47 protein-coding genes, 1 tRNA gene and 2 riboswitches (2 of these 50 running past the window's edge) are annotated in these 57,671 nt (G+C 73.1%); of the genes, 20 read left to right on the plus strand and 28 right to left on the minus strand.

What is annotated here, in order from left to right; translation table 11 throughout:
- The 14 genes from dxs to ACFVTF_RS17920 all read right to left on the minus strand — a co-directional run.
- Positions 1–978 carry the 5' portion of a 1-deoxy-D-xylulose-5-phosphate synthase gene (gene dxs / locus ACFVTF_RS17855; protein ID WP_387814472.1) on the minus strand. It extends 933 nt beyond the left edge of the window, so 978 of the gene's 1,911 nt are visible here — the first part of the coding sequence; its start codon is at positions 976–978; its stop codon lies beyond the left edge, outside the window.
- A 126-nt stretch (positions 979–1,104) separates the two neighbouring features.
- On the minus strand, positions 1,105–2,133 hold the full coding sequence (hpnH, locus tag ACFVTF_RS17860) for an adenosyl-hopene transferase HpnH (RefSeq protein ID WP_350875557.1): 1,029 nt from the start codon (positions 2,131–2,133) through the stop codon (positions 1,105–1,107).
- Between the two features lie 2 nt (positions 2,134–2,135).
- The gene (locus tag ACFVTF_RS17865) at positions 2,136–2,816 is read right to left on the minus strand and encodes a 1-hydroxy-2-methyl-2-butenyl 4-diphosphate reductase (protein WP_387814475.1); all 681 of its coding nucleotides are present in this window, start codon (positions 2,814–2,816) and stop codon (positions 2,136–2,138) included.
- Positions 2,813–4,897, minus strand: a complete 2,085-nt coding sequence (shc, locus tag ACFVTF_RS17870) for a squalene--hopene cyclase (protein WP_387814477.1) — start codon at positions 4,895–4,897, stop codon at positions 2,813–2,815. The genes ACFVTF_RS17865 and shc overlap by 4 nt, the downstream gene beginning before the upstream one ends.
- 7 nt (positions 4,898–4,904) lie before the next feature.
- A complete protein-coding gene (locus tag ACFVTF_RS17875) occupies positions 4,905–5,993 on the minus strand; it encodes a polyprenyl synthetase family protein (RefSeq protein ID WP_371522947.1) in 1,089 nt (362 codons plus the stop codon).
- 239 nt (positions 5,994–6,232) lie between these two features.
- A complete protein-coding gene (gene hpnE, locus ACFVTF_RS17880) occupies positions 6,233–7,669 on the minus strand; it encodes a hydroxysqualene dehydroxylase HpnE (RefSeq protein ID WP_387814478.1) in 1,437 nt (478 codons plus the stop codon).
- A gap of 142 nt (positions 7,670–7,811) precedes the next feature.
- Complete coding sequence (hpnD, locus tag ACFVTF_RS17885; RefSeq protein ID WP_350875695.1) at positions 7,812–8,669, minus strand: presqualene diphosphate synthase HpnD; 858 nt, start codon at positions 8,667–8,669, stop codon at positions 7,812–7,814.
- A 41-nt stretch (positions 8,670–8,710) separates the two neighbouring features.
- Positions 8,711–9,691 carry a squalene synthase HpnC gene (gene hpnC / locus ACFVTF_RS17890; RefSeq protein WP_387814686.1) on the minus strand — a complete coding sequence of 327 codons (981 nt, stop codon included), beginning with the start codon at positions 9,689–9,691 and terminating at the stop codon, positions 8,711–8,713.
- 259 nt (positions 9,692–9,950) lie between these two features.
- A complete protein-coding gene (locus ACFVTF_RS17895; RefSeq protein ID WP_371520971.1) occupies positions 9,951–10,760 on the minus strand; it encodes an ABC transporter ATP-binding protein in 810 nt (269 codons plus the stop codon).
- The gene (locus ACFVTF_RS17900) at positions 10,753–11,694 is read right to left on the minus strand and encodes an ABC transporter permease (protein WP_387814480.1); all 942 of its coding nucleotides are present in this window, start codon (positions 11,692–11,694) and stop codon (positions 10,753–10,755) included. The genes ACFVTF_RS17895 and ACFVTF_RS17900 overlap by 8 nt, the downstream gene beginning before the upstream one ends.
- 136 nt (positions 11,695–11,830) lie before the next feature.
- Positions 11,831–12,730, minus strand: a complete 900-nt coding sequence (locus ACFVTF_RS17905; RefSeq protein WP_363585863.1) for a glycosyltransferase — start codon at positions 12,728–12,730, stop codon at positions 11,831–11,833.
- On the minus strand, positions 12,727–13,464 hold the full coding sequence (locus ACFVTF_RS17910; protein ID WP_363617027.1) for a CDP-alcohol phosphatidyltransferase family protein: 738 nt from the start codon (positions 13,462–13,464) through the stop codon (positions 12,727–12,729). The genes ACFVTF_RS17905 and ACFVTF_RS17910 overlap by 4 nt, the downstream gene beginning before the upstream one ends.
- Positions 13,465–13,555: 91 nt before the next feature.
- A complete protein-coding gene (locus tag ACFVTF_RS17915; protein WP_371520965.1) occupies positions 13,556–14,617 on the minus strand; it encodes an iron-containing alcohol dehydrogenase family protein in 1,062 nt (353 codons plus the stop codon).
- Complete coding sequence (locus ACFVTF_RS17920) at positions 14,605–15,360, minus strand: sugar phosphate nucleotidyltransferase (RefSeq protein WP_371520963.1); 756 nt, start codon at positions 15,358–15,360, stop codon at positions 14,605–14,607. Before ACFVTF_RS17920 ends, ACFVTF_RS17915 begins: the two co-directional genes overlap by 13 nt.
- 492 nt (positions 15,361–15,852) lie before the next feature.
- Here ACFVTF_RS17920 and idi point away from each other — a divergent pair, with 492 nt between their 5' ends.
- The gene (gene idi, locus ACFVTF_RS17925) at positions 15,853–16,509 is read left to right on the plus strand and encodes an isopentenyl-diphosphate Delta-isomerase (protein ID WP_387814482.1); all 657 of its coding nucleotides are present in this window, start codon (positions 15,853–15,855) and stop codon (positions 16,507–16,509) included.
- A 32-nt stretch (positions 16,510–16,541) separates the two neighbouring features.
- Here idi and ACFVTF_RS17930 read toward each other — a convergent pair whose 3' ends face one another.
- Entirely contained in the window at positions 16,542–17,069 is a 528-nt protein-coding gene (locus ACFVTF_RS17930; protein ID WP_371522942.1) for an ATP-binding protein, read from the minus strand.
- A gap of 384 nt (positions 17,070–17,453) precedes the next feature.
- Between ACFVTF_RS17930 and ACFVTF_RS17935 the strand changes: the two genes are divergently transcribed.
- Positions 17,454–17,538 (plus strand) — tRNA-Leu (locus ACFVTF_RS17935).
- Positions 17,539–17,972: 434 nt separating this feature from the next.
- Complete coding sequence (locus ACFVTF_RS17940) at positions 17,973–19,574, plus strand: APC family permease (protein ID WP_387814484.1); 1,602 nt, start codon at positions 17,973–17,975, stop codon at positions 19,572–19,574.
- Positions 19,575–19,702: 128 nt separating this feature from the next.
- Here ACFVTF_RS17940 and ACFVTF_RS17945 read toward each other — a convergent pair whose 3' ends face one another.
- Positions 19,703–20,692 (minus strand): class I SAM-dependent methyltransferase, encoded by a 990-nt coding sequence (locus tag ACFVTF_RS17945; protein WP_387814486.1) that lies wholly within the window; start codon positions 20,690–20,692, stop codon positions 19,703–19,705.
- Positions 20,693–21,322: 630 nt separating this feature from the next.
- Here ACFVTF_RS17945 and ACFVTF_RS17950 point away from each other — a divergent pair.
- Positions 21,323–22,753: an aldehyde dehydrogenase family protein gene (locus ACFVTF_RS17950; RefSeq protein WP_387814488.1), complete on the plus strand. Its 1,431-nt coding sequence runs from the start codon at positions 21,323–21,325 to the stop codon at positions 22,751–22,753.
- 226 nt (positions 22,754–22,979) lie between these two features.
- On the opposite strand, the gene ACFVTF_RS17955 is transcribed toward ACFVTF_RS17950, so the two are convergent.
- Positions 22,980–24,479, minus strand: coding sequence for a glycine hydroxymethyltransferase (locus ACFVTF_RS17955; RefSeq protein WP_387814489.1), 1,500 nt, complete (start codon positions 24,477–24,479; stop codon positions 22,980–22,982).
- A 29-nt stretch (positions 24,480–24,508) separates the two neighbouring features.
- A riboswitch (ZMP/ZTP riboswitch) is annotated at positions 24,509–24,604 on the minus strand.
- A 304-nt stretch (positions 24,605–24,908) separates the two neighbouring features.
- On the opposite strand from ACFVTF_RS17955, the gene ACFVTF_RS17960 reads away from it, so the two are divergent.
- From ACFVTF_RS17960 to ACFVTF_RS17975, 4 genes are all read left to right on the plus strand, one after another.
- Positions 24,909–25,874 (plus strand): ABC transporter permease, encoded by a 966-nt coding sequence (locus ACFVTF_RS17960; RefSeq protein ID WP_363367281.1) that lies wholly within the window; start codon positions 24,909–24,911, stop codon positions 25,872–25,874.
- A gap of 74 nt (positions 25,875–25,948) precedes the next feature.
- A complete protein-coding gene (locus ACFVTF_RS17965; RefSeq protein WP_371520946.1) occupies positions 25,949–27,700 on the plus strand; it encodes an ABC transporter substrate-binding protein in 1,752 nt (583 codons plus the stop codon).
- Between the two features lie 145 nt (positions 27,701–27,845).
- Positions 27,846–28,838 carry an ABC transporter permease gene (locus ACFVTF_RS17970; RefSeq protein ID WP_063350084.1) on the plus strand — a complete coding sequence of 331 codons (993 nt, stop codon included), beginning with the start codon at positions 27,846–27,848 and terminating at the stop codon, positions 28,836–28,838.
- A gap of 118 nt (positions 28,839–28,956) precedes the next feature.
- On the plus strand, positions 28,957–30,597 hold the full coding sequence (locus ACFVTF_RS17975) for a dipeptide ABC transporter ATP-binding protein (RefSeq protein WP_387814492.1): 1,641 nt from the start codon (positions 28,957–28,959) through the stop codon (positions 30,595–30,597).
- Here the strand turns inward: ACFVTF_RS17975 and ACFVTF_RS17980 are convergent.
- Positions 30,594–31,262: a GNAT family N-acetyltransferase gene (locus ACFVTF_RS17980; RefSeq protein WP_387814494.1), complete on the minus strand. Its 669-nt coding sequence runs from the start codon at positions 31,260–31,262 to the stop codon at positions 30,594–30,596. The genes ACFVTF_RS17975 and ACFVTF_RS17980 overlap by 4 nt on opposite strands.
- 41 nt (positions 31,263–31,303) lie before the next feature.
- Here ACFVTF_RS17980 and ACFVTF_RS17985 point away from each other — a divergent pair, with 41 nt between their 5' ends.
- Together ACFVTF_RS17985 and ACFVTF_RS17990 are read left to right on the plus strand one after the other, a co-directional pair.
- Entirely contained in the window at positions 31,304–31,735 is a 432-nt protein-coding gene (locus tag ACFVTF_RS17985) for a cytidine deaminase family protein (protein ID WP_387814496.1), read from the plus strand.
- 118 nt (positions 31,736–31,853) lie between these two features.
- The gene (locus tag ACFVTF_RS17990; protein ID WP_371520933.1) at positions 31,854–32,417 is read left to right on the plus strand and encodes an EF-hand domain-containing protein; all 564 of its coding nucleotides are present in this window, start codon (positions 31,854–31,856) and stop codon (positions 32,415–32,417) included.
- A gap of 54 nt (positions 32,418–32,471) precedes the next feature.
- Here ACFVTF_RS17990 and ACFVTF_RS17995 read toward each other — a convergent pair whose 3' ends face one another.
- Entirely contained in the window at positions 32,472–33,047 is a 576-nt protein-coding gene (locus ACFVTF_RS17995) for a TetR/AcrR family transcriptional regulator (RefSeq protein ID WP_387814498.1), read from the minus strand.
- A gap of 149 nt (positions 33,048–33,196) precedes the next feature.
- On the opposite strand from ACFVTF_RS17995, the gene ACFVTF_RS18000 reads away from it, so the two are divergent.
- From ACFVTF_RS18000 to ACFVTF_RS18025, 6 genes are all read left to right on the plus strand, one after another.
- Entirely contained in the window at positions 33,197–33,790 is a 594-nt protein-coding gene (locus ACFVTF_RS18000) for a dihydrofolate reductase family protein (protein ID WP_387814500.1), read from the plus strand.
- A 124-nt stretch (positions 33,791–33,914) separates the two neighbouring features.
- On the plus strand, positions 33,915–34,334 hold the full coding sequence (locus tag ACFVTF_RS18005; protein WP_387814502.1) for a gamma-glutamylcyclotransferase family protein: 420 nt from the start codon (positions 33,915–33,917) through the stop codon (positions 34,332–34,334).
- 103 nt (positions 34,335–34,437) lie between these two features.
- Positions 34,438–35,676: a precorrin-6y C5,15-methyltransferase (decarboxylating) subunit CbiE gene (gene cbiE, locus ACFVTF_RS18010; RefSeq protein ID WP_387814504.1), complete on the plus strand. Its 1,239-nt coding sequence runs from the start codon at positions 34,438–34,440 to the stop codon at positions 35,674–35,676.
- Positions 35,673–36,434, plus strand: a complete 762-nt coding sequence (gene cobM, locus ACFVTF_RS18015; RefSeq protein WP_387814506.1) for a precorrin-4 C(11)-methyltransferase — start codon at positions 35,673–35,675, stop codon at positions 36,432–36,434. Before cbiE ends, cobM begins: the two co-directional genes overlap by 4 nt.
- A gap of 5 nt (positions 36,435–36,439) precedes the next feature.
- Positions 36,440–37,183 (plus strand): cobalt-precorrin-6A reductase, encoded by a 744-nt coding sequence (locus tag ACFVTF_RS18020; protein WP_387814508.1) that lies wholly within the window; start codon positions 36,440–36,442, stop codon positions 37,181–37,183.
- Between the two features lie 118 nt (positions 37,184–37,301).
- On the plus strand, positions 37,302–37,805 hold the full coding sequence (locus tag ACFVTF_RS18025; RefSeq protein ID WP_387814510.1) for a DinB family protein: 504 nt from the start codon (positions 37,302–37,304) through the stop codon (positions 37,803–37,805).
- A gap of 71 nt (positions 37,806–37,876) precedes the next feature.
- Here the strand turns inward: ACFVTF_RS18025 and ACFVTF_RS18030 are convergent, their stop codons facing one another.
- Entirely contained in the window at positions 37,877–39,406 is a 1,530-nt protein-coding gene (locus tag ACFVTF_RS18030; protein ID WP_350875492.1) for a UDP-N-acetylglucosamine 1-carboxyvinyltransferase, read from the minus strand.
- A 178-nt stretch (positions 39,407–39,584) separates the two neighbouring features.
- Complete coding sequence (locus ACFVTF_RS18035; protein WP_387814513.1) at positions 39,585–40,805, minus strand: cobalt-precorrin-5B (C(1))-methyltransferase; 1,221 nt, start codon at positions 40,803–40,805, stop codon at positions 39,585–39,587.
- A 296-nt stretch (positions 40,806–41,101) separates the two neighbouring features.
- Here ACFVTF_RS18035 and ACFVTF_RS18040 point away from each other — a divergent pair, with 296 nt between their 5' ends.
- Positions 41,102–42,841: a TIGR03767 family metallophosphoesterase gene (locus tag ACFVTF_RS18040; RefSeq protein ID WP_387814515.1), complete on the plus strand. Its 1,740-nt coding sequence runs from the start codon at positions 41,102–41,104 to the stop codon at positions 42,839–42,841.
- An 88-nt stretch (positions 42,842–42,929) separates the two neighbouring features.
- On the opposite strand, the gene ACFVTF_RS18045 is transcribed toward ACFVTF_RS18040, so the two are convergent.
- From ACFVTF_RS18045 to ACFVTF_RS18055, 3 genes are read right to left on the minus strand one after another with little or no spacing between them, the layout of a single operon-like run.
- The gene (locus ACFVTF_RS18045; RefSeq protein ID WP_387814517.1) at positions 42,930–44,450 is read right to left on the minus strand and encodes a precorrin-2 C(20)-methyltransferase; all 1,521 of its coding nucleotides are present in this window, start codon (positions 44,448–44,450) and stop codon (positions 42,930–42,932) included.
- Complete coding sequence (locus tag ACFVTF_RS18050) at positions 44,447–45,073, minus strand: precorrin-8X methylmutase (RefSeq protein WP_063350072.1); 627 nt, start codon at positions 45,071–45,073, stop codon at positions 44,447–44,449. The genes ACFVTF_RS18045 and ACFVTF_RS18050 overlap by 4 nt, the downstream gene beginning before the upstream one ends.
- Positions 45,070–46,398 (minus strand): hypothetical protein, encoded by a 1,329-nt coding sequence (locus tag ACFVTF_RS18055; RefSeq protein WP_387814519.1) that lies wholly within the window; start codon positions 46,396–46,398, stop codon positions 45,070–45,072. Before ACFVTF_RS18055 ends, ACFVTF_RS18050 begins: the two co-directional genes overlap by 4 nt.
- Positions 46,399–46,565: 167 nt before the next feature.
- Positions 46,566–46,651: riboswitch (cobalamin riboswitch) on the plus strand.
- Between the two features lie 301 nt (positions 46,652–46,952).
- Between ACFVTF_RS18055 and cobN the strand changes: the two genes are divergently transcribed.
- Together cobN and lnt are read left to right on the plus strand one after the other, a co-directional pair.
- Complete coding sequence (cobN, locus tag ACFVTF_RS18060; RefSeq protein WP_387814521.1) at positions 46,953–50,618, plus strand: cobaltochelatase subunit CobN; 3,666 nt, start codon at positions 46,953–46,955, stop codon at positions 50,616–50,618.
- 89 nt (positions 50,619–50,707) lie between these two features.
- Positions 50,708–52,378: an apolipoprotein N-acyltransferase gene (gene lnt, locus ACFVTF_RS18065; protein WP_387814523.1), complete on the plus strand. Its 1,671-nt coding sequence runs from the start codon at positions 50,708–50,710 to the stop codon at positions 52,376–52,378.
- A 100-nt stretch (positions 52,379–52,478) separates the two neighbouring features.
- Here the strand turns inward: lnt and ACFVTF_RS18070 are convergent, their stop codons facing one another.
- From ACFVTF_RS18070 to gdhA, 4 genes are all read right to left on the minus strand, one after another.
- Positions 52,479–53,243, minus strand: a complete 765-nt coding sequence (locus ACFVTF_RS18070) for a VOC family protein (RefSeq protein WP_387814525.1) — start codon at positions 53,241–53,243, stop codon at positions 52,479–52,481.
- Positions 53,244–53,319: 76 nt separating this feature from the next.
- Entirely contained in the window at positions 53,320–54,228 is a 909-nt protein-coding gene (locus ACFVTF_RS18075; protein WP_387814527.1) for an NADP-dependent oxidoreductase, read from the minus strand.
- A 212-nt stretch (positions 54,229–54,440) separates the two neighbouring features.
- The gene (locus tag ACFVTF_RS18080; RefSeq protein WP_387814529.1) at positions 54,441–55,310 is read right to left on the minus strand and encodes a GyrI-like domain-containing protein; all 870 of its coding nucleotides are present in this window, start codon (positions 55,308–55,310) and stop codon (positions 54,441–54,443) included.
- A 131-nt stretch (positions 55,311–55,441) separates the two neighbouring features.
- Positions 55,442–56,830: an NADP-specific glutamate dehydrogenase gene (gene gdhA, locus ACFVTF_RS18085; protein ID WP_371520887.1), complete on the minus strand. Its 1,389-nt coding sequence runs from the start codon at positions 56,828–56,830 to the stop codon at positions 55,442–55,444.
- A gap of 349 nt (positions 56,831–57,179) precedes the next feature.
- Here gdhA and ribA point away from each other — a divergent pair, with 349 nt between their 5' ends.
- Positions 57,180–57,671 carry the 5' portion of a GTP cyclohydrolase II gene (gene ribA, locus ACFVTF_RS18090; protein ID WP_387814532.1) on the plus strand. 138 nt of this gene lie beyond the right edge of the window, so 492 of the gene's 630 nt are visible here — the first part of the coding sequence; it begins with the start codon at positions 57,180–57,182; its stop codon lies beyond the right edge, outside the window.

Genomic DNA, 57,671 nt, shown 5'->3' on the forward strand with positions numbered 1-57,671 from the left:
CTCGTCGCCGAACACCGAGGTCCAGGAGACTCCGCCGCTGGGCGAGATCGGCAGGCAGGTGTACGGGTCGATCGGGTTGACGGCGTGGAAGCGGTCGGCCTCGTCCTGTTCGGCGGGCCGGTAGCCGCGCCCCTTGACGGTGAGGCAGTGCACGATGACGGGGCCGCCGAAGTTGCGCGCCTGGCGCAGCGCCTGTTCGACGGCACCGAGGTCGTGGCCGTCGATCGGCCCGAGGTACTTCAGCCCGAGGTCCTCGAACATGCCCTGTGGCGCGAAGGCGTCCTTGAAGCCCTTCTTGGCCCCGTGCAGCGCGTCGAAGATCGGCTGGCCGACGAGCGGGGTGCGCTGCAGCGCGCCCTTGCCGAGGGCGAGGAAGCGTTCGTACCCCTGGGTGGTGCGCAGGGTGGCCAGGTGGTTGGCGAGGCCGCCGATGGTCCTGGCGTAGGAGCGCTCGTTGTCGTTGACGACGATGACCAGCGGCCGGTCGCGGGCCTCGGCGATGTTGTTGAGCGCCTCCCAGGCGAGCCCGCCGGTGAGCGCGCCGTCGCCGATCACCGCGACGGTGTGCCGGTCGTGCTGGCCGAGCAGTCGGGCGGCCTTGGCGAGGCCGTCGGCGTAGGACAGGGCGGTGGAGGCGTGCGAGTTCTCGACCAGGTCGTGTTCGGACTCGCCGCGCGAGGGGTAGCCGGAGAGCCCGCCCTTCATCCGCAGCCGGGAGAAGTCCTGGCGGCCGGTGAGCAGTTTGTGGACGTAGCTCTGGTGGCCGGTGTCGAAGACGATCCGGTCGTACGGGGAGTCGAAGACCCGGTGCAGGGCGATGGTCAGCTCGACCACGCCGAGGTTGGGCCCGAGGTGTCCGCCGGTGCGGGTGACGGCGTCGATCAGGAACGCGCGGATCTCGTCGGCGAGCAGCGGGAGTTCGGCCGCCGGAAGCTTTCGCAGTGCGGCCGGGGACGTGACGCTGGAGAGCAGTGACATGGGTACACCTCACGACTCGGAGTGGTGCGGCGGTGCCGCCGCCCGGCGGGAGCGGGGCCGGCCCGGGCGCGGGGCCCGGGCCGGACGGGGTGTCCTCGGGAGCGGCGGCGCGGTCGAACGACCGGCTCAGTGACCGCGGTTGGCGCCGATGGTCTCGGTGATGGCGCGCAGCGACTCCTTGAGCGAGCCCATGGTGGCGAGTACGGCGGTCGGCTCGTAGCCGCAGTGCGCCATGCAGTTGGCGCAGCGCGGGTCCTTGCCGCGGCCGTACTTGCTCCAGTCGGTCTTCTCGACGAGTTCGCGGTAGGTGGGCACGTAGCCGTCGGCCATCAGGTAGCAGGGCCGCTGCCAGCCGAACAGCGAGTAGTTGGGGATGCCCCAGGGGGTGCACTCGAAGTCGGCCTTGCCCTCCAGGAAGTCCAGGAAGAGCGGGCTGTGGTTGAGCCGCCAGCGGCTCCGGTTGCCGCCGGCGAAGGCCTTGCGGAAGAGCTCCCGGGTCTGGTCGACGCCGAGGAAGTGCTCCTGGTCGGGGGCCTTCTCGTAGGCGTAGGCCGGGGAGATCATCATCTCGTCGACCTTGAGCTCGTCGTTGAGGAAGTCCAGCACCTCGACGATGGTCTGCGGGGTGTCGGTGTTGAAGAAGGTGCTGTTGGTGGTGACCCGGAAGCCGCGCCGCTTGGCCTCCTTGATCGCCGCCACCGCCTCGTCGAAGGTGCCCTCCTTGGCCACCGACTCGTCGTGCCGCTCGCGCATGCCGTCGATGTGCACGGCGAAGGTGAAGTACGGCGAGGGCTTGAACTTGTCCATCTTCTTGCGCATCAGCAGCGCGTTGGTGCAGAGGAAGACGTACTTGCGGCGCTCGACGAGCTGGCGGACGATCTCGTCGATCTGCGGGTGCATCAGTGGCTCGCCGCCGGCGATCGAGACCATCGGGGCACCCGACTCCAGGACCGCGCCGACCGCCTGGGCCACCGGCATCCGCTGCTTCAGCACACCCGCCGGGTGCTGGATCTTGCCACATCCCTCACAGGCGAGGTTGCAGGCGAACAGCGGCTCCAGTTCGACGATCAGCGGGAACTTGTCCCGGCGCTTGAGCAGCTTCTGCTGCATGAGGTAGGTGCCGACCCGCACGGTCTGGCGCAACGGCATGGCCATGGCTAGCTCGCCTCCTGGGGGAGCGTCGAGGATGTGGGGTGGTTCAGGTCCGCGGGGCCGGGCCGGGACTCCTGCCGGTACCAGTCGACCAGGGCGGGTACCGCCGCCCGCAGGGTCCGCCAGGCACGCACCCCGGCCGGGAGGGTTCCGAGCCGCAGCAGTTCGCGCTCGGGGGTGTCCACGACCACCCGCAGGACGGCGGCGGGCAGCGTCGGCCGCCGTTCCCGCAGCGCGGCCAGCACGGCGGCGGCCTCCATGTCGACGGCGAGTGCGCCCTGGAGGTGCAGGGCCCGCCGTTCGAGGCCGCGGACGACGTGGTCGGCGGTGTGGTGCACCCCGGTGTGCGCGGTCAGGCCGAGTTCCTTGAGGGCCCTGGCGAGCTCCGGTCCGGAGTCGACGGGGTACAGGTGCCCCTCCGCGTCGCGCACGCCGTCGGCGACCACGATGTCGCCCGGCAGCACGCCCGGGCCGACCGCGGCACCGAAGCCGGCCACCACGACCGCGCCGTAGCCGCCGGGGGCGGAGCCGAGCAGCCGGCGGACGGTGAGCGCGGCCCGCCGCCGGCCCATGCCGGTGCGCACCAGCACCGGCGGCCCGCCGGCCGCGCCGCGCCAGTCGCCGCCGCGCAGCGCCCAGACCTCGGGGCCCAGCGCGCAGAGCACCAGCAGCGGTGCGGTGGTCACCGCGCCGCCCCGATCGCCGGGGTGTCGCCGTTGCCGCGGCCGAAGGCGGGGCTGCCGTGCAGGTAGCGGCCGAGCGCGGTGACCGGGAAGACCAGCCGGTACAGGTGGTAGTTGATGGAGAAGTCCCACGGGAAGCCGGTGCCGGTGAACTGCGGCTCGTCCCAGGTGCCCTCGGGCAGCTGGGTGCGCACCAGCCAGTCCACGCCGCGTTCCACCGCCGGGTTGGCCCGGCCGTCCGGGCCCTCGCCGGCCGCGAGCAGCGCCATCAGCGCCCACGCGGTCTGCGAGGCGGTGGAGTCGCCGCGCCCGGCCCAGCGGGCCGGGTCCTCGTAGGAGCGCATGTCCTCGCCCCAGCCGCCGTCGGTGTTCTGCCGGTCCTCCAGCCAGCGGACGGCCCGCCGGATCGCCGGGTGCTCGTCCGGGACGCCGGCCGCGACCAGGGCGGGCAGCACCGAGCCGGTGCCGTAGATGTAGTTGGTGCCCCAGCGGCCGAACCAGGAGCCGTCCGCCTCCTGGTTGTGCAGCAGCCACTCGACGCCGCGCCGGGTCCGCCGGTCGCGGGCCCGGCCGGTCTCGGCGAGCATCTCCACCACGTGGGCGGTGACGTCGGCGGACGGCGGGTCGACCACCTCGCCGAAGTCGCAGAACGGCAGCTTGTTGGGCAGCGTGCTGGTGTTGTCGACGTCGAACGCGCCCCAGGCCCCGTTCTTGGACTGCATGCCGAGGTTCCAGAGCACACCGCGGTCCATGGCCGCATCGACCTTGGCCGGGTCGGGGTGGTCGACCCGGCCCAGCGCGAGCACCACCTCGGCGGTGTCGTCGATGTCGGGGTAGGTGTCGTTCTCGAACTCGAAGGCCCAGCCGCCGGGGGCCAGCGAGGGCCGCTGGACGGACCAGTCGCCGTCCTTGCGGATCTCCTCGCCGAGCATCCAGTCGACGGCCGAGACCAGCGCCGGGTGGTCGGCCGGCAGCCCGGCGTCGACCAGCGCGATGGTGGCCAGGCAGGTGTCCCAGACCGGGGACTGGCAGGCCTCCAGCCAGCGGCGGCCGTCCTCGGTGTGCACGGTGAAGCGGTCGAAGGAGGAGAGTCCGGCCTTCATCACCGGGTGCTCCAGCTCGTAGCCCTCCAGGTGCAGGGCGATCAGCGAGTACACGGCGGGCGGCTGGATGCCGCCCCAGCAGCCGTCGGCCTCCTGCCGTTCGACGATCCAGCGGCAGGCCTGCGAGACGGCGAGACGGCGCAGCGGGCGCAGCGCGCGGTGGTGGTAGGCGTGCAGGACCTTGTCGAGGCGCTCGAAGAGGCCGTCCCAGCTGGTGGCCGGGGCGAGCGGCCGGTCGGGGTAGGGGTGGTCCGGGTCGGTGTGCAGCTCGGTGAGCGGGAAGGGCGCCGGACGGACGGGGCGGTGGGCCGAGACGATGGTCAGCGGGACGATGGTCTGGCGGGCCCAGCAGCCGAAGGCGTAGATGTTCAGCGGCAGCCACTTGGGCAGGAAGATGATCTCGGGCGGCATCTCGGGGAGCCGTTCCCACGGCCACCAGCCGAAGAGCGCGAGCCAGATCCGGGTGAAGACCCGGGCGGCCGCGATGCCCCCGGCGGAGCGGACGTACCGCGCGGCGGCCACCATGTGCGGGGCCTCGGGGTCGTCGCCGGCGAGTTTGAGGGCGACGTACGCCTCGACGGTGGTGGACAGTTCGGCCGGCCCGCCGTGGAAGGTGGCCCAGGTGCCGTCCTCCCGTTGCTGGGACCGGATCCACTCGGCGGTGGCCTTGGTCTGGTCCTCGGTCCGGATCCCGAGGAACTGCCGTAGCAGTAAGTCCTCGGCGTCCATCGTGACGTTGGTCTCCAGGTCGCCCTTCCACCAGCCCTCGGAGCTCTGCAGCGAGAGCAGGTGGGTGGTGGCACGGGCCAGGGCCTCCTGCGCGTCGGCCGCTCCGACGTCCGCCTCACCGGCCGGCCGGAGCTGGTCGGTGTCCTCGGGCTGCCACCGCCCGGCGCCCAGCAGGGTCGGGGGGCGGTCGCCCACCGCGACCGGCTCGGAATCGTACTCAGGGTCGAGCCGGCCGTCCGCGGTTGCTGTCAACGTAACGTCACCTCTCTCGTACCACCACGAATTCGGCGAGTGCGACGAAGTGCTCGCGCACCTCGTCGGACATGGGCACCTCGTCCAGGGCGGCGAGGGCAGTCGTGTGCTGGCGGCGGGCTTCCTCCTGGGTCCAGGCGCGGCCGCCGGCCTCCTCGATCAGCGCGGCCCGGGCGGCGAGCTCGGGCTCGCCCTCCTCGCCGCGGCCCTTCGGGTCGGCCAGCTGCTCGGCGAGCCGGCGCGAGGCCGCGCCGCCCTCGGCCAGCGCGGCGGCGACCGGCAGGGACTTCTTGCGCTGGCGCAGATCGCCCCAGTGCGGCTTGCCGGTGACCTCGGTGGCGCCCCAGATGCCGAGCAGGTCGTCCACCGCCTGGAAGGCCAGGCCCAGGTGGTGGCCGTAGCGCTCGAGCGGTTCGGAGACCTTGTCGTCGGCCCCGGCCAGGACGGCGCCGATCGCCGAGGCGGCCGCCAGCAGCGCCGCGGTCTTGCCGCCCTCCATCTCCAGGCACTCGGCGACGGTGACGCTGTCGCGCTGTTCGAAGGCGACGTCCATGGCCTGGCCGTCGATCAGTCGGCGGGTCGCCGTGGTGAGCAGCCGGACGGCACGCACGGCGTCGGTGGGGCTCGTACCGCCGGGCACCGCGGCGTCGAGCAGCACCTCCGTGCCGAGCGTCGCCAGGGCGTCGCCGACCAGGATCGCCTGGGCCGGACCGAAGACCGTCCAGGCGGTGGCCCGGTGCCGTCGGGTCTCGTCACCGTCCATCAGATCATCATGGAGCAGGGAGAAGTTGTGCACCAGTTCAACCGCGACACCGCCCGGCACGCCGACCTCGGCGGCGGCGCCGGTGGCCCGGGCGGAGAGCAGGGCCAGGGCGGGGCGCACGGCCTTGCCGCCGTCCCCCTTGGACGGGGTGCCGTCCCGGTCGATCCAGCCGAAGTGGTAGGCGGCGACGGTGTCCATCGGTGCGGCCAAACGGGCGACGGCGGACCGTAGCGGCGGGGTGCAGAGCGTGCGGCTGCGGGCCAGCAGCTCCGGCACCGAGACCGGTTCGGCGTGCGCCGTGCCTCCGACGGCGATGCCGGTGCGTGACTCCACGTGCGTTCCCTCTCCCTCGTGGTGCCGGACCGCCCGGGGCTGCCGGGTGCTTGCGCTGTCGGTGCGGCTGGTGTCGATGTGGCCGGTGTCGGTGTGACCGGTGTCGATGCGGCTCGGGTCGGTGCGGCTGGTGCCGGTGTCACCGCTGTCGGTGCCGCCGGTGCGGCCGGTGTCGTTCTCGCCGGTGCGGTCGACGGGAGGCCCGTCGGCTCTGGCGGGGTCCCCGGTGGCGCCCGCCGTCACCGGGGCCACCTCCCGTCGCCCCGGTCCACCGGGAGCCGGCTGCCGGCCGCGGCGAGCGCCGCGTCGGCCGCGGCGTGGCCGCTGCGCACGGCCCCCTCCATGGTCGCGGGCCAGCCGGTGGCCGTCCACGCGCCGGCCAGCAAGAGGCCGGGGACGTCCGTGCGGGCCGACGGGCGCAGCAGCGCGCTGCCGGGCGCCGGGTCGAAGGTGGCGGTGCGCTCACGGGTGACGAAGAAGTCCAGCACCTCGGCCCCGGCGGCGGCCGGGAGCAGCCGGGCCAGCTCCGGCAGGTACCGGCGGCGCAGCTCGGCGACCGGCAGGTCGATCTCGTCCTGGACGGCGGACTGCGAGAGCGCCAGGTACTGGGCGCCGGGGTGGGCCCGGCCGAGCCCGGTGCCGGCCAGGCCGGAGTGCGCGGTGCGGTCGAAGACCCACTGCACCGGGGAGCCGAGGGCGGCGAAGAACGGCCGCCGCAGCACCTTGCGGTCGTAGACCACGTGCACGTTGAGGATCGGCGCGGTGCCGAAGTCGGCCAGCCGGTCCTGGCCGGGGAAGGCGTTCGGGGGCAGCAGGGCGGCCGCGCTGTCCTGGGCGCCGGCCAGCACGACGGTCTCGGCGGCGAGCGGTTCCGCGCCGCCTTCCAGATGGACGGCGTGCTGGGGCACCGCCGGCTTGAGCTCCGCGACGCGGGCGCGCAGCAGCACCTTCACGCCGGCGCGTTCCAGCTCGGCGAGCGCCCGGTCGTGGTGGATCACGCCGAGCGGGACGGCGGCCGTGCCGATGTCGGAGGCGCCCGGGTCGGAGAGCAGGCCGGTCTTGAAGACCATCGCCGCCAGTGCCAGCGACACCTGGTCGGCCCGGGCGTTCAGGGTGGCGACGCCGACCAGGTCCCAGAGCGCGGCGAGGGTGTTCGCGTTCTGCCCGTTGCGGCGCAGCCACTCGCCGAAGGAGATCTCGTCCAGTGCCGGGTCGGCGAGGTCCAGGCCCTGGAGCGCCAGCGCGCCGCGGACCACCCGGGCGCGGTCGGCCGGCCCGAGGTGCGGGTAGCGGGCGAGGCTGCCGGCCAGGTGCAGCGGGACGGGCAGGCCGGCCCGGCGCAGCCGCCCGAGGGTGCGCACCGGGGCCGCGTCCGGCCCTGAGACGGAGAGCACCGGGACGTCCAGCCGGTCCTGGAGGTGGACCAGCCGGGCGGCGCCGAGCCGCTCCAGCAGGCCGCGGTAGGCGGTGCAGCAGCGCAGGTACACGTGCTGGCCGTTGTCGACGGTCAGCTCGCCGCGCTGGAAGGAGAACGCCAGCCCGCCGAGCCTGGGCCGCCCCTCGACCAGCGTGACCCGGTGGTCGGCCTCGGCCAGCCGCAGCGCGGCGGTGATCCCGGCCAGGCCGCCGCCGACCACCACGGCGGCCGGGCGCGCGGCATCGGCTCGCCCGGTCATCGGCCCTCCCCCTCGCGATTGCTGGACCGCCGTGCGGCGGTCGCTCCGGCCGGCACGCTCGTGACCGGCCCGGTCGTGGTCAACACTGCCCTGCCCGCTTGTGATTCCCCGCTGACACAGCGTGACAGAACTGCGGTGAGAATCAAGAACGCCCCCCGGCGAGCCCGGAAAGCGCGACGTACGCCTTCTCCCAGCCCGGCAGCGAGACCCGGCCGCGCAGGACGGACTCGGGGTCGGCGGCGATCCGGCCGAGCAGCCGGTGGTAGATACCCGCCATCGCGGCGGTGCAGGCCCGGCTGCGGCGGTCGAGCATCGGCAGCAGCCGCAGGCCCTCCTCGAAGGCGGCCTGGGCGCGGGCGGCCTCGAAGGCCACCAGGCCGGTGAAGTCGGCGCCGACCGGCGGCCTGGGCAGCGCGAAGCCCTGCTCGCAGCCGAACCGGGCCAGGTCCTCGGCGGGCAGGTAGGTGCGGCCGTTCAGGGCGTCCTCGCGCAGGTCGCGCAGGATGTTGGTGAGCTGCAGGGCCAGGCCCAGGGTGTCCGCGTAGCCCGCGCCCCGCTCGGGGTCGTCGCAGCCGTACACGCCGAGCGAGAGCCGGCCGACCGAGCCGGCCACGCAACGGCAGTAGACCTTCAGCTCCTCGTAGGTCTGGTACTCGGCGCCCTTGAGGTCCATCTCGACGCCGTCGATCAGTTCGTCGAAGCCGCCGAGCGGGATCGGGAAGCGCCGGGCCGCGTCGGCCAGGGCGACCTTGATCGGGTCGGTGTCGTCCTCGGCGACCGCACCGGCGCGGACCTCGTCCACCAGTTCCCGGGTGCGCACCAGCGCCTCGGCCTTGCGGTCGGACGGGAGGTCGCCGTCGCCGATGTCGTCGACCCGGCGGGCCAGGGCGTACAGGGCCGACATGGCCAGCCGCTTGGGTTCGGGCAGCAACCGGATGCCGTAGCTGAAGTTGCGTGCCTGAAGTCCGGTGACTGCCTCGCAGTACCGGTACGCCGCCATGACCTGGGCCGACGCCAGTGGTGATGCCGCCACTCGGGCGTTCACCTTCCCTTCGCGAAGATGGCCGCCGCCTTCGCTGCGAGGCGGCGCTTGTCAGGCTTCGCCTGCTGCGCGAGCACGTCGTACCCGGCGTCCTCGATGGCCGCCAGGGCCGCGTACCCGCCGGCGGTGAATCCCGCCAGGAGCAGTCGAAGCCTCCCCCGAACCGTACCTACCAATGGCGCGCCGCGGTCGAGCAGGGTGCGGGCCCGCTGCACCTCGAAGGCGATCAGCTCGCGCACCGGGCCGCCGGCGGTGGGGGCGGCGAGGTCCGCCTCGGTCACGCCGAACCGGGCGAGGTCCTCGGCGGGGAGGTAGATCCGCCCGTGGGCGAGGTCCTCGGCGACGTCCTGAAGGTGTTCGACCACCTGGAGGGCGCTGCAGATCGCGTCGGACAGCTCGATCCGCTCGGGGGTGGAGACGCCGGCGATGGCCAGCACCAGGCGGCCGACCGGGTCGGCGGAGAGGGTGCAGTAGCCGATCAGGTCGTCGTAGCCGGCGTAGCGGGTGGTGGTCTGGTCCACCCGGTTGGCCTCGATCAGGCGGCGGAACGGCTCCGGGGTGAGCCCGTGCCGGTCGACCAGCGGCACGAGGCTGCGCAGCAGCGGGTGGCGGGGGCCCTCGGAGGCTCCCGGGTGGAGCGCCGCCTCGAAGACCCGGTCGAGGTCGCGCTCCAGTCCGTCCAGCAGTGCGAGGCGGAAGGCGACCTCCTGCGGAGTCGGCGGGCCGGACTGGGCCGAAGGGGTGGCGGGAGGCGTGGCCTCGACCCCGAGCAGGGCGGCGGTGGCGGCCGGATCGGCCAGGTCGCCGTCGCCGGCGTCGTCGACCAGCCGGGCGTAGCCGTAGACGGCCATCAGGTCGTCGCGCCAGGCCGCGGGCAGGAAGAACGGGGCGACCGGGAAGTTCTCCGCGCCCGCCTTGTCCAGGGTCTCCCCCGCGGAGCGGTTCACCGACGTATCTCTGGGCTGGGCCGAAGCCGACACTGCTGTCACTCCCCCGTTCTACACCGCTGGGCATCACCGGCCCGACTCGGACACGCGTCCGAGCGGGGGCGCCACCTCCGGCACACCGCCCCCGCGCATACAGCCTGACACCACGGGGCGCGCCGGAGAAGAGCGCCCCGCCCGGCGCACGGGGGCGCTCACCCCCGCGGCGGCGGGCCACCCGGGGTACCGGCGGGGGCGCACGAACAGGGGGCCGGCCCCGGAAATCCCCGGAACCGGCCCCCTGGACGGCTTGGTACTACGGGCGCTCGCCGCGCTCGTAGCGGCCGACGACCTCTTCGGTCGGGCCGTCCATGATCAGCTCGCCGGCCTCGATCCAGATCGTCCGCTCGCAGACCTCGCGGATCGAACTGTTGTCGTGGCTGACCAGGAAGACCGTACCGGCGGACTTGCGCAGTTCGTCGATCCGCTTCTTGCTGCGCTGCTGGAACGCCTGGTCGCCGGTGGCCAGCGCCTCGTCGATCAGCAGCACGTCGTGGGTCTTCGCGGCGGCGATGGCGAAGCGCAGGCGGGCGCCCATGCCGGAGGAGTACGTGCGCATCGGCAGCGAGATGAAGTCGCCCTTCTCGTTGATGCCGGAGAAGTCGACGATGTCCTGGTAGCGGCTGCGCACGTCGGCCGGCGCCATGCCCATCGCCAGGCAGCCGAGGATGACGTTGCGCTCACCGGTGAGCTCGTTCATCAGCGCCGCGTTCACGCCCAGCAGCGAGGGCTGGCCGTTGGTGTAGATGCCGCCCTTCTCGGTCGGCAGCAGGCCCGCGATCGCGGCCAGCATGGTCGACTTGCCGGAGCCGTTGGAGCCGATCAGGCCGATCGCCTCGCCCTTGTAGGCGGTGAAGCTGACGCCGCGCACGGCGTGCACCTCGCGCACGCCCGCGGAGCGCTTGCGGCTGATGATGCGGCTCAGCGCCGAGGTGGCACTGCCCTTGCCGGAGCCGGCGCCGTGCACCCGGTAGACGATGTGCACGTCGTCGACGACGACGGTGGGCTCGCGGGCGACGTCCGCGTCCCGGATGGTGTCCAGCTTGCTCAGTTCGACGTCAGCCACGGCCGTACTCCTCCTCGGCCTTCCAGAAGAAGACGTATCCGATCACGAACATCACGACCGCCCACCCGATGCCGTAGGTCCACTGGTGGAGGGGGAGTTCCTGGTGCTGGGGCTGGTGCTTGTTGTAGATGATCGGCGCGAAGGCGTGCCGCAGCAGGTCCATGTAGACCGAGGCCGGGTTGAGGGCCATCAGCGTCTGGATGTACTTGGGCCACTCGTGGATCTTGTCCTGGATGCTGAACATCACGCCGGACAGGAACATCCAGGCCCGCATCACGAAGGGGATCAGCTGGGAGATGTCGCTGGTCTTGGAGCCGAGCCGCGCCATGACCAGGGCGATGCCCGTGTTGAACATCATCTGGAGCACCAGGGCCGGGATGATCAGCAGCCAGGTCCGGCCCGGCTTGATGCCGCTGACCAGCACGGTGCCGACCAGCACCACCATCGAGATCAGCAGCTGCTGGAGCTGGATCACGGTGAACGCGATCGGCAGCGAGGCCCGGGGGAAGTGCAGCGCGCGGATCAGCCCGAGGTTGTCGGCGATCGCCCGGGTGCCGGACTGCACCGCGTTCTGGGTGAACTGGAAGACGAAGACACCGATGCAGAGCCAGGCGATGTAGGTGTCCGGCGGGAAGTTGTCCTTGCTCTTCAGGATCACACCGAAGACCAGGTAGAACACCGCGCAGTTCAGCAGCGGCGTCACGACCTGCCACAGCTGGCCGAGCTTGGCGTCGGTGTACTGGGCCACCAGGCGGGCGGTGGCGAAGGCCCAGATGAAGTGGCGCCGGGCCCAGAGCTGCTTGGTGTAGGAGACCAGGCCGGGCCGCTTGCCGCTCACGGCCAGGCCGTACTTGTCCGCAAGCTGCTTGGGGGTCAGGCCCGCGTCCACCCCCCTGGGGGATGAGAGGCTGACGGGTTCACTCACTGTCGACACATTCGTCCTTCACGCGGGATCGGTCGGGGCGGCCGGTCGACGGGGGTCCGCCGGCCTTGCGCCGATGGGGATCCACTGGATCACGGGGAGAGTCCGGCCGGTGTGTGGTCACCGGCCGCAGCGATCGATCATTCGATCAGATGACCGGTGGCCGGCCCAGCCTGGTCAATCGCCAAACGGTACGCCATCGCATGGGCCGCCGCGGACCGCAGGGTTCGCGCCAGCCCGCCCGGAACCCGCCCCACCAGGCCTTCAGCGCCTCCGAGGAGGGGCGGCGGGCCAGGGTCAGCAGGAACCAGGTTCCCAGATAGAGAGGCACCAACAGGGCCGGAAGGTTCCGTCTGGCGAGCCAAACCCTGTTACGGGCGATGTTGTGGAAGTAGGTGGCGTGCCGCGCGGGCGAGGTCGTCGGGTGGTGCAGCACCACGTCCGCGCGGTAGTCGATGGCCCAGCCGGCGTCCGCCGCGCGCCACGCGAGGTCGGTCTCCTCGTGGGCGTAGAAGAACTCCGCGGGCAGCTGCCCGGCCTGCTCGAACACCGCGCAGCGCACGGCGGTCGCGCCGCCCAGGAAGGTGGTCACCCGGGACGAGCGCAGCGGGTCGCTGGCGCGCAGCCGGGGGACGTGCCGGCGCTGGGTCACGCCGGTGTCGGGGTCCGCGATCCGGAAGGCCACGATGCCCAGCTCCGGATCGGCGGTGAAGGCCTCGCGCAGCAGGCGGGCCGAGTCGGTGCGCGGCAGGTGCCCGTCGTCGTCCAGGAAGAGGACCGCGTCCACGTCCCGGCCGTCGCGGCCGAACAGCTCGATGCCGACGTTGCGCCCGCCCGGGATGCCGAGGTTCTCCGGCAGCTCGACGCTGCGCACGCCCTCCGGCAGCGGCGGCAGCTGGGCGCCCTGGCCCACCACGGCCAGCTCGACCGCCGCGCCCTCCTGGGCGCGCACCGATTCGATCAGGGCGGCCAGTTCCTCGGGGCGGTTGCCCATGGTGATGATGACGGCTCCGAGGCGGAAGCTCTCCGCGCTGGTCGGGGCGCTCATCGCAGCCTGCTGGAGAGGACGATGCTCAGCAGGTGCAGCACGGTCTGCAGCATGGCGATCGCCGCCAGCGCCACCACCGCGATCCGGGTGAAGAACAGCCCGCCGTGGACGGCGTCGGCGATCCCGGCCGCGAGGATCAGCAGCGAGGCCTCGACCGCGCCGACCAGGCGGTGGAACTTCAGGAAGGAGGCCGCCCGGCGGGCCTTGGCCACCGAGGACGAGCGCGGCACCGAAGCGCTGTCCTCGACCGCCGTCAGGCCGCTGCGGGCCCGGGCCACGTCCACCAGGTCCGTCTCGGACTTGATCAGGATCGCGCCGAGCGCGGCCAGCGTGCCCAGGAACGCCCACTCCCAGTGCGAGCCGCCGCCCTCGCGGTGCAGCAGGTCGGTGGCGCGCAGGCCCAGCCCGGTGAGCAGGGCCGCCTCGGACATGTAGTGGCCGACCCGGTCCAGGTAGACGCCGGTGAGCGAGGTCTGCCGGCGCCAGCGGGCCACCTCGCCGTCCACGCAGTCCAGCAGCAGGTAGACCTGGATCAGCAGGGCCCCCAGGACCGCGCCCGCGATGCCCGGCACGACCAGCGCGGCGCCGGCCAGGACGCCGGTGAACATCATCAGGTACGTCAGGCCGTTCGGCGTGATCGCCGTCACGGTGGAGAGCACGCGGGTGATCCGCAGCGAGATCCGCCGCATGTACAGGCGGCCGGCCCAGTGCTCGGCGCTGCGGCGCTGGAGCATGCCCTCCGGGTGGATCACCGCGCGCAGCTCCTCGATCGAGGGCCGGCGGGTCAGGTCCACCGGGGGCCGCTCGGCACCCGCGGTGGAGGGGTCAGCTGTTGACGGCTTGGACATAGTCGGCGTACGCGTCCCTGATTGCTGAGGGGGAGAGGTCGAGGTGCTCAAGGATGGTGAAGCGCCCCGGGCGGGTGTTCGGAGCGTAGTGCACCGCGTCGGTGAACTCCGCCTCGGTGAAGCCGATCTGAGCTGCGGTCACCGGCAGCCCGTGGGTCGCCAGGCGCTCCACGATCAGACCGGTCAGCTCGCGCTCGCCCCGCAGGAAGCTGGCGAACGCGGCGCCGAGGCCGACCTGTTCGCCGTGCTGGGCGGAACGCTTGGGGTACAGCACGTCCAGGGCATGCGAGATCTCGTGGCAGGCGCCCGAGGAAGGCCGGGTGCTGCCGGCGATGTTCATCGCGATGCCGGACAGTACCAGGGCTTCCGCGAGGGCCGTGAGGAGGTCCTGATCCTGAGTGTTACCTGGGTGCCGCAGCAGGTTCTCGCCCGCCGAGCGGGCCATCGCCACGGCCAGTCCGTCCACCGGCTCGCCGGTGACCGCGTGCGACAACTCCCAGTCCGCGCAGGCGGAGATGTTGGAGACCACGTCGCCGATGCCGGCCGCCACGAAGCGCGGCGGGGCCTGCCGGATCACGTCCAGGTCGACGATGATGCCGATCGGGCTGGGCACCCCGTAGGAGCCGCGGCCGGCGTCGTTGTCGAGCGTGGAGACCGGCGAACAGATGCCGTCGTGGGCCAGGTTGGTGGCGACCGCGACCAGCGGCAGGCCGACCCGGGCGGCGGCGTACTTGGCGGCGTCGATGATCTTGCCACCGCCGAGGCCGACCATCGCGTCGTAGTGCCCGCCGCGCACCGACTCGGCCAGGCGCACCGCGCTGTCCAGGCTGCCGTCGTCCACGTTGTACCAGTCGGCGCCGGGCAGGGCCGGCTCCAGGCGCCGGCGCATCGCCGCTCCCGAGCCGTTGCTGATCGCCACCGCGATCCGGCCCGAGGCGGACAGCCGCTGGTCGGCGAGGATGCCGCCGAGCGCGTCCAGCGCGCCCGGGCGGACCTCGACGAACAGCGGCGACGGAACCAGCCGGGTCAGTACTGGCACGCGATCTCCCGCGCCTTCGCCAGGTCGTCGTGGTTGTCGACCTCGACCCAGGAGACCTCGCCGATCGGCTGCACGTCGATCCGCAGGCCGCGGTTGACCATCTCCTGGTAGCCGTCCTCGTAGTACAGCTGCGGGTCGCGCTCGTAGGTGGCGCGCAGCGCGTCGGTCAGGTCGACGGCGGCGGCGGGGTTGATCACGGTGACGCCGATGTACTCGCCGGTGGCCTCGACCGGGTCCATCAGCTTGGTGATGCGGCGCATGCCGGCGGCCGGGTCGACGACGACCTTCATCTCCTCGTCGGCGAGCTTCTTCACCGTGTCGAGGGCCAGCAGGATGCCGGGGGCGGTGCCGGCCTCGACGAGGCGCTGGTTGCCCTCCAGCATGGTGCGCTGCACGGACGCCGGGTGCACGGTGTCGCCGTTGGCCAGCAGCAGGCCCTCGGCGAAGAGCTCGCGGGCGCACCAGAGCGAGTACGCGTTGTTCCACTCCTCGGCCTTGTCGTTCTCGACCAGGTGGAGCTTGACGCCGTACTTGCTCTCCAGGGCGTCCTTGCGGTCGTACACCGCTTCCTTGCGGTAGCCGACGACGATCGCCGCCTCGCGGATGCCGACCTCGGCGAAGTTGCCGAGGGTGAGGTCCAGCACGGTCCGCTCCCCGTCGACCGGCACCAGAGCCTTGGGCAGGGTGTCGGTGTACGGGCGCAGCCGGCGGCCGGCGCCGGCTGCCAGAACGAGGCCGATCATGCGGGGTCTCCTGATCCGTCGTGCGGTGCGCGGGGCGGTGCGCGCGGGGTGCTGGGGCACCGGCTTTCCGTCCGGCCGGGCCGCGAATCGGCGCGCCGGTGCCGCCGCGAGTGCGGGCACCGTGCCGTAAGCGATGGTAGGCGACCCGGGCGGTCGGCCCGAACGCGGCCGGGGGCTGCGAGGTGACGGGAGGGTGGCGATGCGGTGATCGAACGCGCAGGCGAGGCGGCCATCGAACGCGATGGGAACGGATACCGAACAGCCCTGCTATTCCGATGACCCCTCCGGGAACGTATCGGGCCCATCTCTGCCCGGAATCGACCTGCCGATGGTCATGATCCGCCCGGTTGTGCGTGGGACCCGTACCCACCGCCACCCATACGGCAGACTGGAGCCCGACGCCGGCGCCGGTGCCCCCGCTGCGTCCGCTGCACCCGGTGTACCGGACGTACCCCGATGCTTCCGTTGCTCCCCCCTCCCGAAAGAGGCCCCATGCCCCAGAGCCTGCCGACCAACCCGACACACTTCGACTCCGAGATCGACACCGGTCTCGACGTCGAGACGGACGTGACGGTCGCCCCGGGGGCCTCGACCGGGACCGCCGGCGCCGGTCCCGAGATCCTGCTGGAACTGGTCGACGACGAGGGCGTCACCACCGGAACCGCCGAGAAGCTCTGGGCACACCAGCAGCCCGGCCGGCTGCACCGCGCGTTCTCGGTCTTCCTCTTCGACCGCCAGGGGCGGCTGCTGCTCCAGCGGCGGGCGCTCGGCAAGTACCACTCCCCCGGCGTCTGGTCGAACACCTGCTGCGGCCACCCGTACCCGGACGAGCCGCCGTTCGTCGCCGCCGCCCGCCGCACCGCCGAGGAGCTCGGCATCGCGCCGGCGCTGCTCTGCGAGGCGGGCACGGTCCGTTACGACCTGCCGGACGAGGCCTCCGGGCTGATCGAGCGGGAGTGGAACCACCTGTTCGTCGGGCTGGTGACCGCGCCCGTCGAGCCCAACCCCGACGAGGTCGACGACCACGCCTTCGTGACCGCGCAGGAACTGCGGGAACTGCGCGCCGAGCGGCCGTTCTCGGTGTGGTTCGAGACGGTCTTCGAGGCGGCGCTGCCGGGGATCCGGGAGATCGCCGGGCGGGACTGGTAGGCGGGCGGGACCGGTCGGCGGGCCCGCGGCGCTCAGTCGTCGGTCTCCGGGGGGACGGGCAGCGAGGCCCAGATGACCTTGCCGCCCTCCCCCGTCCGCTCCACGTCGCACACCCCGCCGGCCTGCAACGTCACGCTCTTCACCAGCAGCAGGCCGCGGCCGCCGGTCCGCCCGGTGTCGCTCTCCAGCGCCTTCGGCCGGTACGGGTCACCGTCCTCGACCGACACCCGGACCCAGCCCCGGCGGACCGCCAGCTCGGTCGTCACCTCCGGCGACAGCTTCGCCGCGTGCGTCACCGCGTTGCTCACCAGCTCCGAGACGATCAGCAGCACGTCGTCCACCAGCTCCTGGTAGCGCACCCCGGCCATCCCCTGGGCCAGCAGGCGGTCACGGACCGCGTGCCGGGTGAGCGGCACCGAGGCCTCCTCGGCCGGCACCGGGAAGCGCCACACGCCCTCGACCGGCCCGGCGGGTGCGCGTTCCGGCCCGGTGCGTCTCGGCTCGGCGCGTGCGCGCTCCGGCCCGGCGCGTCTCGGCTCGGCCTTCGCCGCCCCGCTGATCTGCTCCACGTCCAGCCGCCCTTCGTCCGCGACCCGGGGGTGTCCGCGACCCGGGAATCAGGCGTTCCGCTCATGGCGCCCTCGATCCACAGAGGCTAGGAGAGCCACCGGCGGGACCGTGGCACCGTCGACAACTTGCCCGTGTCGGACCGCTTCCGGCCGGAACGGACCGCCGTCGCCGCCGGGGTCGACCGTTTCCTTCGCGCTCGCCACCGCTTCGGCCGGGGTTCGCGCACCATGGCGACCCATCCCAGCCAGTCCGACCACCCCTGCCGACCCGGACGTCCCCCCACCCGGGGAAACGCAGGTGAGAAGCACTCCAGAACCCTGGTAATGTTCTCTCTGTCGCCGAGGGGGCGAGAAAAACCCCGAAGCACACACCCCGTCCGGGTGGCGGAATGGCAGACGCGCTAGCTTGAGGTGCTAGTGCCCTTTATCGGGCGTGGGGGTTCAAGTCCCCCCTCGGACACAACCGAATTCCCCGTGGGATCCGAAAGGAACCCGCGGGGAATTTCTTTTTCCCGGCGCGCCGCCGCCGTCCACGGGTTCTCGCGGGTTCTCTCGGTTCCTCTCGGTTCCTCTCGGGTTCTCCGCGCGGACCGGGTGGCCGCCGCTGCGCTCGCGACCCCCCGCAACCGCTGTGACCCAGGCGACTGTTGCGGCTGTCGTGACCCGAAAAGCGGACACGAGATGGCAACGATCGGACGGTTTGAGCTTCCCTTGAGGTATTCGCCCCTTTTGGCCCCATAGGCTGTCTCCGTTTGTCCGGAAACCAGCATAAAAACCACGACACCACCCGATGAAACCCCGAGCGAGAGGACCGATACGTTGAGTGAGCCAGAGTCTCCGACGGCATCACATCAGAACTACCGGCGATCGCTCGGCACCATCAGCCTGACCGCCGTGGGGCTCGGATCCATCATCGGATCCGGGTGGCTTTTCGGCGCCGAGCGCGCCGCCCGGCTGGCCGGCCCCGCGTCGATCCTGGCCTGGGTGATCGGGGCCGCGGTGGCACTGACCATCGCGCTCACCTACAGCGAGCTCGGGTCGATGTTCCCCAAGGCCGGCGGCATGGTCCGGTACGGCCAGTACTCGCACGGCTCGCTGGCCGGCTACCTCGCCGCCTGGGCCAACTGGATCGCCATCGTCTCGGTCATCCCCGGCGAGGCCACCGCCTCCGTCCAGTACATGAGCTCCTGGCACTTCGGCTGGGCACAGGGGTTGTACAACGGCAAGGAACTCACCCTGAGCGGGGTGGCACTGGCCAGCGTGCTGCTGGTCGGCTACTTCGTCCTCAACTGGTTCGCCATCACGATGTTCGCCAAGACCAACACGGCGATCACCGTCTTCAAGGTCATCGTCCCGACCCTGACCGCCGGCGCGCTGCTGTTCGCCCACTTCGACACCGCCCACTTCACCGACCACGGCGGCTTCGCGCCGAACGGCTGGAGCGCCGTGTTCACCGCCGTCGCGGTGTCCGGCATCGTCTGGGCCTTCAACGGCTTCCAGTCCCCGCTCAACCTGGCCGGCGAGGCCCGCAACCCCGGCAAGTCGCTGCCCAAGGCCGTCATCGGCTCGATCCTGATCGCCCTGGTGATCTACGTCGCGCTGCAGATCGCCTTCCTCGGCGCCATCCCGGCCGCCGACCTGTCGCACGGCTGGAGCAACCTGGCCTACACCTCGCCGCTCGCCGACCTCGCGATGGTCTGGGGCCTCAACTGGCTCGCCCTGCTGCTGTACGCGGACGCCTTCGTCTCCCCCAGCGGCACCGGCATGATCTACGCCGCCACCACCTCGCGCATGATCCACGGTGTGCAGGAGAACGGCCACCTGCCGAAGATCTTCGGCAAGGTCGACGCCAAGACCGGCATCCCGCGCCCGGCCCTGGTGCTCAACCTGGTGGTCGCCTTCCTGTTCCTCGCGGTCTTCCGCGGCTGGGGCTCGCTGGCCGAGATCGTCTCGGTCGCCACCGTGATCTCGTACGTCACCGGCCCGGTCGCCGTGATGGCGCTGCGCCGCCTCGCGCCGGACCTGCCCCGGCCGGTCCGGCTGCGGGCCATGCCGGTCATCGCCCCCGTGGCGATGGTGTTCGGCTCGCTGGTCCTGTACTGGGCCCGCTGGCCGCTCACCGGCAAGGTCATCCTGCTGATGGCCGCCGGTCTGCCGATCTGGGCCTGGTACGAGCTGCGCAAGCCGTGGGCCGAGCTGAAGCCGCACCTGAAGGCGGGCGCCTGGATGGTCGCCTACCTGTTCGTGATGGCCGGCGTCTCCTGGGCCGGCAGCACCGACTTCGGCGGCCAGGGCTACCTGCCCGAGGGCTGGGACCTGCTGGTCGTCGCGGCCATCGCGCTGGCCTTCTACCGCTGGGGCGTCGCCAGCGCCTGGGCCAACCCGTCCCTGGCCGCCGTCCGGCGCGAGCTGGCCGAGGAGGCCGCGGCCGGCGAGGGCGCCGACGGCGGCCCTGCGAGCTCCGGGCAGGAGCCGCGGGAGGCCTCGCGGGCCTGAGGGAGCGCGCAACGGTGAAGGGCCGGTCGAGTTCGACCGGCCCTTCGGCGTTGACGGGGGCGGGATGGGACCGGGCGGGGCGGGGTGCCGGGTGCCGGTCGGCCCCGTCGGCCGTCGGCGGGCGGCCGTCAGCCGCGGCGGGCGCGGCGGATGACGGCGGTGACGACCGGGGGGAGCAGGTCGCGGGCGGCGCGCTTGGCGACGTTGGCCGGGCGGCGCAGTTCGGCGGCGCGGGCCCGGCGGGCGGCGAGGTCGCGGGCGGCCTCCTCCTGGGCCTCCTGGGCGGCCCGGCGGGACTGCGAGGCCTCGTTCCGGGCCGCCTCGGAGGTCAGCCGCCGGTGGTGGCGGGAGGGGCGGAACGCGTCGATCCCGTCCGAGCTGCCGGTCATCCGGAGCACCTGCTGACCGTTCAAGGTCTCGGAGCTGAGGTAACAGCCCTCGGCGAGGTCCACCCGGTCGAGCAGGTCGCGCTGGAACGGCTCCGGATCCCCCCAGGTGCCGTAGAACTTGCACTCGGTCAACATGATCGGCTTGAGCCCGTGGTTGAAGACCGCGCCCCAGGTCGCGGCGGCCACGCCCGGGGTGTGCTGCGAGCGGTAGTCGTCCAGGACGACGACACCCTGGTCCTGGAGCGCGATCCGGGCCACCTGGAGGTCGCCCACGACGTGCTCGTACAGGTGCGAGGCGTCGATGTGGATGAAGCGGTACGTGCCCGCCGCGATCCGCCCGCCGGCCAGGGCGGAGGTCGGGGCCTGGATTATCTCCGGCAGTTCCTCGTGGAAGGCGAGGTAGTTGACCTCGAAGGCCGAGCGGGTCAGCGACTTCCGGTAGGAGGTGTCCATCTCGGCCGCGTTCTCGTCGTCCGGCGCCTCCGAGTCGAAGAGGTCACAGATGGTGAAGGACTCGCCGGGCTGGAGGTGCTCGCCGATCACGATCGCGCTGCGGCCCAGGTACGCACCCATCTCCAGCAGGTCGCCGGTGACCCCGGTCTTCTCCTGCCGCCCCATGAACCAGTCGAACGAGTGCCGGTCATGGTCCCAGAACCAGCCCGGAACGTCGTCCAGCACGGCCGGTTCGGCAGGCCGTTGCGACTCGTCCTTCAGCGCGGCATCGGTCACGGGATGCTCCTTATGCGGTACGGATGACCTGCGGATTTGAGCCAGACCTCAGCCCGGTGGCAACCCCCGCCCCGACCGTGGGCCACGCAGGTCCTGGACCGTGCGCGCCACTACGAACCACTACAAACCACTACGAACCATTGGCAACAGTAGTGCCTCACAGCTGAGTTCGCTGCAATCTACAGCGGCACCCGCACGTGTGAGGAGCTTTTCGCGCAATGAGTTTCGCGGACCGTCGTTTCGCTGCCCGAGGGTGAACGCGGAGCCTTCGGGACGGTTCGTCCGGCGCCCCTCGACGGCGGACCACGGCGCGGCCGGCCGCGCGCACGCCGGTCGTCAACTGGACGTCCGGCGGCGGGCGGTGGAACTGACGGCGGAGGCGGTGGGGGCGGCCGCCCGGTGCCCTGGCCGGGCGAGGACCCGCAGCGGCCGGACGAGCGGCGCGCGGGCGCGGGGATCGAGCCGTCCGACGAGTGCACCGCGCGGTTCGCCCCGGGGTAACCCGCCGGCCCACCGGACCGGATTGGCTCTTGCGCGCGGCCGCCCGGGCCGCCTTGACTGGGCCTTTGACTAGCACTGTCAGCGACTAGCACTGTCAGCCAAACGGCCGATCGAATGAGAGGACACTCGGTGCAGCAGTACGCGGAGTACGGCGACCAGTACATCGACGGCGCCTGGCGGCCCTCCCTGGACGACGCCGGGTCGATCGAGGTGCTGAACCCGGCGACCGAGCAGGTGCTCGCCGCCGTGCCGGCCGGCGGGCCCGCCGACGTCGACGCCGCGGTCGCCGCGGCCCGCCGGGCGGCCCGCGGCTGGGCGACGACCGCCCGCGCGGACCGGCTCGCCCTGCTGACCCGGTTGCGGGACGGAATCGCCGCCGCCCAGGAGGAGATCACCGCCACCGTGGTCGCCGAACTCGGCGCCCCGGTCGGCTTCGCCGCCGCCGTGCACGCCGGAGCGCCGCTCACCGTGGCGAACACCTACCTGACACTGCTCGCGGAGTACCCCTTCGAGGAACGGATCGGCAACTCGGTGGTGCTCGCCGAGCCCGCCGGGGTGGTCGCGGCGATCACGCCGTGGAACTACCCGCTGCACCAGATCGTCGCCAAGGCCGTCCCGGCCCTGGCGGCCGGCTGCCCGGTGGTGCTCAAGCCCGCCGAGGACACCCCGCTGGTGGCCCGGCTGTTCGCCCGGCTGGTGCACGACGCGGGCTTCCCCGCGGGCACGTTCAACCTGGTGACCGGCACGGGCGCGGTGGCGGGTGCGGCGCTCGCCGCCCATCCGGACGTGGACATGGTCTCGTTCACCGGATCCACCGCCGTCGGCCGGCAGGTCGCCGGGACGGCGGGCCGGGGCCTGAAGCGGGTCGCCCTGGAACTCGGCGGCAAGTCCGCCAACGTGGTGCTGCCGGGCGCGGACCTGGCCCGGGCGGTCAACGTCAACGTCGCCAACGTCTTCGCCAACTCGGGCCAGACGTGCAGCGCGTGGACCCGCCTGCTGGTGCACCAGGACCAGTACGAGGAGGCCGTCGCGACGGCCGCGAAGGCCGCCGCCAAGTACGCCCCGGGCGATCCGACCGACCCGCAGACCCGGATCGGCCCGCTGGTCAACGCCAAGCAGCTGGCCAGGGTGCGCGGTTACGTCGAGGGCGCGCTCGCCGCGGGCGCCCGGCTGGTCGTCGGCGGCGCGGAGCCCGTCCCGGGCCTGCCCGCCGGCTACTACGTCCACCCGACCGTGCTCGCCGACGTCACGGAGGACATGGCGATCGCCCGAGAGGAGGTGTTCGGCCCCGTCCTGGTGGTCCTCCCCTACCGGGACGAGGACCACGCCGCCGAACTCGCCAACGCCACCGAGTACGGCCTGGCCGGCGGCGTCTGGGCCACGGACACCGACACCGCCGCCGCCTTCGCCCGCCGCATCGACACCGGTCAGGTCGACCTCAACGGCGGCCGCTTCAACCCGCTCGCGCCGTTCGGCGGCTACAAGAGCTCCGGCCTCGGCCGTGAACTGGGCCGCCACGGCCTGGAGGAGTTCCTCCAGTACAAGTCGCTGCAGTACTGACCTCGCGACCGGGAGGGGCGCCGGCCGCGGCATCGGCACCGGCTCCGGGCCCGCCGCACGTGGGGCGGCGGGCCCGGGGGTTCGGGCATCGAGGACGGTCGGTCCGGGACCGGTCGGTCCGGGACCGGTCGGGTGAGGCCGGTCGGGTGAGGCCGGTCGGGTGAGACCGGTCAGGTGAGACCGGTCAGGTGAGACCGGTCAGGTGAGACCGGTCGGGTGAGACCGGTCAGGTGAGGTCGACGCCCGGGTAGAGGGGGAAGGGGGCGAGGAGGTCGGCGGCGCGCTTGGCGACGCCGTCGCGCACGGCGTCGTCGAGGCGGTACTGGGCCTTGGAGGGGGCGCCGCCCGCGGTGGTGGTCGGGGTGGTGGCGCGCAGCACGGTGTCGATCAGGGCGGCGATCTCGTCCATCTCGGCGGTGCCGAGGCCGCGGGTGGTGAGCGCCGGGGTGCCGAGGCGCACGCCCGAGGTGTACCAGGCGCCGTTCGGGTCCTGCGGGACGGAGTTGCGGTTGGTGACGACGCCCGAGTCGAGCAGCGCCGCCTCTGCCTGACGGCCCGTCAGTCCGTAGCCGGAGACGTCGGCGAGGACGAGGTGGTTGTCGGTGCCGCCGGTGACCAGCCGGCCGCCGCGGCGCAGCAGGCCCTCGGCGAGCGCCCGGGCGTTGTCCACGACGGCGCGGGCGTAGGTCCGGAACTCGGGCCGGCGGGCCTCGGCGAAGGCGACCGCCTTGGCGGCCATGACGTGCGAGAGCGGTCCGCCGAGCACCAACGGGCAGCCGCGGTCGACGTGTTCGGCCAGCTCGGTGTCGCACAGCACCATGCCGCCGCGCGGGCCGCGCAGCGACTTGTGGGTGGTCGTGGTGACGATCTGGGCGTGCTGGACGGGGTCGTGGTCGCCGGTCAGCACCTTGCCCGCGACCAGGCCGGCGAAGTGCGCCATGTCGACCATGAGGGTCGCGCCGACCTCGTCCGCGATCTCGCGCATCCGCCGGAAGTCGACCAGTCGCGGGTAGGCGGAGTAGCCGGCGACCAGGATCAGCGGGCGGAACTCCCGGGCGGTCTCGCGCAGCGCGTCGTAGTCGATCAGGCCGGTGGCCGGGTCGGTGCCGTAGCTGCGCTGGTCGAACATCTTGCCCGAGATGTTGGGCCGGAAGCCGTGGGTGAGGTGGCCCCCGGCGTCCAGGGACATGCCGAGCATCCGCTGGTTGCCGAGCGACTGGCGCAGCTGCGCCCAGTCCTGCTCGGTGAGGTCGTTGACGCCCCGGACCCTGGCCCGCTCCAGTGCCGGGCTCTCCACCCGCTGGGAGAGGACGGCCCAGAAGGCGGTGAGGTTGGCGTCGATGCCGGAGTGCGGCTGGACGTAGGCGTGGTCGGCGCCGAACAGGGCCCGGGCGTGCTCGGCGGCGATGGTCTCGACGGTGTCGACGTTGCGGCAGCCCGCGTAGAAGCGCCGGCCCGCGGTGCCCTCGGCGTACTTGTCGCTGAGCCAGTTGCCCATGGCGAGCAGGACGGCCGGGGAGGCGTAGTTCTCGCTGGCGATCAGCTTGAGCGAGGCGCGCTGGTCCTCCAGCTCCTGGCCGATGGCGGCGGCGATCCGCGGCTCCACGCCGGCGACCACGTCGAGGGCGCTGCGGAAGGCGGTGTCGGCGGCCGCGCCGGCGGCGGTGTGCGGGGCCTGGGCGGCCTCGACGACATGAGGGGTGTGCGGGGTGTGCGGGGTGGCCAAGGCGGTCTCCTCGTGGTGCACGGACGAGTACGGACGGCCCAGGCGCTCGGCAACTGTCGTGCGGGTGCACGGAGCCGCTTCCCGATGGTCGGTTCCATCCGTGCGCGCCAGTCGCGGCTCCCCGGGATCGTACCAATGCCCGGGGGGATGTGGCGGAGATCTCAGGATTCGGGACGGCACGCCCGTTTCGCCCATCGATGTCCGTTCTTTTGCAACGCCGGTATTGCGGCACAATGACGCCGAATGAAGCCGCAATACGCGCCGAAACAATGCCGGGGAAAACCGCCGGAGGTGATTTGCGGAGCTCCCGAAGATCCGGTCTGATGGCGCTCGAACGGCCGACGGGAAACCCCCGGGGGCCGGTTCGGAAATGCACACCAGCGCACCCTCACCCACAGGGCGGCGGAGAATTCGGGGAGTACGCCTCTCATGGCCGTGGTCGAAACAGCAGCGGGCTCCGTCCCCGCACCCGCCGCGCCGAGACTGCTCGGCCGGCTCCTGCGCGACCGGGTCGGCGCCGCCGCCCTCGCCGTCGTCCTGCTCTTCCTGCTGCTCGCCCTCGCCGCCCCGCTGATCGCCGCCCTGTACGGGAAGAACCCGGTCGAGCACTACGGCCAGAACTCCCCCGGCCTGCTCAGCGACAGCGGCCTGCCCGTCCTGCCGAACGGCGGCATCTCGGGCGACTTCTGGTTCGGCCTGGAGCCGGGGCTCGGCCGGGACGTCCTGACCCAGCTGCTCTACGGCATCCGCACCTCGCTGCTGATCGCCTTCGCCTCCGCCGCCGTGACCACCACGCTCGGCGTGCTGGCCGGGGTCGCGGTCGGCTACCTCGGCGGGATCGCCGACCGGCTGTTCGGCTTCCTGGCCAATGTGCTGCTGGCCTTTCCGACCCTGCTCCTGCTCCTCGCGCTGAGCCCCGTCATCCAGTCCCGGCTGGTCGATCCGGGCGCCGCGGAACCGGAGTGGATGCAGTTCCTGGTGCTGATCCTGGTCTTCTCCGCGTTCGGCTGGATTCCGCTCGCGCTTTCCCTGCGAGCCACCGTCCGGTCGCTCCGGGAAAGGGATTTCGTGCAGTCCGCCCGGGCCCAGGGCGCCGGCCGATTCCATGTCGTCGTCCACGAACTGCTGCCGAACGTCCGCTCGCAGCTGCTGGTGCACGCCACCATGGCGGTGCCGACCTTCGTCGCCTCCGAAGCGGTGCTGTCCTTCCTCGGCGTCGGCATCACGGAGCCGATCCCGGACTGGGGGCGGATGATCTCCCGCGGCTCCGAGGTCTTCCAGGCCGACCCGACCTACATGGTCTTCCCCGGCGTCGCGCTGCTGCTCTTCGTGCTCGCCTTCAACCTGCTCGGCGACGCCGTCCGGGACGCCCTGGACCCGCGCGCCGCCCGCTGAGCCCCGCACTCCTCCGTCCATCACCCCGAGCCCGCCCCGACCGCCCCGACTCCCGGGGCAAGGAGAGATTCGCCATGCGCTGGACCAGACCGTCCCTCGCCGTCGTCGCCACCGCCCTGCTGGCGACCGCCTGCTCGGCCGGCGCGGGCACCGGCCCGGCGCCCGCCGGGGCGGCCGCCAAGGAGACGTCCCCGCTGACCGCCGCGCTCGGCGGCGAGAAGGAGAGCGCGGGCCCGGCCCCCGCCGTCGCCGGCGCCCGCGTGGGCGGCACCGTGAACGTGTACAACAGCGTCGAGTTCCGCCACCTCGACCCGCAGAAGGTCTACGCGGGCGCGACGTACAACGCCTCGCTGCTCTGGGGCCGCCAGCTGACGCAGTACCAGGTAGTCGACGGCAAGGCCAAGCTGGTCGGCGACCTGGCGACCGACACCGGCACCTCCGGCGACGGCGGGCGCACCTGGACGTACAGGCTCAAGGACGGCGTGGCCTGGGAGGACGGCAAGCCGATCACCGCCCAGGACGTCAAGTACGGCATCGAGCGCAGCTTCGGCAAGGGCTACGAGGTCGGCCCGCCGTACTGGCCGCAGTGGCTCACCGGCGAGGCCAGCTACGAGGCGGCGCGCGCCAAGTACTCCGGCCCGCAGGACGGCGACCTGGCCGCGATCGAGACGCCCGACGAGCACACCATCGTCTTCCACTTCCCGCAGCCGCAGGCCGACGTCCCGTACATGGCCGCGCAGTCCTCGTCCTCGCCGGTGCGCCGGGACAAGGACACCGGGACGGACTACGACCGGCAGCCGTTCGCCACCGGCCCCTACCGGATCGTCGAGCACGTCCAGAACACCCGCATGGTGCTGGAGCGCAACCCCGCCTGGAAGGCCGAGACCGACCCGATCCGCAGCCAGTACCCGGACAAGTTCGTCTTCACGTTCGGCAAGGAGGCGCTCAACATCAACCAGGAGATCCTGTCCGGGCGCGACGGCGGCGCCAGCGCCACCACCGCCTCCGACGTGCTCTCCCCCGAGCTGTACCAGACCGCCGACACCGACCCGAAGGCCAAGGACCTGGTCGTCTCCGGACGCCAGGGCGCCTTCGTCACCCAGCTGGTGATCAACAACGAGCGGGTGCCGGACGTCGAGGTCCGCAAGGCCCTGCACCTCGGCTACCCCCGCCAGCAGGCCCGCCAGGTCCAGGGCGGCTCCCGGATCGGCGAACTCGCCACCACGCTCAGCTCGCCGGCGCTGATCGACTGGGAGAAGTACGACCTCTACCCGGTCAAGCCCGAAGGCGACCCCGAGGCCGCCAAGGCCGCGCTCGCCAAGGCCAAGCAGGCGCCGACGAGCCTGACCTACGGGTACAAGAACACCCCGGACGGGCAGCGCACCGCGCAGGTGCTGGTGGACGGCTTCGCCAAGTCGGGCATCACCATCGTGCCCAAGCCGATCGACCCCAAGGCGTTCCTGGACGAGGTGCACCGCGCCGACTCCCCGTACGACCTGTTCGAGGAGACCTCCTCCGTCGACTGGCCGACCCCGTCCACGCTGATCCCGTTCTCCTTCGACGGCCGCGCCGGCAGCGACCTCAACTCCGCGCGCTACCGCAACCCGGCGGTGGACAAGGAGATCGACCGGATCAACCAGATCGGCGAGCCGCGCGCCAAGGCCAAGGAGCTGTACGCGCTGGAGAAGACCGTGATGCAGGACGTCCCGGTGCTGCCGTTCGTCTACGCGAACGTCAACCAGGTGCGCGGCTCCAACGTCGGCGGGGCGTTCATCCACCCCATCTACGGCACCGTCAGCCTGGCCTGGCTGTACCTGAAGTCCTGACCGCCGTACCCGCCCCCGCGCCGGTCGGTGCGGGGGCGGGCCCCTGAACTCCCCGCGTGCTCCGCGTAGTCCTGCTGCACGTAGTCCTGCCCCGCGTAGTTCTGCCCCGCGTACGCCTCCTTGTCCCGTCGACCCCGGACCGGCCATGCTCTCCTTCGCCCTGCGGCGGACCCTCCAGGCCCTCGCCGTCCTGGTCGCGGTCTCCGCCGCCGCCTTCGCCCTCTTCTACGCCGCGCCCGCCGACCCGGCCCGCGCCGCCTGCGGCCCGCGCTGCGACAGCGGCCAAGTCGCGGCGGTGCGCCAGAGCATGGGCCTGGACCAGCCGCTGCTCACCCAGTACACCGACTACCTCACCGGGGTCGTCGCCGGGCGCGACATCAGCGACGTGGACGGCTCGGTCATCCACTGCGACGCCCCCTGCCTCGGCTACTCCTACCGGCTGCACCAGCCCGTCACCGAGGCCCTGGCCGACCACCTGCCGGTCACCTTCTCGCTCACCGCCGGCGCCCTCGCCGTCCTGCTGGTGCTCGGCCTCGGCACCGGGTTCGTCTCCGCGCTACGGCACGGCGGCCGCACCGACCGGTTGCTCTCCGGCTTCACCCTCGTCGGCGCCAGCGTGCAGATCTACTTCCTCGGATACGTCGCCCAGTGGGCACTGGTCTACTCCACCGGCCTGCTGCCGCTGCCCTCCTACACCCCGCCGACCGAGGACCTCGCGGCCTGGGCGGGCGGGCTGCTGCTCCCCTGGCTCGTCCTCGGCTTCGTCAACTCCGCCGTGTTCGCCCGGCTTTCCCGCTCCCAGCTGCTGGAGACGATGAACGAGGAGTACGTCCGCACCGCGCGCGGCAAGGGCCTCGGCCGGCTGCGCGCCCACCTCAAGTACACCTCGCGCGGCGCCGCCGGGCCGCTGGTGCAACTGCTCGGCCTGGAGGCCGGGGTGCTGCTCGGCGGGGCGGTCATCACCGAGACGGTGTTCGGACTGAACGGGGTCGGGCGGTTCGCCGCCCAGGCGGTGTCCGGGCAGGACCTGCCCGCAGTGGTCGGCGCGGTGCTGCTGGCCGCCTGCTTCGTGGTGCTGTTCGTCGCGCTGGCCGACCTGGTGGTGGCCTGGCTCGACCCGCGAATCCGCCTGAGCTGACTGGAGCCGTTCGATGACGTCCACTGTTGAATCCGTGTCCGGGGCCGTCGCCGGGGCCGCGCCCGGAGCCGCGTCGGAGGCCGCGCCTGGGACTGCTGCCGCGCCTGGCGCAGAGCCCGTGCTGAGCGTTCGCGATCTGACCGTCACCTTCGCCGACCCGCGCGGCGGCGCTCCCGTGACCGCCGTCCGGGGGCTCTCCTTCGACCTCGCCGCCGGTGAAGTCCTCGGCCTGGTCGGCGAGTCGGGCTCCGGCAAGTCGGCCACCGGCCTCGCCGTCCTCGGCCTGCACGACCCGCGCACCACCACCGTCACCGGCTCGATCCGGCTGGGCGGGCAGGAGTTGGTGGGCGCGACCGAGTCCGCGCTGCGCCCGGTCCGGGGCGGCCGGGCCGCGCTGGTCTTCCAGGACGCGCTCACCTCGCTCAGCCCCTTCCACGGCGTCGGCGCCCAACTCGCCGAGATGTACCGGCTGCACCACCCCGGCGCCGGCCGCACCGAGGCCCGCCGACGGGCCGCCGAAATGCTCGACCGGGTCGGCATACCGGCCGCCCGGGTGCGCGACTTCCCGCACCAGTTCTCCGGCGGGATGCGCCAGCGGGTGATGATCGCCATGGCGCTGATGAACGACCCTCAGGTGCTGATCGCCGACGAGCCCACCACCGCCCTGGACTCCCGGGTGCAGCGGCAAGTCCTCGACCTGCTCGGTGAGTTGCAGCGCGAGCACGGCACGGCGGTGCTGCTGGTCAGCCACGACCTCGGCGTGGTCGCCGGGACGACGGACCGCACGCTCGTGCTGCGCGGCGGCGTCGAGGTGGAGTCCGCGCCGACCGCCGAGCTGCTGGCCGCGCCGCGCGAGCCGTACACCCGCGCACTGGTCGGGGCGGCGCTCACCCTGGACTCCGTACCCGGCTCACCGCTGCCGACAGTTGACGATCCGTCACCAACCGCCGAATTCGCGCCCCGGACGGTCGGGCACCCCGAGCGCTGGCTCGTCGAGGTGGCGGACCTCGCCGTCCACTTCCCCGGGCGGCGCCGCCTCCCCAGCCTGCGCGCCGAGCCCGTCCGGGCGGTGGAGGGCGTGGGACTGCGGATCGCCCCCGGCGAGACGCTCGGACTGGTCGGCGAGTCCGGCTCCGGCAAGTCCACCACCGCCCGCGTCCTGGCCGGCCTCCAACAGCCCACCTCGGGAACGGTGTTGTACGACGGCCAGGACGTCACCCGCCCGGGCCGGGAGCTGCGGCGCCGGCTCAGCCGGGAGATCCAGCTGGTCTTCCAGGACCCTTACGCCTCCCTCAACCCGCGCCGCACCGTCGCCCAGACCCTCGACACCCCGCTGCGCCTGCACACCTCGCTCGACGCGGCGCAGCGGCGGGAGCGCTCGGCCGAACTGCTGGACCAGGTCGGGCTGCCCGCCGCCCACCTGGACCGCTACCCGCACGAGTTCTCCGGCGGACAGCGCCAGCGGATCGGCATCGCGCGGGCCCTCGCCCCGCAGCCGCGCCTGATCATCGCGGACGAACCGGTGTCGGCCCTCGACGTCTCGGTCCAGGCGCAGGTGCTCAACCTGCTGATGGAGCTGCGCGAACGCCTCGGCGTCGCCTTCCTGTTCGTCTCGCACGACCTCGCCGTGGTGCGGCACTTCTGCGACCGGGTGGCCGTGATGCACCGGGGCCGGCTGGTCGAGTCCACCGACCGCGACCGCCTGTTCAGCGCGCCGCACACCGAGTACACCCGGGAGCTGCTGGCGGCGGTGCACTAGCGCTGGGGCCGGTCCTCGCGGGGGTCGGCGGCCGCGACGGGACTGGCCGTGGCCGTGCGGTCGGGCGTGGCCTCGCGGGGGTCGGTGGTCTCGCGGGGGTCGGTGGTCTCGCGGGGGTCGGTGGGGAGGAGCGCGTAGAGGTGCATGTCGCGGCGCTCGTCGCCGACGGTGCGGTGGCTGCGCAGCAGGCCCTCGTGCCGGAAGCCGGTCCGCTCGGCGGTCCGGAGGGACGCGGTGTTCCAGGGTTCGATGTACAGCTCCAGCCGGGCGAGGCCGAGGTCGTCCAGCGCCCAGGCCGCGACCGTCCGCAGCGCGTGCCCGGCCACCGCGCGGCCGCGCGCCGAGAGGGCCGTCCAGTAACCGATGGAGGCCCGGCCGTCGGCCTGCGGGAACAGCCCGACGAAGCCGACCGCCCGGTCGTCGGGCCGCGACGCCACCGTGAAGGAGTAACCGGTGCCGTCCGCCGCCCTCGCCCACTGCCGTTCGACGAACGCCCGGTCGGCCTCGTCGTCGTACCCGGCGGAGGCGGGCGGGACGGTGGTGACCAGCGGGATGTACGGGTCGGTGCCCGCCTCCCGGACCACGGCGAGGTCGGTGAGGCGCCAGGGGCGGAGGAGGAAGGGGCCGGCGTAAAGCGTTGGCACGATCAGGGGCAGTCGGTCCATGCTCGAAGCCTGTCATGTGCGATCAAGGAGCCCCAGCGAATATGTCCGCCAGCGATCAATCCGACTCCGCAGGAGACCGCGCAGCCGTCGACCACGAGCTCGTCGAGGCCGCCCGGGCGGTGGCCCGGCGCTACTGCCGGGGAGACAACCACACCGTCGCGGCCGCCGGACGCAACGCCGACGGGCGGATCGTCACGGCCGTGAACGCCTACCACTTCACCGGCGGCCCGTGCGCGGAGCTCGTCCTGATCGGCGCGGCCGCCGGCCAGGGCGCGTACGACCTCACCACGATCGTCGCGGTCGGCGACCAGGACCGGGGCGTCGTGCCGCCGTGCGGCCGCTGCCGGCAGGTGCTGCTCGACTACTTCCCGACGGTCGAGGTCATCGTCAAGCGGGGGACGGAGCTGCTCGCCCTGCCCATCCTCAGCCTGCTCCCCGAGGCGTACGTCTGGGCCGATCACCAGGACGGCTAGCGGCCCTGCCTTCGAGTCGCCCGCGTGGACGTTCGCCCGTCGTTCTGCTGCGCGAGCGCGACTGAAGGCACTAGCGTGCTGGCGACGTGTCGTAGTGATCGCCAACCGAGGGGGCACATTGTCGGACGACCTGCTCACAGCAAAGATCAACCACGGGTTCGACCACCTCGACGCCGACGGCGACGGGCTCCTCACCGAACGGGACCACGTCCTCATGGGCATCGCCGTCGCCCGCTCGCTCGGCCACCAGGAGGGCTCGGAGGCCGAGGCCGTCATCGTCCGCGCGTACCTGACGGTCTGGCACGACCTGCACCTCGCCCACCTGCCCGCCGGCACCGAGGCGATCACCCGCGAACAGTTCGTCCGCTCGACCGGCGCCCTCGCCGACGACCCCGAGGGCGCGCGGACCAGCTTCGGCGCACTCGCCGACGCCTTCCTCGCCGTCGCCGACACCGACCGCAGCGGAACGGTCGACGCCGGCGAGTTCTTCGTCTTCCAGCGCGGCCACTTCGCCGACCTCTCCCGCGACGACGCCGACGAGGCCTTCCGCCACCTCGACCGCGACGGCGACGGCACCCTCTCCGCAGCCGAGTTCACCGGCGCGATCATCGAGTTCTGGACCAGCCGCGACCCCGACGCCCCCGGCAACTGGTGGACGGGCAAGCCCCCGCACACCTTCTGACACCCCCTCCGGCACAGCCGCCCTCCCGCCCGCCGGAACGCGAGGCCGGCGGGGTCAGGTGGCGGGGACGATGCGCTCGACGATGGTGTCGATCAGGGCGGGCAGGGTGTCGGTGCCCAACACCTCGGGCAGGGTGAGGTGTTCGACGATCAGGCCGGTCATCGCGAGGTAGAGGACGAGGACGGTCTCGCGGTCGCCGGGCAGCCCTCCGTCGAGGTGGTAGGCGACGTTGGCCTCCAGCTGTTCGCGGATGGTGCCGGTGAGCTGGGCCCGCAGGCCGGGGCGGCGGGTGGCCTCCAGGCGCAGTTCGAGCATCGCGAGGTAGCCGGCCCGGTCAGCGGAGATGCGGCGGATCAGGTCGTGCATCAGGGCGGTGACCAGGGCGCGGTCACGCGGGGCCCGCAGCAGGTCGGCGATGACGGCCGGGTCCGGGGTGAGCCGGTGGTGGATGTGCCGGGCGGTCTGGTGGAGCAGGTGGTCGCGGTTGGCGAAGTAGTTGGAGGCCGTGCCGTTGGGGACGCCGGCCTGCACGTCGACCGCGCGGAAGGTGAGGCCGCGGGCGCCGTCGCGGGCGAGGACCTCGATGGCGGCGTCGGCGAGGGCGGTGCGGCGGGCGGGGTTCTGGACCATGGGCCGATTCTCTCTCGCGGGGTTTCCGGAGGTCGGGGCGCCCGGGCCTGAAACGCCTTGGCAACCACTATGACTGGAGTACTATAGTCGGAGTGGTTAGGCGACGGGCCGCACGGCCCGCGCCGCTTCCCGACCCCCAAAGGACCTGCATGCGCAAGCTCAGCTACTTCATCGGCGCCACCATCGACGGCTTCATCGCCGGCCCGGACGACAGCTTCGACTTCTTCGCGCCGTTCCTCACCGAGGACTACACCTCGACGCTCTTCGCCGAGTACCCGGAGACCATCCCCACCCCCGGCCGCGCGGCGTTCGGCATCGCGGAGGCGCCCAACAAGCGCTTCGACACCGTCGTCATGGGCCGTGGCACCTACGCACCGGGGCTGGCCGTGGGCCTCACCAGCCCCTACGCCCACCTGCGGCAGATCGTGGTCTCCCGCACCCTCGGTGCCGGCCCGGACCCGGCGGTGGAGGTCACCGCCGAGGACCCGGTGGCCCTGGTCCGCCGACTGAAGCAGCAGGACGGGCTCGACATCTGGCTCTGCGGCGGCGCCGACCTGGCCGGCCAGCTGCTGCCCGAGATCGACGAGTTGATCATCAAGCAGTACCCGGTGGTGGTCGGATCGGGCATCCCGCTGTTCCGCGCGGAGTTCGAGCCCCGCGCCTTCACGCTCACCGACAGCCGCGTCTTCGAGCGCGGCAACGTCGTCCTCACCTACGCGCGGACCGCCCCGGACGCCGTCTGACACCCACCACCCGGCGGACGCGCGGGGTGCGGCGGGGCGCGCGGGGCACGGGGCGCGGGGCGCTATCGCGGCGCGGGCGCGAGGACGTACCGTGGGCGCTCCCCCGAGCCGAGAGGTCGAACCCGTGTCCGAGGAGGCCCTGCCGTTCTTCGTCTACGGCACCCTGCGCAGCGGCGGCCGCAACCACGCCGCCCACCTGGCCGGACGCTGCGCCGACGTCCGCCCGGCCGTGCTGGACGGCGCCACGCTGCACGACGGCCCCGGGTACCCGTACGCGGTGCCGGACGCGTCGCCCGGACGCCGGATCGTGGGCGAGCTGATCACCGTACGGCCCGGCGCGTACGCCGGAGCGCTCGCGGCGCTGGACCGGCTGGAGGACTGCCGGGCGGACGGAACCGGCCTGTACGTACGGCGGCGGCTGCCGGTGCGGACGGCGGCGGGCGAGCTGCGGGAGGCCTGGGTGTACTTCGCCGGGCCCGCCATCGAGAGCCGGCTGCGGGAGCGGCCCGCGGTGATCGACTCCGGGGACTGGACGGACCGGTAGCGGGGGACGGGCGGGAGACGACCGGCCGGATACCGCCAGGTAGGCTGCCCCGACAGTCATTTTCCCTACTCACGGCGCCCGCCGAACGACAAGGAGCCACCCGGTGCCCGAGCTGCCATCCCCGATCACCGTCGTCGGGATCGGGGCCGACGGCTGGCCCGGCCTCTCCACCGCCGGCCGGACCGCCCTGCGGGCAGCCGAGGTGGTCGTCGGCGGCCCCCGGCAGTTGGACCTCCTCCCCCGCGACGAGGTCGCCGCCGAGCGCGTCCCGTGGCCGTCCCCCCTGCGCCCGGCCGTCCCCGGGCTGTTCGCCGCGCACGCGGACCGCCGGGTCGCCGTCCTGGCCAGCGGCGACCCGATGTTCTACGGCATCGGCCGCACCCTCGCCGAGACGGTCGGCGCCGGGCGGCTGCGCGTCCTGCCGCACCCCTCCTCCGTCTCCCACGCCTGCGCCCGACTCGGCTGGCCGCTGGAGTCCACCGAGGTGGTCAGCCTGGTCGGCCGCCCGCTGGACACCCTCGCCCTGGCCGTGAACCCCGGCCGCCGCCTGCTCGTTCTGAGCGCCGACGCCGCCACCCCGGCCGCCGTCGCCGCGCTGCTCACCGCGCGCGGCTACGGCGCCGCCCGCCTGCGGGTGCTCGAACAGCTCGGCGGCCCGGCCGAACGACAGCTCGACGGCACCGCCGACGGCTGGCCGCACCCGCCCGGCGACCCGCTGAACATCATCGCGGTCGACCTCGGCGACGGCCCCCGCAGCTCGCTCGTCCCCGGCCTGCCCGACGCCGCCTACGAGAGCGACGGCCAGCTCACCAAGCGGCACGTGCGCGCCGCCACCCTCGCCGCCCTCGCCCCCTCCCCCGGCGAACTGCTCTGGGACGTCGGCGGCGGCTCCGGCTCGATCGCCGTCGAGTGGCTGCGCGCGCACCGCGACTGCCAGGCCGTCAGCATCGAACGCGACCCGGTGCGGGCTGAGCGGATCGCCCGCAACGCCGCCGCCCTGGGCGTGCCACGACTGCGCGTGGTGACCGGCCCGGCCCCCGCCGCGCTCGCCGAACTCCCCACCCCCGACGCCGTGTTCATCGGCGGCGGCCTCACCGCGACCGGCCTGCTGGACAGTTGCTGGGCCGCCCTGCGACCGGGCGGCCGACTGGTCGCCAACACCGTGACGCTGGAATCCGAGGCGCTGCTCACCGAGTGGTACCGGCGCCACGGCGGGGAGCTCGTCAAACTCGCCGTCGCGCACGCCGTCCCGGTGGGCGGCTTCACCGGGTGGCGGCAGGCCATGCCGGTCACCCAGTGGTCCGCCGTCAAGCCCAACACCCCTCAGGAGAACGCGTCGTGACCGTCCACTTCATCGGAGCCGGCCCCGGCGCCGCCGACCTGATCACCCTGCGCGGCCAGCGCCTCCTGGCCCGCGCCGAGGTCTGCCTCTACGCCGGCAGCCTGGTGCCGCGCGAACTGCTCGACGAATGCCCGCCCGGCGCCCGCCTCGTCGACACCGCGCAGCTCAACCTGGACCAGATCATCGCCGAGCTGGTCCGCGCGCACCAGGCCGGACAGGACGTGGCCCGGCTGCACTCCGGCGACCCGTCCGTCTTCTCCGCCGTCGCCGAGCAGATGCGCCGCCTCGACGCGGCCGGCGTGCCGTACGAGATCGTCCCCGGCGTGCCCGCCTTCGCCGCCGCAGCGGCCGCGCTCAAGCGGGAGTTGACCGTCCCGACCGTCGGCCAGACCGTCATCCTCACCCGGATCGCCAAGCGCGCCACCCCGATGCCCGAGGGCGAGGACCTGGCCACCCTCGGCCGCAGCGGCGCCCTGCTGGTGCTGCACCTGGCCGCCGGATACGTGGACGACGTCGTCGAGCAGCTGCTCCCGCACTACGGCGCCGACTGCCCGGCCGCCGTCGTCGCGATGGCCAGCCGGCCGGACGAGCTGGTGCTGCGCGGCACCCTCGCCGACATCGCCGGGCAGGTCAAGGCCTCGGGCGTGGTGCGCACCGCCGTCATCCTGGTCGGGCGGACGCTGGCCGCCGAGCAGTTCCGCGACAGCCACCTCTACTCGGCGGAGCGCGAACGCCCGCACGAGCCCTGCGGGGCGTGAACCCCATGAGCCGGCACGTCCTGGTCCTCGGCGGGACGACGGAGGGGCGGGCGCTGGCCTCCGCGCTCGTCGAGCTGCCGTCCCTGCGGGTCACCAGTTCGCTGGCCGGCCGGGTCGCCCAACCCCGGCTGCCCGCCGGAGCGGTGAGGATCGGCGGCTTCGGCGGCCCGGAGGGGCTGGCCGACTGGCTGCGCGGCGAGCGGGTCGACGCGGTCGTCGACGCCACCCACCCGTTCGCCGCCGGGATGTCCCGCAACGCCGCCCTCGCGGCGGCGGCCACCGGCGTACCGCTGCTGGTGCTGCGCCGCCCCGGCTTCGCGCCGGTCGCCGGGGACCGCTGGCTCCCCGTCCCCTCGCTCGCCGCCGCGGCCGAGCTGCTGCCGCGGCGCGGGGAGCGGGTCTTCCTCACCACCGGACGGCAGGGCATCGCCGCGTTCGCCCACCTCGACGGGGTCCACTTCCTCGCCCGGTCGGTCGACCCGCCCGAGCCCCCGCTGCCGCCGTCCTTCGAAGTCCTGCTGGACCGGGGGCCGTTCACGCTCGACGGCGAACGGGCGCTCCTGCGCGAGCGGGGCATCGACCTCGTGGTCACCAAGGACAGCGGCGGCGCCGCGACCGCGCCCAAACTCACCGCCGCACGCGAACTCCGGCTGCCCGTGGTCATCGTGCAGCGTCCACCGGTCCCGGACGGCGTACCGGTGGCCCCGGACGTACCGGGCGCGGTGCGGTGGTTGCAGCACCTGCGCTAGGACGGCGGGTCGGGTCGGCCGAACCGGCCGACCCGACCAGGCTGACCAGGCCGACCAGGCTGACCGGGCCGCGAGAAATTACCGGGCGGGTTCGGCGCCGCACCGGCAGGATGGGCCGATGGCAGACGATCACCGCACCACGACCCTGCGCACGGCCGACGAACGGGCCACCCTGGCCAGCTTCCTGGACCACCAGCGCGACACGCTCGCGTTGAAGTGCGCCGACCTCACCCCCGAACAGCTCCGCACCCGGGCCCTCGAACCCTCCGGCCTCTCCCTGCTCGGGCTGGTCCGCCACCTCGCCGAGGTGGAGCGCAGCTGGTTCCGCAACGTCCTCGACGACGAGGACCGGCCCGGCTTCTGGAAGAACCCCGACGGCTCCTTCGCCGAGTTCGACGCCGACACCGCCGACCCGGACGAGGCCTTCGCGATCTGGCGCCGCGAGTGCGACCACGCCCGGCAACTCGTCGCGGACGCCGAGTCGTTGGACGTCCTGGGGCACTACGGCGAGGAGGTCTTCTCGCTGCGCTGGATCCTCACCCACATGATCGAGGAGTACGCCCGCCACAACGGCCACGCCGACCTCCTGCGCGAACACCTCGACGGCACCACCGGCGAGTAGCCGAAATGGCCGACCGGCCCCAACACGTGGGGCCGGTCGGCCATCTGACCGTCGTTCAGATCCGGATCGGATCAGATGTCGCGGAAGGTCTCGATCTGCGCGCCGATGGAGTTGAGGCGTTCGGCGAGGTCCTCGTAGCCGCGGTTGATGACGTAGACGTTGCGCAGGACGGAGGTGCCCTGGGCGGCGAGCATCGCGAGGAGGATGACGACCGCGGGGCGCAGGGCCGGCGGGCACATCATCTCGGCGGCACGCCAGCGGGTGGGGCCCTGGACCAGGACGCGGTGCGGGTCGAGGAGCTTGACGTCGGCGCCGAGGCGCGTCAGCTCGGTGAGGTAGATCGCACGGTTGTCGTAGACCCAGTCGTGGATCATCGTGGTGCCGTGGGCGGCCGCGGCGATGGCCGCGAAGAACGGCACGTTGTCGATGTTGATGCCGGGGAACGGCATCGGGTGGATGGTGTCGATCGGCGCGGTCAGCTTGGACGGGCGCACGGTGAGGTCGACCAGGCGGGTGTGGCCGTTGTGGGCCCGGTACTCGGGGGTCCGGTCGTAGTCGAGGCCCATCCCCTCCAGCACCGCGAGTTCGATCTCCAGGAACTCGATCGGCACCCGGCGGATCGTCAGCTCGGAGGAGGTGACGACGGCGGCGGCGAGCAGGCTCATCGCCTCCACCGGGTCCTCGGCCGGGGTGTAGTCGACGTCGCAGGTGATCTCCGGGACGCCGTGGACGGTGAGGGTGGTGGTGCCGACGCCCTCGATCCGCACGCCCAGCTTCTCCAGGAAGAAGCACAGGTCCTGGACCATGTAGTTGGGCGAGGCGTTGCGGATGACGCTGACGCCGTCGTGCCGGGCGGCGGCCAGCAGGGCGTTCTCGGTGACGGTGTCCCCGCGCTCGGTCAGCACGATCGGACGGTCCAGCGGGGTGCCCGGCTCGACCGAGGCGTGGTAGGCGCCGCCGGTGGTGGCGACCTCCAGCCCGAAGCGGCGCAGCGCGGTCAGGTGCGGCTCGACGGTGCGGGTGCCGAGGTCGCAGCCGCCCGCGTACGGGATGGCGAAGCGGCTGGCGCGGTGCATCAGCGGACCGAGGAACATCAGCACGCTGCGGGTGCGGCGGGCCGCCTCGACGTCCATCGCCGCGAGGTCGAGCTCGGCGGGCGGGGTGAGTTCGAGGTCGCGGCCGTCGTTGGTCCAGCGGCTCTTGACGCCGATGCTGGTGAGCACCTCGAGGATGCGGTAGACCTCTTCGATCCGGGCGACGCTGCGCAGCGTGGTGCGTCCGGTGGTCAGCAGCGAGGCGCAGAGGATCGCGACGCAGGCGTTCTTGCTGCTGCGGACGTCGATGGCGCCGGAGAGTCGGGTGCCGCCGGCGACCCGCAGGTGCATCGGGCCGGAGTAGCCGAGGGAGACGATCTCGCTGTCGAGGGCTTCGCCGATGCGCGCGATCATCTCAAGGCTGACGTTCTGCTTGCCCTGCTCGATGCGGTTGACCGCACTCTGGCTGGTGCCGAGGGCCTCGCCGAGCTGCGCCTGGGACCAGCCGCGGTGCTGGCGGGCGGTACGGATGAGGGTGCCGATACGGGTGAGGTAGTCGCCTGTCACTCGCCAGACCATATCTCATGGTTGAGATGACGACAGAGCCGGGGGTGGGTATGACACTCCTTTTGTCCGTTTCTCGCCCCGCATGAACGTCAGATCTTCACATCACCAGGCGGTATTGCCGCGATTCTGTGAGAGCGTCACGGCCCGAACGTCACGGCCCGAACGCCACGCCCGAACGTCACGGCCCGAGCGGCTCCGCCCGGCCGACGACGGTGCCCGCGCGGTCGATGCAGATGACGTCCACCGCCACCGGCGAGCCGACCAGCACGCCGAGCGCCGTCGCCCGCGCCGCCTCGGCGACCAGATCGCCCAGCGGCACCCCGGCCCCCCGGCACAACTGCACCGCCTCCAGCCCGGTGTTGGCGGCGGCCACCGCCTCGGCCAACACCCCGTCGGCCCCGCCGCGCCGCGCCAGTTCGGCCAGGTACCCCTTGTCCACCTGGGAGCGCGCCGAGTGCAGGTCGAGGTGGCCGGCGGCGAGCTTGGACAGCTTGGCGAAGCCGCCCGCGATCGTCAGCCGGGGCACCGGGTGGCGCTTGAGGTACTTGAGGACGGCGCCCGCGAAGTCGCCCATGTCGAGCAGCGCGTCCTCGGGCAGTCCGTGCACGGCGACGGCGACCTTCTCGGAGGTCGAGCCGGTACAGCCGGCCACGTGGGTGCGGCCCGCCGCCCGGGCCACGTCCACGCCGCGGCGGATGGAGTCGATCCAGGCGGAGCAGGAGTAGGGGACGACGATGCCGGTGGTGCCGAGGATGGACAGGCCCCCGAGGATGCCCAGCCGTGGATTCCAGGTGGAACGGGCGATCTCCTCGCCGTGGTCCACGGAGATCTCGACCACCACGTCCCCGCTGCCGCCGTGCGCGGCGGCCACCTCCGCCACGGCGTCACGGATCATCTGCCGGGGCACCGGGTTGATCGCGGGCTCGCCGACGGGCAGCGGCAGGCCCGCCTTGGTGACCGTCCCCACCCCCGGGCCGGCCCGGAACACCACTCCGGCGCCGGGCTCGCCGGCCCGCACCGTCGAGCGGATCAGCGCGCCGTGGGTGACGTCGGGATCGTCGCCGGCGTCCTTGACCACGGCGGCCATCGCGCTCGCCGGCCCGGGCGGGGCGCCGGCTCGGCCCCCGGCCGCGGCGGCGAGGGTCTCGGCGGCGAGGGTCTCGGCGGTCAGTTCATCGGCCGCGAGGGCGAAGGCCGGCTGCTGGCCCTTGGGGAGAGTGATGGTCACCGGGTCCGGGAACTCGCCGGTGAGCAGCGCGGTGTACGCAGCCTTGGTGGCGGCGGTGGCGCAGGCGCCCGTGGTCCAGCCGTGCCGCAGGCCGCTGCTCTTCAGCTGGCCGGCCCGGCCCCCGGCCTCGGCTCCCGCTTCGGCTCCCGCTTCGGCTCCCGCTATGGCCACCTGCGTCTCGCTTCCGGCTCCGTCGAGGTGCGGCCGCACCGACCGTCGGTACCGATTTTCCCCCATTCGCCTGGCCGCGCCCCGACCGGGGGCGGTGAGCGGGGCCCCGTGACCCGGTGTCCGAGTCCGGGAGCGGCCGCTGCCCCGCGTTCCCGAAGAGTTCTCCGCACGGGCCTCGCACCTCGTGCCTACCAGTGAGTAATCTGGCGGTCCGCCAGAGGCGGGTTCATGACACGGGGTCCGGTGTCCGGGTTGTCCGGCCGGGCCATCAGCATGTGGGGGTTTTTGTGGCAGGGATGAGTCGGCGTACGTTCCTCACCGGTACGTCGGTGGCCGCCGCCTGGTCGGCCTTGTCGCTGGGCGGCGGGCAGTTCGCCTCGGCGGCGGAGCGCGAGCGCGCACTGGCGGCCACCGCCGCGCGGGCGGTCAGGACGACCGGCACCACGCTCGACCAGGTGGCCACGCCCGTCGGCACCGGCGGGTACAAGCGGCTGACGGCCGGACCGGGCTGGCCGCTGGTGGTGCGCGGCGACCTGGCGGCGCCGGGCACCGGGCGGGACGACCGGCGGACCGGGCTGGCCAGCTTCGTCCAGTTCAGCGACCTGCACCTGGTGGACACCGAGTCCCCGGTGCGCTTCGAGTACCTGGCCCGGTTCAACGGCAGCGCGTACCGGCCGCAGGAGGCCCTGAACGCCCGCGGCGTCTCGGCCCTCGTCGAGCGGGTCAACGCGCTCGACGGCGGCCCCTACACCGGGATGCCGTTCAGCATGGTGATGGCCACCGGCGACAACACCGACAACCACGAGCAGGCCGAACTCGACTGGTACCTCACCGTCATGGGCGGCGGCCGACTCGCCCAGAACACCGGTGACCCGAACCGCTACGAAGGCGTGCAGAACTCGGGCAACGCCGCCTACTGGAACCCCGAACTCGCCTACAACGACGGCTACAAGGCGAAGGGCTTCCCGCAGATACCGGGCTTCCTCGACGCCGCCGGCCGGCCGTTCGACGCGCCGGGCCTGCGTACGCCCTGGTACACGACGGTCGGCAACCACGACGACAGTCTTGAGGGTTCGCTGCCGGACCTCGGGCTGCTGAACGACCTCTACACCGGCCAGTACAAGCTGGAGGGCTGCGACGACGCGGACGCGGCCCAGCTGATGGACTCGCTGCGCCGCGACCCGGCCGGCGCCGCGCTCCTGCTCGCGAAGCTGCTCGCGAGCGGCGACGCGGTGCGCCGGATCACCCCGGACGAGCGCCGCCGGCCGTTCACGCTCAAGGAGTTCGCCAAGGCCCACCTGAACCCGGCGCACACCGGCGCCGGCCCGTACGGGCACGGTTTCACCTCGGACATGGTGAGCAGCGGCAAGCTCTACTACACCTTCCGCATCTCGGAGAAGGTGGTCGGCATCAGCCTGGACACCACCAACCAGGCCGGATTCGCGGACGGTTCGCTGGGCACCGCGCAACTGCGCTGGCTGGAGCAGCAGTTGAAGGCGCACAGCGGCCACTGGTACGACACCGACGGACGCAAGGTGACGGGCGGCAGCACGGACGAGGTGATCCTCCTGTTCAGCCACCACACGAGCACCACCATGGGCAACCTGCTGCCCGACCCGCGCAACATCTTCGAGAAGCGGCACGACGGCAACGAGCTGGTGGCGCTGCTGCAGCGCTACCCGAACGTGATCGCGTGGGTGAACGGGCACACCCACATGAACAAGGTCACGGCGCACGGCCACGCGGTGCCGGAGCGGGCGTTCTGGGAGATCAACACCGCCTCGCACATCGACTACCCGCAGCACGGGCGCATCATCGAGATCGCGGACAACGGGGACGGCACGCTCTCCCTGTTCACGACGCTGATCGAGTCCTCCGCGCCGTACGGCACGGACTTCGGCAGCACCTCGGACGCCAACCTCGCCGCGCTGTACCGCGAGCTGTCGTACAACGACCCGAACGGCCGACCGGCGGCGCTGCTGGGCGCGGGCGAGGACCACAACACGGAGCTGGTGATCACCAAGCCGACCCGGTGACGGAGGCGGCGGCGAACAAGTGACAGAAAACAGATGACAGCCAACAGATGATGAAATCTGTCAGCTGTCATCTGTCACTTGTCGCCGGTCACGACTCCGGGTACCGCCGCGGCGTCCAGACGACCTCCACGCCGCCGCCTCGCTCGACCGCCTGGGTCTGCGAGGAGCCGATCAGCAGGATCGTCCGCATGTCGACCAGCGCCGGATCCAGCTCGCCCAACCGGACGATCCGCACCCGCTCGGTCGGCCCGCCGACGTCGCGCGCCATCACCACCGGCGTCTCGGGCGCGCGGTACTCCAGCAGCAGGTCCCGGGCGAGGGCGACCTGCGTGGTGCGCGACTTCGAGCCCGGGTTGTAGAGCGCGAGCACCAGGTCCGCCTCGGCCGCCGCGCGCAGCCTGCGGGCCACCACGTCCCAGGGCTTGAGCCGGTCCGACAGCGACACCACCGCGTAGTCGTGCCCGAGCGGGGCGCCGGCCCGGGAGGCGGCCGCGTGCGCCGCGGTCATCCCCGGGACGATCCGCACCGGGACGTCCCGGTAGGCCTCCTCGCAGGCGACCTCCAGGACGGCGGTGGCCATCGCGAAGACGCCCGGGTCGCCCGATGACACCACCGCGACCCTGTGCCCGCGGCGGGCCAGTTCGAGGGCGTACTCGGCGCGCTCCGACTCCACCTTGTTGTCCGAAGCGTGCCGCCGCTGCCCCGGCCGCTCGGGCACCCGGTCCAGGTAGGTGGTGTAGCCGACCAGGTCGGTCGCCTCGGCCAGGACGCCGCGTGCCTCGGGGGTGAGCCAGAGCGGCCCGGCCGGACCGGTGCCGATGACGGCCACCGCGCCCGCACCGTCCGTCCGCCGCTCCACCGGCTCCAGCGGCGCGACCTTGCTCGGCAGCACCGCCACCGAGAAGTACGGGACGGTCTCGCCCTCGACCTCCGCGAGCGGCAGGATGCGCTCCCCGTCCATGAACGCGCGCTCGACGTACTGCGCGTCGTCGAGCCGGCCGGCCCGCTCCAGCGCCCGCCGGACGGCCGGGAAGGTGCGCCCCAGCTTCATGATCACGGCCGAGTCGGCGGCGGCGATCCGCGCCGTCAGCTCCTCCTCGGGCAGCGTGCCCGGGATGACGGTGAGCGTCTCCTCGGCCTCGGTCAGCGGCTGGCCGAGCCGGGCGGCCGCGGCGCTGACGGAGGTCACACCCGGCACCACCTCGGTCGGGTAGCGGTGCGCGAGCCGCTTGTGCATGTGCTGGTACGAGCCGTAGAACAGCGGGTCGCCCTCGGCGAGGACCACGACGTCGCGGCCGGCGTCCAGGTGGGCGGCCAGCCGGGCGGCGGCCTCCTCGTAGAAGTCGTCCAGCGCGCCCCGGTAGCCGCCCGGGTGGTCGGTGGTCTCGACCGTGATCGGGTAGACCAGCTTCTCCTCGACCTGACCACCCGTCAGGTAGCGCTCGGCGATCGAGCGCGCGATGGACCGGCCGTGCCGGGCGCTGTGGTAGGCCACCACGTCGGCCTTGCCGATGAGTTCGGCCGCCCGGACGGTCACCAGCGACGGGTCGCCGGGACCGAGCCCGACCCCGTAGAGCCGGCCGACACCAGGAGTCTGACGATCCGTCACTCTTCTTCGCTCGCAATCGCGTTGACGGCGGCGGCGGCGATCGCGCTGCCGCCGCGCCGGCCGCGCACCACCAGGTGCTCCAGGCCGGACGGGTGCTCGGCCAGGGCCTGCTTGGACTCGGCGGCGCCGATGAAGCCGACCGGGACGCCGATCACCGCGGCCGGGCGCGGCGCGCCGGCCTCGATCATCTCCAGCAGCCGGAACAGCGAGGTCGGCGCGTTGCCGACGGCCACCACCGCGCCCTCCAGCCGGGGCAGCCACAGTTCCATGGCGGCGGCGCTGCGGGTGTTGCCCATCTTCCGGGCGAGCTCCGGCACGGACGGGTCGGTGAGGGTGCACACGACCTCGTTGTCGGCGGGCAGCCGCTTGCGGGTGACGCCGCTCGCCACCATGTTCACGTCGCACAGGATCGGCGCCCCGGCCCGCAGCGCCGCGCGCGCGGAGGCGACCACGCCCGGCGAGTACACCAGGTCCTCGACCAGGTCGACCATCCCGCAGGCGTGGATCATCCGCACCGCGACCTGGGAGACGTCCGCCGGGAGGGCGGCCAGGTCGGCCTCCGCACGGATGGTGGCAAAGGACTGGCGGTAGATGGACGCGCCGTCCTTCTCGTACTCGATCACTTCGTGGTCCTCCTGGCCTCGGCGACCGCCTCGGCCATCTCCTCGTTCGTCACGTCCACGGCCGCCCCGGCGGCCGCCGGACCGTTCACCGTCACCCGGTAGCCCTGCCCGGTGGCGAGCACGTCCACCCACCGCCCGGCCGGATGACCGCAGCGTCGTTCACACCCCGACCAGTGCGCCGGGAGACCGGCGGTCGGAAGGCCCATCACCGACGGGCTCCCGGCGGCGGGCGCATCGAGCGCCCACGCCGCATCGAGCGCCCGTGCCGCGTCGGCCCGGACGTCGGCCCGCGACTTGGCGCACCCCGGCAGCCCAGTGCAGGCGGTGGCCCGCTCCCAGGGCGAGCCGGGCGCGGCCCGGAACCCGGCCGCCGCCAGCGCGGGCAGCCGGTCGGCCGGCGCCCCCGGCAGCACCGCGCCGCGCCAGGGCGTCAGCCGGATCTCCCCGGCGCAGGCGCCCGCGAGTTCCCGCCACTGCGCGGCACCGGCCCGGCCGAAGCGCATGCCCACCGACAGCCCGCCCGCCACGGCCCCGCCCGCCGCCGTGGCCAGCCGGCCGACCGCGGGGAACGAGGCGACCGTGCGGACCACGCCGACCGCGGGCGCGGCCCCGGCGAAGGCGGGCACCGGCACCGGCCCGGCCGGCAGCAGCCCGGGGACCTCGCGCAGGTGCCAGGCCTTGCGCCCGCTCTCCCGCAGCGCGTCCAGGAAGGCCCGGGCCGCGTCGAGCACGGCCGTCACCTCCTGCCCCGCCGGCACCGGACGCCCGTGGGCGGCCCGTCCGAGGCGCAGCAGCGCCGACCCGTCCGGGCCTGCGATCAATGTCACATCGGCGTCGAACGCGGCGACGTCGCCCCGCCCGTCGTCCAGCGCGAACAGGAACTTGCCGGAGAGCCCGGCCGCCCAGTCGCTCGCGCACAGCCGCGCGTCCAGCTCCCGCACCCAGGCCTGCACGTCGGCGAAGCCGTGTCCGTCGAGCCCGGCGAGCGGGGAGGCCACGATGTTGCGGACCCGTTCGTGCGTGTCCGAGGGCAGCAGGCCGACGGCGCGCAGCCGTTCGGCGAGTTCGGCCCCGCAGTGCGAAGCCAGGCCGCGGAGTTGGACGTTGCCGCGGGAGGTGGTCTCCAGTTCGCCGTCGCCGAGCTCCTCGGCGGCGTCGGCCAGCGCCATTGCCTGACGGGCCGTCAGCAGACCGCCGGGCAGGCGGACCCGGGCCAGGGCGCCGTCGTCGGCCGGGTGCAGACGAAGGGCCCCTGGGCAGGCGTCCGCGCGCCCCCGGTCGGGCACCGCGGCGCCCGGCGCGGTGGCGTCGGGTGTCGGTGGCATGGCCGCGAGCATACAGATGATCCGATCGGTTGCCTTTGTCCGTCGCCTCACACCCCGGGCGCTCCGGGCGGCCTCCCCGGGATCGCCCTCCCCCAGGTCAGCCGCACCCCGTACGATGCTGGCGGACGGTCCCCGCGGACCGTCCGCACGCCAGCGACGGCGCAGGGGAGGAAACCGGTGCAAGCCCGGTGCGGTCCCGCCACTGTGACCGCGGTTCACCGGGAGACCGGACGGCCGCGGGAGCCAGGAACTCCTGCCGTCCTCCACCGGCCCGGGGCGCGGACCCCGAGGAAGGCTCGAAGAGCAATGCGCTGCCGCATGCCCGCGCCCGGGTCCCCAGGCGCCTCACGCCCGCCCGACTCCGGGCGTTCCGCCGACGCCTCGGCGCTCCTTCGGTCGCCGGCCGCGCGCCGTCGCTCGCATTCGTCCGCCGGATGCCACGCGCCTTCGTCCGCCGCGCACCACGCGTTTTCGTCCGTCGCTCGTCACTCGTCACTTTCCACGCCGGCGCGCCCTTCGGCTCGGGGCGGCTCCGAGGCCGGGAGGGCCTTCGCATGATCCTGCTGCTGTCGACGTCCGACACCGACCTGCTCAGTGCCCGCGCCGCCGAGGGCCCGGTCCGCTACCGGCTCGGCAACCCGGCCCGGCTCACCCCCGAGGACCTGCCCGCGCTGCTGGAGGGCACCGACCTCGTCGTGGTCCGCCTGCTCGGCGGTCGCCGCGCCTGGCAGGAGGGCCTGGACGCGCTGCTGGCCGGCCCCCGCCCGGTGATCGTGCTGACCGGCGAACAGGCCCCCGACGCCCAGCTGATGGAGCTGTCCACCGTCCCGGCCGGCATCGCCGCCGAGGCGCACGCCTACCTCGCGCACGGCGGCGCCGCCAACCTCGCCGAGCTGGCCGCCTTCCTCTCCGACACCGTGCTGCTGACCGGCCACGGCTTCGCCCCGCCCGCGTCCGCCCCGGCCTGGGGGCCGCTGGAGCGCGAAGCCCGTACGCAGGACGGCCCGACGGTCGCGGTGCTCTACTACCGCGCCCACCACATGAGCGGCAACACCGCCTTCGTCGAGACACTCTGCCGGGCGATCGAGGACCAGGGCGCGCAGGCCAGGGCCTACTACTGCGCCTCGCTGCGCGGCGCCGAGCCCGAACTGCTGGCCGCGCTCGGCGAGGCCGACGCGCTCGTCACCACCGTGCTCGCCGCCGGCGGCACCCGCCCGGCGGACGCGCAGGCCGGCGGCGACGAGGAGGCCTGGGACGCGGGCGCGCTCGCCGCCCTCGACCGGCCGATCCTCCAGGCGCTCTGCCTCACCTGGTCGCGCGCCCAGTGGGAGGCCAGCGACGACGGCCTGTCCCCGCTGGACACCGCCACCCAGATCGCGGTGCCGGAGTTCGACGGCCGGCTGATCAGCGTCCCGTTCTCCTTCAAGGAGCTGGACGAGGACGGCCTCACCGTCTACGCCGCCGACCCGGAGCGTGCCGCCCGGGTGGCCGGCACCGCCGTCAAGCACGCCCGGCTTCGGCACATCCCGGCCGCCGAGCGCCGCCTCGCGCTCGTGCTGTCCGCCTACCCGACCAAGCACGCCCGGGTCGGCAACGCCGTCGGCCTGGACACCCCGGCCAGCGCGATCCGCCTGCTGAACCGGCTGCGCGCGGAGGGCATGGACCTGGGTTCGGACCTCCCCGGGCTGGACGGAACGAACGGGGCCGGCCACGACGCCTCCCCCGACGCGTCGTCCCAGGACTCCTCGCTCGACGCCTCCCACGAGGGCGACGCCCTGATCCACGCCCTGATCGCGGCCGGCGGCTACGACCAGGACTGGCTCACCGAGGACCAGCTGGCCCGCAACCCGGTGCGCATCCCCGCCGCCGACTACCGCCGCTGGTACGCCACGCTCCCCCAGGCACTGCGCGAGCAGGTCGAGGAGCACTGGGGCCCGGCCCCCGGCGAGCTCTACGTCGACCGCTCGCAGAACCCGGACGGCGACATCGTGCTGGCCGCGATCCGCTCCGGGAACCTGCTCGTCCTGATCCAGCCGCCGCGCGGCTTCGGCGAGAACCCCGTCGCCATCTACCACGACCCCGACCTGCCGCCGAGCCACCACTACCTGGCCGCCTACCGCTGGATCGAGGCCGCGCAGGCCGACGGCGGCTTCGGCGCGCACGCCGTCATCCACCTCGGCAAGCACGGCAACCTGGAGTGGCTGCCCGGCAAGACCGCCGCGCTGTCCGCCGAGTGCGGCCCGGACGCCGTCCTGGGCGATCTGCCGCTGATCTACCCGTTCCTGGTCAACGACCCGGGCGAGGGCACCCAGGCCAAGCGCCGCGCTCACGCCACCCTGGTCGACCACCTCGTCCCGCCGATGGCCCGCGCCGACTCCTACGGCGACATCGCCCGCCTGGAGCAGCTGCTGGACGAGCACTCCAACATCGCCGCGATGGACCCGGCCAAGCTGCCCGCGATCCGCGCGCAGATCTGGACCCTCATCCAGGCCGCCAAGCTGGACCACGACCTCGGCCTGGACGAGCGCCCCGAGGACGACGGCTTCGACGACTTCCTGCTGCACGTCGACGGCTGGCTGTGCGAGATCAAGGACGCCCAGATCCGCGACGGCCTGCACGTCCTCGGCCAGGCGCCGGCCGGCACCGACCGGGTCAACATCGTGCTCGCCATCCTGCGCGCCCGCCAGATCTGGGGCGGCGTGAGCGCGCTGCCGGGCCTGCGCGAGGCGCTCGGGCTGGACGAGGCCGCGCTCACCCTCGGGGCCACCGACGCCGCCGAGGCCCAGGCCCGCGCCCTGGTCGAGGCCATGGAGGCGCAGGACTGGGCGGTCGAGGCGGTGGAGAAGGTCGCCGCCGGGCTGCCGGAGGCCGTCCACGAGGTGCTGACCTTCGCCGCCACCCAGGTGGTGCCGCGACTGGCCGCCACCACCGACGAGCTGGACGCCGTGCTGCACGCACTGCGCGGCGGCTTCGTCCCGGCCGGGCCCTCCGGCTCGCCGCTGCGCGGCCTGGTCAACGTGCTGCCGACCGGCCGCAACTTCTACTCCGTCGACCCGAAGGCCGTCCCGAGCAAGCTCGCCTGGGAGACCGGCCAGGCGCTCGCCGCCTCGCTGGTCGAGCGGTACACCGCCGACAACGACGGCGCCTACCCGCCCTCGGTCGGGCTGTCGCTGTGGGGCACCAGCGCGATGCGCACCGCCGGCGACGACATCGCCGAGGCCTTCGCCCTGCTCGGCGTCCGCCCGGTCTGGGACGACGCCTCGCGCCGGGTCACCGGCCTGGAGCCGATCACCCTCGCCGAGCTGGGCCGCCCGCGCATCGACGTGACGCTGCGCATCTCCGGCTTCTTCCGCGACGCCTTCCCGCACGTGGTCGCCCTGCTGGACGACGCGGTGCGCCTGGCCGCCGCCCAGGAGGAGCCCGCGGAGCAGAACTTCGTGCGCGCCCACGTCCAGGCCGACCTCGCGGTGCACGGCGACGAGCGCAAGGCCACCGTCCGCGTCTTCGGCTCCCGCCCGGGCACCTACGGCGCGGGCCTGCTCCAGCTGATCGACAGCCGGGACTGGCGCACCGACGCCGACCTGGCCGAGGTGTACACGGTCTGGGGCGGCTACGCCTACGGCCGCGGGCTGGACGGGCGGCCGGCCCGCGAGGAGATGGAGACCGCGTACAAGCGGATCACCGTCGCCGCGAAGAACACCGACACCCGCGAGCACGACATCGCCGACTCGGACGACTACTTCCAGTACCACGGCGGCATGGTGGCCACCGTCCGGGCGCTCACCGGCAAGGCGCCGACCGCCTACATCGGCGACTCGACCCGCCCGGAGACGGTCCGCACCCGGACGCTGACCGAGGAGGCCGCCCGCGTCTTCCGCGCCCGGGTGGTCAACCCGCGCTGGATCGAGGCGATGCGCCGGCACGGGTACAAGGGCGCGTTCGAGATGGCCGCGACGGTGGACTACCTGTTCGGCTACGACGCCACGACGGGCGTGGTCGCGGACTGGATGTACGAGAAGCTCACCCAGGAGTACGTGCTCGACCCGGTCAACCGGGAGTTCCTGACCGGCGCCAACCCGTGGGCGCTGCACGGGATCAGCGAGCGGCTGCTGGAGGCGGCCAGCCGCGGGCTGTGGGAGCAGCCCGACCCGGAGCTGATCGCGCAGTTGCAGGCCGCGTTCCTGGAGACCGAGGGGGACCTGGAGGGCGACGAGGGCTGAGCCACGGGGGTGGCCACCAGTGTTCCCGTAGCCCATTCGGGTGACAGGAACACTGGTGGCCCAGTCCGTCCGAGCGGACAATACGGGGCATGCCCCGCCGCCCCGCCCTCACCAGCCCCGCCCGGCGCACGCCGCACTCCTCGCACGCCGATCACCCCCGGCGCCCCGAACCTCCCGGGCACCCCGAGCACGGCGGACACTCCGAACACGGCGGGCACCCCGAACACGGCGGACACCCCGAGCACGGCGGACACCCGCAGGCGCGCCCGCACCGCTACCGCGCGCGGTTCGGCGCCCTGGCGGCCGGGGCCGTACCGGTGCTCGCCTTCCCGGCACCGGGGCAGGCCTGGCTGGCGTGGGTCGCGCTCGTCCCCGGGATGCTGCTGATGCAGCGCGCGCCCGGTGGGCGGGAGGCGGCGGTGCGCGGGTGGTGGTTCGGGGCGGGCTTCATCCTGACCGCGATGTACTGGCTGGTCCCGTCCATCGGGCCGGGGCTACCGGTGCTCGCCGTGCTGTTCGGGGCGCTCCAGGGCGGCTTCGGGTACGCCGTCCACCGGCTGCTGCACCCGCCGCTGACCGACCGTCGGGCACTGCTCGCGCTGCTCGTCGTCCCGGCGGTCTGGGTGACCACCGAGTACGCGCGCTCCTGGGACGCGCTCGGCGGGCCGTGGGCGCTGCTCGGCGCCACGCAGTGGCAGCACCCGGCGATCCTCGGACTGGCCTCGACCGGCGGGATCTGGCTGGTCAGCGCGGCCGTCGCGGCCGCCAACACCGGGGTGCTGATCGTCCTGACCGCCGTGCACCGGCGACCGCGCGCCCTCGCGGCGCTGACCACCGTCCTGGTCCTGGCCGCCGGCCCGCTGCTGTTCGCGCTGCGCGACGCCCCCGCCCCGGCCGGGGCGGTCACCGTCGCGCTGGTCCAGCCCGGCATCGTGGACGACCCGCAGGCCCGGTTCGAGGCCAGCGCCCGGGCCACCGCCGCGCTCGGCGGGCAGCCGGTGGACCTGGTCGTCTGGGGCGAGAGCAGCACCACCGCCGACCTCGACCGCGACCCGGCCGCGCTCGACCGGCTGCGCCAACTCTCCACCGTCACCGGGGCCCAGATCATCGCCGGGGAGGACGCCCGCAAGGCGGACGGGCGGATCTCCAAGGACGCGGTGCTGGTCTCCCCCGCGGGCGTGCTGGACCGCTACCGCAAGATCCGGCTGGTGCCCTTCGGCGAGTACATCCCGCTGCGGCCGGTGCTCGGCTGGATCGCCGGCGTCAGCCGGGCGGCCGGCGAGAACCGGGCGCCCGGCACCGCCTTCCACGTCCTGCCGGCCACCGACCGGGCCGGCGGGCCGCTGCCGGTCGGCGCGCTGATCTGCTTCGAGTCGGCCTTCCCCGACCTGGCCCGCACCGCCGCGCGGGACGGCGCCCGGGTGCTGGTCTACCAGTCCTCCACCTCGACCTTCCAGCACACCTGGGCACCCGAACAGCACGTCTCGCTGGCGGCGATCCGGGCCGCCGAGACGGGCCGGCCGGCCGTGCAGGCCTCGCTGACCGGGGTGTCGGCGGCCTTCGACGCGCAGGGCCGCGAGCTCGCCCGGCTCGGTACCGACGGCACCGGCGCGCTGACCGTCCGACTGCCGCTCACCGAACCCGGGACGCTGACCTGGTACGACCGGATCGGCGACGTGGTGCCGATCGGCGCCCTGCTCGTCACGGCGGGCGCGACGGCGGCGGCATGGCGCTCCAGCCGCAGTCGGCGCCCGGCGTGAGGGCGGAGGCTGCGCCCGACGGGAGGACGGCCGGATCCCCGGCAGGGGCATGGGCAGGGGCGTGGGCAGGGGTGTGGGCAGGGGTGTGGCCTCCGGCGGGTCAGCCCTCGGTGCCGGCCAGGTAGACGCCGAACGACGCGCCCTGCGGGTCGCGCAGCACGGCGATCCGGGGGCCGCCCGGCACGTCGGTGGCCGCCATCAGCACGTCCGCGCCGAGGCCGCTCGCCCGGGCGACGGTGTTGTCGACGTCGGCGACCGAGAAGTACGGCAGCCAGTGCGGCGGCACCTGCGGCGGGAAGCGGTCGTCCATCACCAGCATGCCGCCGAAGTCCTCGCCGCGCAGGCCCCATTGGGTGTACTGCTCGGACGGGCTGACGGACCAGCCGAAGACCGCCGGGTAGAAGGCGGTCGCGCCGGCCGGGTCACGGGTGAGCAGTTCCACCCAGCCGAGCGCGCCCGGCTCGTTGAACACCCCGGCGCCCGCGAACGCGCGGGCCTGCCAGAGCAGGAAGACCGCGCCGGAGCTGTCCCCGACCACCGCGAAGCGGCCGAGGTCGGACGCGTCGGTGGGCTCCTTCAGGACCTTGCCGCCGGCGTCCTCGACCTTCGCGACGGTGGCGTCGGTGTCGGTGACCGCGAAGCAGGTCGACCAGGCGATGGGCTGCTGCGGCGCGAACCGCGGACTGACGGCGGCCGCCGGGGCGTCACCGAGGAACATCTGGGTGTAGCCGTTGGCCTCGGGGCGCACATCGGACTCGGCCCGCCAGCCGAACAACTCGCTGTAGAAGGTGCTGGCGGCGACCGGGTCGGAGGTGCCCAGCTCGACCCAGCAGGGGCCGCCGATGGTCACGGAGTTCTGCTTCATGGCTTCTTCTCTCGACTTCTTCTCTCGGTTCTCGATCTCTCGGTCTTCACTGACTGATCGTCACTCTTGGCTCGGCTCAAGCGACTTCGATGACCACCTTGCCGCTGGCGTGGCCGGACTCGACGAAGGCCAGCGCCTCGGCGACCCGGGCCAGCGGGTAGCGGCCGGTGATGTGCGGGTCCAGCTCACCGGCGGCGACCAGGGCCGCCAGCGCGGACAGGGACTCGGACGTCGTCGAGCGGGTGATGTAGCGGCCGCCGAGTTCCGCCACGGTGGCCGGGTCGGCGGTGCTGACCAGCTCCGTACGGTCCGTGCGCACGGGGGCGGCGGCCCGCAGGGCGTCGCCCCCGACCAGGTCGAGGACGCCGTCGACGCCGTCGGGCGCCGCGGCCGCGATCCGTTCGACGACGCCGTCGCCGTAGCGGACCGGCACCGCGCCGAGGGACTCCACGTACGCGTGGTTGGCGTCGCTCGCGGTGCCGAGGACGGTCAGGCCGCGACTGCGGGCGATCTGGGCGGCCGCGCTGCCGACACCGCCGGCGATGCCGAGGATCAGCAGCGTCCGGCCCGCGCCGAGGCCGAGGTCACGGACGGCGTCGTCCGCGGTGGCCGCCGAGACGGGCAGGACCGCGGCCTGGTCGAATCCGACACCCTCGGGCTTGAGAGCGCTCAACTCTGCGCGCAGCAGTGTCTGTTCGGCGTAGGCGCCGGCGGCCGCGAGGCCGAACACCTCATCGCCCGGGGTGAACCCGGTGACCCCGGGGCCGACCTGTAGGACCACGCCCGAGGCCTCCTGGCCCATGACGGCGGGGAGTTCGCGCTCCCGGCCGAGCAGGCCCGTGCGGATCTTCCAGTCCACCGGGTTCACCCCGGCCGCACCGACCGCGATCGCCAGTTGCCCGGGGCCGGGCTCCAGCACCGGGCGGTCCAGGAACTCCTGTGTCTCCGGCCCGCCGTAGTCGACGAAGCCGAATGCCTTGGCCATCGGTGATCCCACTCCTCGGGTAGCGGCTGCGATCCCCCGTCCTCCCCCGCCCCAGCATGCGGGCGGGGGAGGACGGGTGCGGGCGCTGCTGGGCCGAACGGGGGCGGGCGAACAACTGACAGATGACAGATAACAGATTTCGAAATCTGTTATCTGTCATCTGTTTTCTGTTAGCTGTTTTCTGTTAGCTGTCAGTCGTCAACGGCCGCCCGTCAGCGCAGCGCCCGTGCCACCGGGATCCACAGCTGGGCTTCCGCCTGGCCGTCCGACAGGAACCGGGTCCGCAGGATCTCCGGCCCCGGCCGGAACTCGTACGGGTTGGACGGGAACCACTGCGTGAAGACGTCCCGCCACATCTCCTGGAGGGCCTTCGGGAAGGTCCCGGTGTTGGAGAAGGCCGCCCAGGTCCCCGCCGGCACCTCCCGAACGTCCAGGCCGTCCGGGACGACAGTGCCCGCGTCCGCCACCACCGCGTGGTAGTAGTCGAGTTCGACACCCTCCTCGCGGCTCTCCGAGAAGAACTCGGTGACCGAGAGGATGCCTTCCGGCTCACGGCCCGAGAGCGCCGAGATCCGGTCGACGGTCTCCTGTCCGAGCCCCTTGATGAACGAGGCGATGGCCGGGTTCACCCCCTCGTGCACCAGCGGGACCCGCGCCCGCCGACCGATGATCCGGAAGTCCGGCTGCTCGATGATCCGGTATTCCATGCTGCTGCTTCCCTCCACGACGAGTCGGAAGGACATCCGGGGCTGGGACTTGAGCACCGCGCCCTCGCGCCGGGCCTCACCGGGCCCGACCCCGTGCATCGCCCGGAACGCCCGGGCGAACGCCTCCCCCGAGGTGTAGCCGTACCGGATCGCAACCTCCAGCAACGTCCGCTCCCCGCCGAGGACTTCGGCCCCGGCGACGGTCAGCCGCCGGCGCCGGACGTAGTCCGACAGCGGCATCCCGGAGAGCATCGAGAACAACCGTCGGAAGTGGTACTCCGACGTCATCGCGATCCGGGCCAGCTCGGCGACCTCGACCTCCTGGTCCAGGTTCCGTTCGATGTGGTCCATCGCCCGGTTCAGGTGCTCCAGCACTCCGACCCCCGTCCTTCCCTTACTGATCACCACCGTAGGAAGGACCCACCCTGCCGCACCCGACAATCGGTGCCCGATCCGGTCGGGTGCCGATCGCCGGGTGCCGATCGCCGGGTGGCGGGCGGCAGAGCTCAGATCAGGCCCTGCGCCAGCATCGCGTCCCCGACCAGCTCGAAGCCGGCGATGTTCGCGCCCACCACGTAGTCGCCCGGGTGGCCGTAGCGCTCGGCGGTGGTGAAGCAGGAGTCGTGGATGTGCTTCATGATCCCGGCCAGCCGCTCCTCGGTACGGGCGAAGGTCCAGGAGTCGCGCGAGGCGTTCTGCTGCATCTCCAGGGCGCTGGTGGCGACGCCGCCCGCGTTCGCCGCCTTGCCCGGGCCGAAGGCCACCCCGGCTTCCTGGAACACCCGGACCGCCTCCGGGGTGGTGGGCATGTTGGCCCCCTCGGCGACCGCCAGCACCCCGCCCCGCACCAGGGCCAGCGCGTCCGTCTCGGTCAGCTCGTTCTGGGTGGCGCAGGGCAGCGCGACGTCGCAGGGCACGCTCCACACGCCCGGGCCCTCGACGAACCGGGCGTGGCTGCCGCGCAGTTCGGCGTAGTCGGCGACCCGGCCGCGCCGGACCTCCTTGACCTCCTTGAGGAGCGCGAGGTCGATGCCCTTCTCGTCCACCACGTAGCCGGTGGAGTCGGAGCAGGTGAGCACGGTCGCGCCGAGCTGCTGCGCCTTCTCGATCGCGTAGATGGCGACGTTGCCGGAGCCGGAGACGACGACCCGGCGCCCGTCCAGGCTCTCGCCGCGGCTGTGCAGCATCTCGGCGGTGAACAGCACGCAGCCGTAGCCGGTCGCCTCGGTCCTGGCCTGCGCGCCGCCCCAGCCGAGGCCCTTGCCGGTGAGCACACCGCTCTCGTAGCGGTTGGTGATCCGCTTGTACTGGCCGAACAGGTAGCCGATCTCCCGGCCGCCGACGCCGATGTCCCCGGCGGGGACATCGGTGTGCTCGCCGAGGTGGCGGTACAGCTCGGTCATGAAGGACTGGCAGAACCGCATGACCTCGGCGTCCGAGCGGCCCTTGGGGTCGAAGTCGGAGCCGCCCTTGCCGCCGCCGATCGACAGCCCGGTGAGCGCGTTCTTGAAGATCTGCTCGAAGCCGAGGAACTTGACGATGCCGAGGTTCACCGAGGGGTGGAAGCGCAACCCGCCCTTGTACGGGCCGAGGACGCTGCTGAACTCCACCCGGAAGCCCCGGTTCACGTGGATGTCGCCGGAGTCGTCCGTCCACGGCACCCGGAACATGAGCTGCCGCTCGGGTTCGCAGATCCGCTCGATGATCCGGGCGTCGACGAACTCGGGGCGGCGGGCGAGCACCGGCCCGAGGGTCTCCAGGACTTCGTGGACCGCCTGGTGGAACTCCGTCTCACCCCTGTTCCGGCGGACCACGTCCGCGTAGAGCGCCTCGATCACGCGCTGCTCGGCGTCGAAGGAGGTCGGGGAGGTGGCGGCGGGAGGGGTTGTGGGCATCTGATCAGGACCTTCCGTGGTCGTCGGTGCTCGTTCGCGAGGCATTCCCGTGCCCAGGAAACGGGGGAATCCTCGCAGTGTCCACGGTCCGGCTCCCGACGCATCCACATGCTGAAACCCCCACGCCTCGCGGACCGTACGATCCGCCGGCGCCCTCGCGTCCGCACGGAGCCCGGCTGAACCACGGTCCGTAGCCGCAGTGAGCACGGACAGTATTTAGTTGTTCAAATTGGAACTAACGAGTACGGTCATCGACATCCGCTCCACCCCGGGCCGCCCGGCCCGCCCCGCTCGACCCCATCGGTTCGTCGGTTCGCCGACCCATCTCCCCATCGACGGAGGCCCACCCATGCCGCAGCCCGGTCCCGCCACGGTGCGCTCGCGTGTGCGCATCCCGCTGACCTTCTCCGACGGCTACCGCGCCGAGGCGGAGGCCTTCACCTTCCACGACCTCGCCGACGGCGCCGAGCACCTGGCGCTCGCGTTCGGCGAGGTGCCGGAGGGCGGGACGCCGCTGGTGCGCCTGCACTCGGAGTGCCTGACCGGCGACGTCTTCGGCTCGGACCGCTGCGACTGCGGCCCGCAGCTGCGCGAGTCGGTCGAGCGGATCACCGAGGCCGGCGGCTACCTGCTGTACCTGCGGCAGGAGGGCCGGGGCATCGGGCTCTACAACAAGCTGGAGGCCTACTCCTTGCAGGACTCCGGACTGGACACGTACGACGCCAACACGGCGCTCGGCCTGCCCGAGGACGGCCGGGACTACACCGCCGCCGCCCAGATGCTCACCACCCTCGGCGCCACCGGCATCGACCTGCTGAGCAACAACCCGGACAAGGCGCAG

The sequence above is a fragment of the Kitasatospora sp. NPDC057940 genome, from assembly GCF_042887425.1.
Taxonomy (GTDB): Bacteria; Actinomycetota; Actinomycetes; order Streptomycetales; family Streptomycetaceae; genus Kitasatospora.

What these genes read in the sequence shown, in the direction of transcription:
- ACFVTF_RS18025 (WP_387814510.1), top strand. Translation starts at nt 37,302, where the DNA reads ATGGCAGACGATCACCGCACCACGACCCTGCGCACGGCCGACGAACGG.
- hpnE (WP_387814478.1), bottom strand. Translation starts at nt 7,669, where the DNA reads ATGACCGGGCGAGCCGATGCCGCGCGCCCGGCCGCCGTGGTGGTCGGC.
- ACFVTF_RS18040 (WP_387814515.1), top strand. Translation starts at nt 41,102, where the DNA reads ATGAGTCGGCGTACGTTCCTCACCGGTACGTCGGTGGCCGCCGCCTGG.
- ACFVTF_RS18000 (WP_387814500.1), top strand. Translation starts at nt 33,197, where the DNA reads ATGCGCAAGCTCAGCTACTTCATCGGCGCCACCATCGACGGCTTCATC.
- ACFVTF_RS17905 (WP_363585863.1), bottom strand. Translation starts at nt 12,730, where the DNA reads ATGAGCGCCCCGACCAGCGCGGAGAGCTTCCGCCTCGGAGCCGTCATC.
- ACFVTF_RS18070 (WP_387814525.1), bottom strand. Translation starts at nt 53,243, where the DNA reads ATGAAGCAGAACTCCGTGACCATCGGCGGCCCCTGCTGGGTCGAGCTG.
- ACFVTF_RS17920 (WP_371520963.1), bottom strand. Translation starts at nt 15,360, where the DNA reads ATGATCGGCCTCGTTCTGGCAGCCGGCGCCGGCCGCCGGCTGCGCCCG.
- ACFVTF_RS17980 (WP_387814494.1), bottom strand. Translation starts at nt 31,262, where the DNA reads ATGGACCGACTGCCCCTGATCGTGCCAACGCTTTACGCCGGCCCCTTC.
- ACFVTF_RS17970 (WP_063350084.1), top strand. Translation starts at nt 27,846, where the DNA reads ATGCTCTCCTTCGCCCTGCGGCGGACCCTCCAGGCCCTCGCCGTCCTG.
- ACFVTF_RS17995 (WP_387814498.1), bottom strand. Translation starts at nt 33,047, where the DNA reads ATGGTCCAGAACCCCGCCCGCCGCACCGCCCTCGCCGACGCCGCCATC.
- ACFVTF_RS17910 (WP_363617027.1), bottom strand. Translation starts at nt 13,464, where the DNA reads ATGCTCCAGCGCCGCAGCGCCGAGCACTGGGCCGGCCGCCTGTACATG.
- ACFVTF_RS18020 (WP_387814508.1), top strand. Translation starts at nt 36,440, where the DNA reads ATGAGCCGGCACGTCCTGGTCCTCGGCGGGACGACGGAGGGGCGGGCG.
- lnt (WP_387814523.1), top strand. Translation starts at nt 50,708, where the DNA reads ATGCCCCGCCGCCCCGCCCTCACCAGCCCCGCCCGGCGCACGCCGCAC.
- cobN (WP_387814521.1), top strand. Translation starts at nt 46,953, where the DNA reads ATGATCCTGCTGCTGTCGACGTCCGACACCGACCTGCTCAGTGCCCGC.
- hpnD (WP_350875695.1), bottom strand. Translation starts at nt 8,669, where the DNA reads ATGGCGGCGTACCGGTACTGCGAGGCAGTCACCGGACTTCAGGCACGC.
- idi (WP_387814482.1), top strand. Translation starts at nt 15,853, where the DNA reads ATGCCCCAGAGCCTGCCGACCAACCCGACACACTTCGACTCCGAGATC.
- ACFVTF_RS17965 (WP_371520946.1), top strand. Translation starts at nt 25,949, where the DNA reads ATGCGCTGGACCAGACCGTCCCTCGCCGTCGTCGCCACCGCCCTGCTG.
- ACFVTF_RS18075 (WP_387814527.1), bottom strand. Translation starts at nt 54,228, where the DNA reads ATGGCCAAGGCATTCGGCTTCGTCGACTACGGCGGGCCGGAGACACAG.
- ACFVTF_RS18055 (WP_387814519.1), bottom strand. Translation starts at nt 46,398, where the DNA reads ATGCCACCGACACCCGACGCCACCGCGCCGGGCGCCGCGGTGCCCGAC.
- ACFVTF_RS17960 (WP_363367281.1), top strand. Translation starts at nt 24,909, where the DNA reads ATGGCCGTGGTCGAAACAGCAGCGGGCTCCGTCCCCGCACCCGCCGCG.
- hpnH (WP_350875557.1), bottom strand. Translation starts at nt 2,133, where the DNA reads ATGGCCATGCCGTTGCGCCAGACCGTGCGGGTCGGCACCTACCTCATG.
- ACFVTF_RS17985 (WP_387814496.1), top strand. Translation starts at nt 31,304, where the DNA reads ATGTCCGCCAGCGATCAATCCGACTCCGCAGGAGACCGCGCAGCCGTC.
- gdhA (WP_371520887.1), bottom strand. Translation starts at nt 56,830, where the DNA reads ATGCCCACAACCCCTCCCGCCGCCACCTCCCCGACCTCCTTCGACGCC.